Consider the following 53,821-nt stretch of genomic DNA (forward strand, 5'->3'; position numbering starts at 1 on the left):
CGCTCGGGGTCGCCGGTTTCGGCGGGGCCGCCTGGTATGCCACCCGCCCCGACCCGATTGCCGCGTCCGATCCCATCGACCCTGAAATGGCCAACGCGCTGATCCGACCCTATTCCCCGATCCTCGGGCCCGAGGATGCGCCCGTAACCATCGTTGAATTCTTCGACCCGGCCTGCGAGGCATGCCGCGCTTTCTATCCGGTCGTCGAGGATATCATGGCGGAGCACGGAGACGCGGTGCGCGTTGTAATCCGCTATACGCCTTTTCACGGCGAGGCGTCGGTAGAAGCGATCCGTGTGCTCGAGGCGGCGCGCATGCAGGACGTGTTTGAACCTGTGCTCGAGGCAGTCTTGCGAGAGCAGCCCAGATGGGCGTCTCACGGGACCCCGGCACCCGGATTGATCCTTGAGATTGCAGCAAGCGGAGGTCTGGATGTCGAAGCTGCCCGGACACAGATGCTGGCCCCCGGTGTTGTGGCGGTGCTCAACCAGGACCGCGCCGATGTCGAGACAGTCGGGGTCCGCCAAACGCCCACGTTCTTCGTGAACGGCAAGCCTCTCGATCCGTTCGGTGAGGCCGAATTGCGGAGGCTGGTGGCAGTGGAAGTTGCGGCAAGCCAAAGCTGATTTGCGGAGGCAGGAGAAACGAGTGGTGAAGAAGTTGAGATATACCAATGCATTGGCCGTGCTTTTGACGGTTGCAGGGCTGTCGGCCCCCGCACTGGCCGGTTCGGAGGATGTCGTGGTCGAGAATGCGTGGTCCCGCGCCTCGATCGGCGTCAACAGGCCAGGTGCCGCCTATATGACCGTGCGCAACACGGGTGAAGACGCCGTTACGCTGACCGGACTTGCGACACCGCTGGCAATGATGCCCGAGATCCATGAGTCGAAAACCAACTCCGTTGGCGTCAGTTCCATGGCACCTGCAGGCGAGATCACGATTGAGCCCGGCCAAAGCGTGGCATTGGAGCCGGGCGGGTTGCACGCCATGCTCATGAAGCTGCAAGAGCCGATGACCGAAGGCGAGAATTTCCCGCTGACACTGACCTTCTCGGATGGCGGCAAGGTGACGGTCGAGGTCCCAATCCTCGGAATCGCCGCGCGTGGACCGGAGGGCTGATGCAACGTCGGCAGCTCCTTCTATACGGCGCAGCCGGTGCCGGCGTTCTTGGCCTGACGCTCTTCGTGGGCTGGTGGCGGGTGGACGGGCCCGGTGCGCCTGAACCAAAAGGGCAGCGGCCCCTGCCCCTATCGGCGATGGAGTTCCGGCTGACCGACCACGAGGAAAATGAGGTAGGGCCTGGCAACCTGATCGGTCGTCCGACAATGGTGTTTTTCGGGTTCACCTACTGCCCGGACGTCTGCCCGACGACCCTATCGGATATTTCCGGCTGGCTTGAGGAACTGGGCGACGAAGCATCAGAGATGAACGTGGTCTTCATCACGGTCGACCCGGAGCGGGACACGGTCGAGGCCATGGCCGAATATGTCGGCTATTTTCATCCGGTCATTCGTGGTTGGACGGGGCCGGAAGACCAGATTGCCCGCGCTGCAGAAGGGTTTCGTGCCTCATTTGAGCGCGTCCCGACTGAGGGCGGCGGCTATACGATGAACCATACGGCAAGCGTATTCCTGTTCGATGCCGAGGGTGAGCTCGTCACCATGATCGACTATCACGAGCCAAGAGAATTCGCGGTGCCGAAGATCCGGCGCGCACTGACAGAAGACGTAGAGGGGGCAACATGAAGATAAGAACAGTCTTGGCGGCCGTTGCGGTCGCAGGCGCATTTTCGGTGACCGCCATCGCCATCTCTGGCGTTCTGTCCAAAGAACCGGTGCCCCCTGCGATTGCTGAAGCGACCCTCTGGACTCCCGATCCGCTTGCGCCGCCTCGGATTACCGAAACCAATTCGGTCCGCCCTACACTCGCCCAGGCGGATATCGCATTCGAGTTCAGACCCCGGCCGCTCCTGACCGTTTCCCCCGCTGATACCTCCTTGCCATCTATCGAGCCCCCGCTGGTCACCTGGTCGCGGGAGATTGCGTCGGGCGAGACGCTTGATGCGGTCCTTTCCGATGCGGGGCTGGATGCTTCGGATCGCGCCGAAATCGCCTTGGCGATTGGCACGGAATACGATCTGCGCCGTCTGCGTCCGGGTCACATCATTACGGTGGTTTCCACAACGGACGACAACCCGCGTCGTGTAGAGCTCGCCGTCGAAGACGGTGTCCGGATAGAGGCGGTCTTCGGCGAACAGCTTGCCGCCCGCGTGTTGGACCCGGATCCCGAATTGGTGACTTTCGCCGGCGAGGCGGTGATCGAGAGCTCGATTTTCGCCGCCCTGAACACGGCAGACATCCCCGCCCGTTTTGCGGTGGACCTGGCGCAGATGCTGGGCGGCACCGTGGATTTCCGTCGTGATCTTGCGGGTGGCGAGACGATGCGCCTCCTTTGGCGCGAGGCCCGAGACGGGAACAAGAGGATTGGTCAGCCCGAGCTTGCCTTTGCCGCACTGGATATCGATGGCTCGGTCTATGAAATCGTCTGGCCGAACGACGGCAGCGGCCAAGCGACGATCTATGTCGACGGAGAAGTCCTGCGCGTGTTTGCGCAACCGGTCGAAGGTGCACGGCTGAGTTCTGTGTTCGGGCGCCGCACCCATCCGGTCTACGGCAATGTACGGATGCACACAGGAGTCGACTTCGCGGCGGCGCGCGGCACGCCGGTACAGGCGACGGCGCCGGGCCGCGTTAGCTTCATCGGCCGACGCGGTGGGTATGGCCGGGTCGTCGAGATCGCTCATGGCTCCGACACCCTGACGCGCTATGCGCATCTGAGCGCCGTACCGGACGGGCTCACACAAGGGCAACGCGTGATGGCCGGAGATATGATCGGGCGGGTCGGTGCGACGGGTACCGCGACAGGCCCCAACCTACATTACGAAGTGCTGGTGGACGGTCGCCCAACCGACCCTCTCTCTGACGACCGATTGGCAGAGGCGGCCGAGCGTGAAGCGGACGACACGGCCGCGCTTGAGCGACTGCGTGAGGCGCGTTCACTTCTTGCTGAGAGGCTCGCCAGCGAATTTGCACAGACGACAACCGAAAGGCTTTGATCCATGAAACGATTTACTCCCGCCCTTGCCATCGCATTTGCCTTGCTTCCTGCGGCGCAGGCCGTCGCAGAGGCGATTCAGATCGACGTCCGGAAGACCAGCGGCTGCGGCTGTTGCCTGTCCTGGATGAAGCACCTCGAGGAGAATGGCTTCGCGCCGATGGGCGAGGACATGTTCGGAGGATCTCTTGTGCGCTTCAAACTCGACAATGGCGTGCCGCAGCGCATGGTCTCCTGCCATACGGCTTTGGTCGACGGCTATGTGATCGAGGGCCACGTGCCGGCGGCTGACATCCAACGCCTGCTGGAGGACCGGCCAGACGCGGTAGGCCTGGCGGTGCCGGGAATGCCCTACGGGTCGCCCGGCATGGGACCGGAGGACGACCGGGAGGCTTACGATGTCTTCCTGATCCACGAAGACGGATCGACCGAGGTCTACACCAGCTACTCGGCTCCTGACTGAACTCGCGGCAGAACCTTAACAATTGGAACCCCTCTCCCCCATAGCGCTTGGCTTTCTTGGAAGCCTGGCCGCCGGATCGCTGACCGCGGTCGGGGCGGTCCCCGTTCTTTTTGGGCGCATCCCGTCCCGGGCCACGCGCGATCTGCTGCTTGGCTTCGCGGCGGGTGTCATGCTCGCGGCTTCGTTCTTCTCGCTGATCATCCCGGCTCTCGACGCAGCTGAAGGACAGTTCGACAACGGTGCTCTCCCGGCGGCCATCGTATGTGTTGCGATCCTGCTTGGCATGGGCGCGGTCGCTCTGATGAACGAACGGCTACCGCATGAACATTTCAAGACGGGGCGGGAAGGTCCCGACGCCGCATCGCTGCGGCGCGTCTGGCTTTTCATCATCGCGATCACTATCCACAATTTTCCCGAAGGGCTTGCCGTCGGCGTCGGGTTCGGGGCTGACGGTTTGTCGGGCGGGTTGCCACTTGCGATCGGTATTGGATTACAGAATGCCCCCGAAGGTCTGGCGGTGGCGGTTTCGTTGCTCGGCGAGGGCTATTCCAGGCTTCGCGCCTGGGGCATCGCCGCTCTGACCGGTCTCGTCGAGCCCGTCGGTGGACTTCTCGGCGCAGGGATTATCAGTCTTTCGCAACCGCTGCTGCCCTGGGGTCTCGCCTTCGCAGCAGGTGCGATGCTCTACGTCATCAGCCACGAGATCATTCCGGAAACCCACCGATCCGGCCATCAGAACAGGGCGACGCTCGGCCTCGCCGTTGGTCTTGTGATCATGTTGTTCCTCGACGTCTGGCTGGGATAAGCTGATGAGAACTTGCCTCTTCGTCGGTCTGCTTGCTGCGCTGATCGCTTTTCTTGTCGATCAGGTGACAAAAGCAATTGTCGTCGCCAACGCGGCAGATTTGAGCGCTGGAATTCCGGTCTTTCCCGGTTTCAATCTTATCTATCTGCGCAACGATGGCGTGACGTTCGGACTGCTTGGTGGAGCGCCATGGTGGAGCCTTACGGCGTTGGCCCTAGCTGTCTGCGGCTGGTTAACAGTCATGTTGGTACGCACTGCCAACCCGGTTGAGGCTATCGCCTATGGCGCGATTATCGGTGGCGCGCTCGGCAACGTCCTCGACCGCATCCGGTTTCGGAGTGTGACGGACTTCCTCGATTTCTATGTCGGATCCACGCATTGGCCCGCCTTCAACATGGCGGATGTTTTCGTGGTCAGTGGCGTGGGCCTACTGCTCATAGCCCCTTGGTTGAGCGCCAAGTTGAAAACAGGCACATGATGGCGGGCTTGCGACCACTGACGGGTCGTGGCCGTTACATTCCCCTGCGATCAGGGATTAGCTTTGCAGCGGGCGGTTTAACGGTTTTAACCCTTCCACCATTCTCATGGCTCATCGTTGTTCCAGTCGCCTTCTCAGCACTCTTTCTCGTCCTCCGGCAGGTTTCGACAGCGCCTGCCTTCTTCATCGGCTGGGTCTTCGGAATGGGCCAGTTCGGGTTTGGAGTTTCCTGGATCGCCGAGAGCTTTTACGTCGATTCCGAACGTTTCGGTGCCCTTGCGATCCCGGCAGTCGCGGGACTGTCCGCCGGACTGGCCATTTTCCCGGCGATTGCGGCGATGTTATTTGCCACCATCATGCAGCGCCGTGCTGTCGGCGACACTACGGCAGGTCTTCTGCTTGCAACCTGCTGGGTTGCCGCAGAATGGCTGCGTGGTCATGTCCTGACAGGGTTTCCCTGGAACCTTGCCGCTTATGCCCTTGTCGAACACGCCGCTCTGCGCCAACCCGCCGCCTGGGTAGGAAGCTATGGGCTGAGCTTTCTCACGGTCTTTATAGGGCTGTTGCCCGGTGTGTTGATTGTGGCGGCACCAAACAGACGCGTGCCTGTTCTCGTGCTCTTCGCCGTTGTGGTGATGGGCCTCTGGGGTGGCGGCGCGCTGCGTTTAGGGACGAATGTGCCTCCGACGGACAGCGCTTTGCGCATCGTCCAAGGCAATGTGCCGCAAGTCGAGAAGTGGGCACCGGGCAGCCGCGAGCGAACGCTGGAGAAATATTTGGGCTTGTCGGCGCAACCTGGACGCTTCGACCTGTTGCTGTGGCCGGAAACGGCCTTTCCCGGTTTTCTGGACGAGGACGCCTTGGCGCGTAGGCGGCTATCCACGGTTCTGCCAGACGGCAGGATCCTTTTGACAGGCGTACCTGACCGCGTAGAGGGCGATGGGGGAACCCGATATTTCAACACGGTTCAAGCCTATGACGGCAGCGGCGAAATTCTGACGGGATATGCAAAACATCATCTTGTTCCGTTCGGGGAATATGTGCCCCTGAGAGGCTGGCTGCCGATCGAGCGGCTGACCGAAGGTTTGGGTGATTTCACGCCAGGACCAGGGCCACGCACGCTGGCGATCCCGGGTGCGCCTCTGGTCGCGGTGGCGATCTGTTACGAAATCATTTTTCCGGGCCAGGTAGTCGATGACCTTTTTCGCCCCGACTGGATTTTCAACGCCACAAATGATGCCTGGTTCGGGACCAGCATCGGACCCGAGCAGCACCTCGCCTCCGCGCGCATGCGCGCGGTCGAAGAAGGGCTTCCTGTAGTCCGGGCGGCCAACACCGGGATTTCCGCGATCATCGACGCCAAGGGAGAGATCATCGCGCGCCTCGAGACCGGACAAACTGGAGTCATAGATGCCAGCCTGCCGACAGCGCTTGCGCCCACACCTTACGCACGTTTCGGTGATTGGACATCGCTGGCGCTCATCTGTGCGGTCTGGGCTCTAGCCTTTACCGTCGGATTGGTCAGACGACGTTTCAATTCAGAAAAATCAAAATCGGAGGAATCGTGATGCTGGTGCTCGCAGGCTTTGTCGGAGGGGCGCTCTGGGGTGGCTATCTGGCGCAACGGCGGAAAGGGAACCGCCTGGATATACTTCAATACGCGACAAGCTTCGGTATTGCTTTCGGCCTGCTCGCTTTTTTCGCCTCGGTGATCCTCTTGCGCATCACGTCTTGAGATTACTTTGGCACCGGCAACGAATTGAAACGACTATTCAACATATTACTAGACTTGCTCCTGGCGGTTTTTGCATTAGGACTGACCGTATCCGGTGTCGTCTACTTTCTTTTGCGCGCCTCCGTCCCCGACTATGACGAGGATTTCAGTGTTGCGGGTATCGAAGGTCCAGTCGATATTCTGCGAGATGCTGCGGCCATACCGCACATTTCTGCAGACTCCGCTCCGGACGCCTATTTCGCGCTTGGTTTCGTTCACGCTCAGGACAGGCTTGGCCAGTTATTGAGGGCAAGGCGGGCAGCGCAAGCCTTGATGCCACTTGACCGGACGATCGAAGTTGAGCCTTCGACAGCCCAAGCGCTCGACGCATATGCCGCAGGTGTCAACGCGTGGCTTGGCCTGGTGTCCGAAGGCGGGCGCGGCAGAGGCTCACCCGATCTGTTGATCGCGGATGAGAGAATGATCGCAGCCTGGAGACCCGTCGATAGTCTCAGACTTGCCCAAGCGTTTCTGAACGATCTTCAACCCGAGAGACGGCAGAATGACCTGTCCGGCTTGTCAGATCTACCGATCCCGTCGGATCGACCTCTTTTGCCCGAGCTGTTTGTGACCTCGCCCAAGGTCAGCCTCGATGCTTGGGCGTTGCCTGGAGACAGAACAGCTACCGGAGCACCAATTCTCGCCGCCGATATACGTGGCCCCTTATCGCTGCCTTCTGAATGGTACCTGGCGGATATTCAACTCCCGACCGGAGCCGCGATTGGGGCTACATTGCCGGGTGTGCCCTTCATTGTCGTCGGTCGCAGCGAACGCGTCGCTTGGGCGTTCCGATCTGTGTCCCAGAAAGCCGTTAAAGAGCCAGAGAATCCCACGGCCGCGCAGGCCAGCAATTTTCTGATGATGCTTGACCGTCTGGCGCGGTCCGCCGATGTGAACGATGCTATGGACGCATGCATGAACCTGTCACCAGCCGGATTGGAGATTCTTGCGATCGACCGAGAAACCCTTGCTCGCTGGCCTGACAGGGAGGTCGAAACTCCTTTATCGTTTCGAGACGCCCGTCTGGCTGCTCTTGATGAGCGGCAGCCGATATTCTCGGTCGAGGGCGCGATTACGGTGCAGCGCGACACGGTCAGCGCTGCCGCGCGGGCGCTTCTTCCTATAATGGCAAAAGAGCTTTGGTTCGTGGGTTCCACAGGTGCTCTCGAAGAGAACCGCGCAGATGAGCTTCGCGGCGATATTCTGGATCAACTTGCCCAATGGAATGGCGACATGGATCGCTTTTCACCGGAGCCGCTCGTGTTCTGGGCCTGGGCGCGCGCGTTGCAAAAGCGAATACTTCAGGATGAATTTCCATCCGCGACGAAGGTCTGGGCCAGGCCAAATGCCGATGTCCTATTTGCGGTGCTTTCAGATCGCGGAGGGAGCGCAATCTGGTGCGACATCCGCCCGTCCACCCGCATCGAGACCTGCCAGGATCAGGTTCGTGCGGCCTTGGATGATGCCATCGGCTGGCTTGTCGACCGCTACGGACCCGATCCGTCCGCTTGGGTCTGGGGCGAAGCACACGCTTTGAATATGGGGTGGGCACCAATCCGATCGAGTGGGATCATCAGCGATCTGCTGTCTCTCAAAGCCCCATCTTCGGGCGATTCATACACAATGATTGCAACACTGTTTACTTCTGACGATGACCGCCCCTTCGCGCCCAGCGGGGGCACCAATTTTCAGGCGGTCATGTCGTTTTCGGAAGAAGCCGGATCCTATTTCATCGCGCCCGCCGGTCAGTCCGGCCACCCGCTCTCACGATTCTATGAGAACCTTTTTCTCATGTGGATGCAGGGCAAATACCTCGCGATGTCCACTGATCTGTCCTTGGCCCGGGGTGGCGCTGTGGGAACATCCCGACTTTTACCGGCATCTGTCCAAAGGCCAACAATACAAGATGACAGGAGCCAATGATCGCCTACTTCCTCCTTTTCGACCCGTTTGGATACGCGATTTCGCCAGTGTCCCTTGTTTCCGTCAGCTTGGCCGCATGGATCTACATGCGCGGCGTCGCGCGATCCACACGGCTGCGCGGGACGGTTTCCATTTGGCGGCAAGCCCTGTTCTTCGCTGGCTTGACCTGCATTCTCGCGGCCACGAATGCGCCTCTGGCTTCGTTGGGGCACAGCCTCTTTTCGGCGCATCAAGTGGAGCACCTTCTCCTCCGCCTTGCAGGACCACTACTCATCGCGGTCACTCAGCCGTGGCGATTATTGCAAGCCGGTTTGAACAGACGGTGGCGTCGATACCTCGGCGCTCTTGGAAAATCTATTACTTTGCGGTTCTTGGCACATCCGGTAACCGCCACTGCTGCGCTCATCACGTCGCTCTTTATCTGGCAGATTCCAGTGCTTTACGGACTTGCGCAGCGCATCGCGGCGATCGAGGTGTTCGCCCATTTTGCGATGGTGCTGGCAGGGATCTGGTATTTCGGCATGCTCTTCGACCCGAGAGATCCCCCTGAGGGCGCGAGGCGCGGCGCAAGGCTGATCTCTGGTTTTGCGGTGATCGTTTCAAACATTTTTCTGGGTTCCTTGACGACACTCAAAGAGGTGAGCCTCTATGCCTCCTACCAAACGGCGGGAACCGGGTTGCTCGATCCCCTGTCCGACGAAACCATGGGTGGCTATACGATCTGGGTCCCGTCCTCGATGCTGATGATCGCCGCGATCATTCTGGTCATGAACGGGTGGAACGCGGCCGAGGTGCGTCGCTGGAATTCACGATATGAGTTGGTGCGAGGCTCGAACTCCGCGGCGCTCGAGTTTCCGGAAACGGCCGAAGAATTGCGTCTGAAAGTGGCAAAGCCAAACCGCGACATGGGCCGGACGCTCGCCATAGGCGCCTTGGTCATGTTCTTCATCGTCATGACGACGGTGGTGACTATTGTCTATGCGCTTTGAACAGAGGAGCAAATCAAAGGTTGTACCCACGTCTTTTCCCGCGATCGACATTTTCGCTGCACCGTCGTCGCAGTCAGAGATTTTGGGCACACTATCTCGGGCTGGCCAAGCTCAGAGGACACGAACGATTTTCTGCACTAAAGTTGACCATCAGAACAGACCCACCAGCCTTTGACTGCTGACGCCGCCGCCTCCTGAGTCTTGCTTTGCTGAATTTCGCGAGAACTTGATGCTGCGCTATTTGCCGCTCTCAGATTGCAGGAGGGCGTGTTCGAAGGCCTCCAGCGTGGTCGTGCTGACGTGATGCTCGATCCCCTCCGCATCGCGTTCCGCAGTCTCTTCGTCGATTCCCAGGCTGAGGAGAAACGCGACGACGATCCTGTGCCGCCGGCGGCAGGCCTCGGCCAACTCCCGACCGGCATCCGTGAGGAATATCGCGCGGTAAGGTTCCCGCCGCACCAGGCCAGCAGCTTTGAGTCGCGAGATGTTCTTGGTCACGGTCGGCGGCTTCACTCCAAACCGCTCGGCGATTTCCACCGGCCTTGCCTCTCCGCGCGACTCGATCAGTTCGGCGATCAGTTCAACGTAATCTTCCGCCATTTCGCTCTCATGTGCCTGACGCACAGTCGCGAAGCCCTCAGCCTGTGCTTCGGGAGCCCTGTCGACAGTTTCGAACAGTTCACGTTCCTGTGATTGCAGCTTTGTCATACTTGGGACTTTGCAAGGAAACTGCGGGATTGACAACTTGTTTGCTTAGGGTAGATAAGTTAGCCGTGTCTAACTTTGGGATTGGGAGACTGCGGTGATTCAGAAATTCCTTGGAGCGTTCATTGCCGCACTCGCAAGTGCGCTCGTCCTGTCCGGACCTGTCGCTGCGACGCCCGCCAAGGAGGCCCCATGGCTTCCCGAGGCGGCGGCCTACCGGTTGACTCTCTTCCTCGCAAATCTCGAACCGCTGCCCTGGGATGACGTCGGGACCGCCTGGGCCGAACCCTACCGGGGTTCGGAATTCGCTGTCGGTGCATTGGCATGGCTGAACGGCAGCAGCGACATCGGACCCGCGCCCCTTCTGGACGCCATAACTCGCGAGGACCGCCAGGCGGTCTTCGCCGAGGCGACGCGGCTGATAGCGCGCAGGATCGACGAGGAACTGGACCGGGCAGTCATGGCCGACGATTCTGCACGTGCACAGCAGGCCGTGCGGACAGCTCGAGAACTCTATCGCGCATTCGCTGACGGTATCGCGGCTGCTGACCCCGACGCTTCGAGACGCATCGGCCTCGCCTGGCTGGAACTCAACAGCAGCACAGGTTCCGCCGGTGTTCTTGGTACTGGTGACACACCCGCGAATCGCGAAACCATGGAAGCCGCGCGCGGAGTCATCTCCGGCTATCTCGCCGAGAATTACCTCGTTGACGATTTCGCGCCGCGCCGGACGCTGAGCGCGCTGCCGGAAACTTTTGTCCTGAGTGGCCGCACCATCGAGGTGCCGCCTAGCCTGCCGCCGGGGTCTGACATCTTCGATCAGGATCCGCTGCCGCTGCTCGTGCTCAACTTCGAGGAACAGGGCATCGACGAGACCGATCTGCCGCTTGTTGCCTACGGCGACATGCTGTTCGACAGCGCGCAACTCTTTGGAAGCCCGGCGCAGGATCTCGGGATCGCCTGCTCGACCTGTCACAACCGCTCGGACGTCAACCAGCGGCTCTTCATCCCCGGCGCCAGCCACCAACCGGGCGCGATCGACGTGGACGGCGCCTTTTTCAACCCGATCTTCAATGACAGGCGCGACGACCCGCTCGACATTCCCAGCCTGCGCGGCTTGCGTTTTACCGGTCCCTACGGCCGCGATGGCCGCTTCGCCTCCTTGCGCGATTTTACCCGCAACGTGGTCGTCAACGAGTTCGGCGGGAAGGAACCGACGCCCTTCATGCTGGACGCTCTCGTCGCCTACATGCTCGAATTCGACTTCCTGCCGAATTCCATGCTGACGACTGATGGCCGTCTGACCGATACGACCCAAGAGGCCGCCCGGCGCGGCGAGGAGATCTTCAATACGCCCTTCGCCCGGCTCGGCGGTCGGTCCTGCGCCAGTTGCCACGTGCCAGACGCGAACTTCCTCGACCGGCAGGCCCACGACATCGGCTCAGTAGCGCCGGGCTACGAGGGGGCCCGCGCCGGTGCGCTGGACACGCCCACGCTGCTCGGCACGGCCTATACCGCCCCCTATTTCCACGACGGGTCATTGCCGACGTTGGCCGCCGTCGTGGACTGGTTCGACGAGACGAAATCGCTTGGGCTTACCGAGGAAGACCGCGCCGACCTAACCGCCTATCTCGAGACCGTTGGCGCGGCAGACGAGCCCTATGAGGCCTTCGACACCGAGAACACCGCTTTCCGGCTGGCATTCGCCGAACTGACGACCTTCGCCTCGACAATCGATACGCTACTGCCGCGGCGGGACGCAGAGCATATCCTGCTGCTGACCGACACCGTGGCTGCGGACCTTTCGGCCGACGCCAGCACCATGTCGAACCTCCCCGCCCGGCCCGAGGTCTATGCGCTGGCCGAGCGGCTGGCCGCGGTCGGCGCCGCCGTCCGCGTGGAAGACTGGGAGGCCGCTGAAGCAAGCTGGACCGCGTTCAAGTCCGAAGCCGACGCAATCGAAGAGAGGGCATTCTGATGCCGGTCCATCTGACCCGTAGAACGATACTGACCTTGGTCGGCGCGGGCGCGGTGTCGCTGGCGACACCTCTCGCCGCGCAAGACGTAACCCTGCGGCTTGCCTTCATCCCGCAAGAGAACCCCGACAAGCTTCTGGGGGACATCGAGGCCATCACCGGATGGCTGGCAGAGGAGATCGGCGTCCCCGTCGAGGGGTTCGTCACCATCGACCATGCAGCGGCGGTCGAGGCGCTGCGCAACGGCGACGCGGATATCTCCTTCATGGGCGCCCTGCCCTTCGTTCTGGCCGAGGCCGAGATCGGTGCCGTGCCGCTCCTGTCCGAGGTCTACCGCGACGCGCCGAGTTATACGGGCCGCATCTTCGTGCGGCGCGACAGCGGCATCGGCGCGCTCGCAGACCTGCGCGGGCGCGACATCGCTTTTGCCGATCCGATTTCGGAATCGGGCTATCTCTACCCGCTCGCCGAATTCGTAGAAGCCGGGCTGATCGAAGACCCCGGACAGGCGGAAGCATTCTTCGGCCGCGTCTTCTTCGCTGGCGGCTACCAGCAGGCGATGCAGGCGATGGCCGAAGGCCTGGTCGATGCCGCAGGCGCCAGCCAGTATGCCGACCTGCTTCTGACGCCGCAGCAACAGGCAGAGGTAACCTGGATCGCGGAAAGCGCGCCGATCCCGAGCCATTTGGTGATCGCTCGCCCGGGGCTCGATGCCGCTCTGCGGGACCGTTTTGTCGACGCAATGCTGCGGCTCAACGAGCCGGAGCACCGCAACAAGCTGCGCTATTTTTATGGACCGGATGGGTACGTCAGGGCCGACGGCGCCGCCTATGACGGCGTACGCGATATGGCACGGCAATACGGGCTGTTGCGATGAGCACAGCTGTCGAAGTAGACGACCTGAGTTTTGCCCATACGGGCGCGGACCTCCCGGCGCTGGAGCGGGTCTCGTTTCGGGTTTCGGCGGGCGAGAGCGTCGCTTTGCTCGGCCCGTCCGGGGCGGGCAAGACGACCCTGCTGGCACTGCTCGACGGCAGGCTCCAAGGCTGGAGCGGGCGGGTATCGGTTCTGGGTGCGCCGCTCGATCCCGACCGTCCGCCGCCGAGCGCGCGCCGTCCGGATACCGGTTTCGTGTTTCAGGAGTTTGCATTGGTCGAGCGTTCCTCGGTTCTGCGCAACGTCCTGAATGGCAGCCTGGGGCGCATGTCGCCGCTGCGGGCCCTGTTGGGATCACCGACCAAACATGATCTGGAGATTGCGCGCACGGCACTTGCCGATTGCGGAATTGCCGATCTTGCCGAACGCAGGGTCGACAGCCTCAGCGGCGGGCAGCGGCAGCGTGTGGCCATCGCACGGTGTCTGGCGCAGGAACCGCGCCTAATCCTCGCCGACGAACCGGTGAGCAACCTCGACCCCGCGCGTGCATGTGAGATCCTGGCGCTGCTGACCGGGGCGGCGCGAACGCGCGGCGCGACGGCGCTGTTTTCGTCGCACCAGCCCGACCTGGCGCGGCGTTTCGCGCAGCGCATCATCGGCATGCGGGACGGGCGGATCGTGTTCGATGTACCGACCTCCGAGTTGAACGATGATGCGACGGCGGAGCTCTATCGGGAGGTAGGGCCAATCCCCGGTATCGGCCTCAGGGCGGTGTCCTGATGGCGTTCCGCGGGTTTGGCGGCATTGCGACGAGCGGTCTGATCGCAGCCGCGATCCTGTGGTCCTTCGCCACGACCGATGTCGAGTTCTCGCGACTTCTGTCGGCCGGCCCGCGGATCGCCGATTTCTTCGGCCGGATGTTTCCGCCTGACCCGACGGTGATGGCCGAGATCAAGAAGGGCAGCGCGGAAACGCTGAGGATCGCGATCCTCGGCACCCTCGGTGCTGTGATCCTGTCCGTTCCCCTCGGCATTCTCGCGTCTGAGACGATGGTATCGCCTGCGGTGTTTCGGCCGATCCGAACGCTGCTTGCCTTCATCCGGGCGATTCCGCTGATCCTCGTGGCCATGCTCATGGTGGGCGCTGTCGGGCTCGGGCCGCTGCCCGGCATCATCGCGGTCGCCTTTCATGCAACGGGGATGCTCGCCAAGTTCTATGCCGAGGCGATCGACGGCGTGTCCCGCGCGCCGATCGCAGCACTTGAAAGCGCGGGCGCCGGGCCGCTCGTGCGGCTCAGATACGCGATCTGGCCGCAGATGGCGCCGGTCGTCGCCCGCGACACGATTTTCCGGTTCGAGTTGAACCTGCGCGAGTCGCTGATCCTCGGCATTGTCGGCGCGGGCGGGATAGGCTTTTACATCCAGACCTACGTGCGCTCTTTCCAGTATGACAAGGCGGCCAGCGTCACGATGGCGGTCGTCGCCATGGTCATCGCCATTGAGGCGATCAACGTCGCGCTGCGGCGCCGCTTCACCTGATCCTTAAGCGTATATGTCGATCGGTGTCCCGTCCCTGACCATGGCATAGATTTCCTCGATCTGGCGGTCAGTGACGGCGATGCAGCCTGCCGTCCAGTCGCGGACATTCATTGGGTCGATCCCCTTGCGCGGTCCGCCGTGGATGAAAATGTCGCCACCGGGCGACTTTCCTTGAGCCTGCGCATAAGCGATGTCTGCCGCGTTGGGATATGAGATGCCAATTGACAGGTGAAAGAGGCTGTCCGGGTTGCGCCGATCAATCACGTAGGAACCCTCCGGCGTACGGCCGTCCCCCTCGAACTGCTTGTGACCTTCGGGCGCGAAGCCTAATCCGATGGGGTAGGTCCGCAAGACGTCATCCGCCCCGTCCAGAACCAGAAACCGCTGCGCCTTGTACATACGCAGCCGGGTCACTTCGGGTCCGTTGTACGACCGGAACTTGCTGGCACAGCCTGACAGGAAGGCGGCCAATCCGCCTATCAAAAAGGCACGCCTTGGAAACTTGGTGTTTGTCACTGCTCGACGCCCCTTTTTGCGAGGTCTGTTGATGCCAGAGTTTACTCTACCGAAGACGTCAGATCAATGACCGTGCGCCAGTGCTCCCTTCGCCATCTGCTTGCCCACCGGTTTGCCGCCCGAAGGCCCGTCCTTGATCCGATGGCCGTTCAAAAGCCGCAGCGCATTGGCGACCACCAACAGGGATACGCCCACATCCGCAGCAATGGCGCCCCACATTGAGGCCATGCCGAATGCGGTCAGCCCGACGAACAGCGCCTTTGTTGCCAGCGATATACCGATATTCTGGTGGATAATCGTCATTGTCCGGCGAGAGTGAGCAATCAGCCACGGCACTCGAGCCAGATCGTCGGTCATCAGTGCAATATCTGCCGTTTCAATCGCCGCGTCCGATCCGACAGCCCCCATGGCAATGGCATAATGCGCGCGCGCCATTGCGGGCGCGTCGTTCACGCCGTCACCGATCATCGCCACCATGTCGTGGCTTTCCACCAGTTCCTCGATGGCCGTCACCTTGTCTTCTGGCAAAAGTTCGGCGCGCACCTCGTCAATGCCGACCTCGGCCGCCACCGCACGCGCTGTGCGATCGTTGTCGCCGGTCAGCATCACGATGGTCTTCACGCCCTGCGCGTGTAGGCGCGCCACGATGCCCTTTGCGTCTGGGCGGATGCGGTCGCGAAGCTCCAGTACGCCGGTCACGCCAGTCTCGTCACCCACGGCAACAAGGGTGCTGCCTGCCCCTTCGATCCGGTCCCGCAGCTCCGCCGGAATGCCATTGGCGAAACCTTTCTCTTGGGCAAACCGATCTGAGCCGAGCCAGATCGCGCGCCGGTCGGCGCGTCCTTCGAGCCCGCGCCCAGGCACGGTCCGCGTGTCCTCTGCGGCAGACACGGAAACACCATCGCTTTCTGCGCGCGCGAGGATGGCGCGTGCCAGCGGGTGCGAAGACCGCGCCTCCAGACTGGCCACCAGCGAGATGATTTCGCGAACCGAGGCTTCACCCAGTGGGTGAACGGCCGCCACCTCAGGCTCGCCCATGGTGATCGTTCCCGTCTTGTCCATCGCTAGCGCGGTGGTGCGCCCCGGCGCCTCGACATAAGCGCCGCCCTTGATGAGCACCCCTGCACGCGCCGAAGCGGCCAGCGCTGCTACAATGGACACCGGCGTAGAAATGACCAGTGCGCAAGGACATGCGATGACAAGAAGGACCAGCGCATTGTAGAACCAATAGTCCCAGGCGCCGCCGAGCAGGAGTGGCGGCACCAGTGCGATGGCGATCGCCAGAGCCATTACGATGGGTGTGTAGATGCGCGCGAACTTGGCCACCCACTGTTCGACCGGAGCGCGGCGGGCATGGGCATCGCCCACCATGCGAATGATCTTGGCCAGTACCGTGTCCGAGGCGGCCTTGGTCGCCCGCACCGTCAGTGTGCCCTCGCCGTTGATCGTGCCGGCATAGACCTCGTCGCCGGGTTCCTTGGGCACTAGCGCGCTTTCGCCGGTGATCGGGGCCTGATCGACCGCCCCTGCCCCGTCCACGACCTCACCGTCGAGGGGGATCCGGTCGCCGCCGCGCACGATAAACCTTGCATTGACTGCCACAGCTGCGGCCGGAACGTCGGATTCAGATCCGTCGTCGTAAAGAACCCGCGCCGTTGGCGGCGCCAGATCGAGGAGCGCGGAAACCGCATTACGCGCCCGCCCCACGCTCCAGCTCTCCAGATAAAGCGAAAGCGAGAAGAAGAAGGCGACCGTCGCGGCCTCAAAAAACTCGCCGAGGCCGATGGCGCCCGCGACGGCGACCACCATGAGCAGGTTCATGTCGGGGCTAAGCCTCCGCGCCGAAGACCAGGCCTTGGGCGCGACAAGCCAGACGCCAAAAAGAATCGCGACGGCGAAGATCCCTGCTTCCGCCAAAGGCATAGGCACCTCGCCATGCCCCGCAAAGAGCCCGAGCGCGCCGCCCATGCCGGTCTCGACAATGTGAAAAAGGAATCCCGCCGCCCAGAAGCCGCCGCTCAACGAGGTAAAGCGCTTCTGACGTGCCAGATGCGCGGCCTGATCCTCTGCTGCCTTGTCGGCGTCCCACGGTTTTGCGCTCATGCCGGTACTCGCGACAAGTTGCGAAACCTCGTTTTCCGAAATTCCGACTGCGGTATCCATAATCGTCATCCGACCATTGATGACATCGAACGCCAGATGCTCAGTCCCGCCGACTTTTGGACCGACCACCCTATTCAGGATTGCCACCTCTTCGGCACAATCCAGACCGGAAACTTGAAAACTTCGCCCATTCGAGGGGATGGATTGTGCCGGTCCCGTGTTGGCTCCAGCACCGCAGCACGCAGCACCTTTTCCATGAGAGTGGGGAACTACGCTCGCATGTTTGTGATCATCACCATGGTCGTGACTGCAGTCAGAGCTGTGCTTGTGGTCGTGGCGGTGGCCATTGGAAGACATGGGATTGACCTCGGGATTCGTTCATTCCACATTGAGATAGCCCCTACAGTAACTAGAGCTTCAAGAGCAAAAACAGAAACTTGGTCAAATAAGGACACAGACCTGCGGAACCTTGAAACGCGCCGCTAAGTCTGAGGACGCGGCTGACCTGCCAAAGAGTGAGATAGATATGCTTCAAAAATATGCGGTGATCATGGTTGCAACATTGGCCCTGGCTGGCTGCGCGGTGCCTTCTAAGGAAGACAACGATCCATTCAGGATCGGCAATGTTCCAGAATCTGTCGCAGCCCTCGCTGCACCCGACCAGGATCTCATCACGGCACGGCTACGTCCCGAAGATAATTGCTATTGGTATGCCCATAGTGGGCCGGTGGAAACGACCTTGGTCCCGTTGCGATCGGCAGGCGGCAATCCCATCTGCGTCGCGCGCCAATCCTGATTGACGCGTCCAAGCGTCGGATTGACGGCGCGGCTTGGGTCAACTCTGCGGAGTCACGCTGTCCTCGGCCGAATATAGGAACGCCGTCGAGCCAATCTCCACATTCGGATACAGATCGTTTATGTGCGCCATGACCATCCGGACGCAACCGGAACTGGCTCGGCCGCCGATGCTTCGCGGCTGTGGTGTACCGTGGATGCGCAGATAGGTGTCTCGGTCCCCGACATAGAGATAAAGCGCCCGTGACCCGAGCGCGTTCTCAGGTCCGGGTTCCATACCGTCAGCGATGTCGGCGTAGAGCTCCGGGTCGCGGTCAATCATGTTCTGTGTTGGCTGCCAATGCGGCCACCTGACCTTGCGCTTGATCGTGTAGACGCCTGGCTCATAAAGTTTGCCACGAGCAATCGCTACGCCATAGCGCATCGCCGTGCCGCCTTCCTCGATATGGTAAAGATAGCGCGCGACAGCATCGACATGGATGTCACCGGCCACAAGACCATCTTTAGTTATAACCCGCTGCGGCAGAAAGCGCGGGTGCAGGCCCCACGGGTTTGATGTGGCTGGGTTATAGCCCGGCGGTGTAATCTGTGCATCCCAAGCCGCCTTTTCCGCTTCAGTGGGCCAGGTGTCAGCGAGGAGCGGACTCGAGATAGACGCCGAGAACAATGCGGCAGTCGTCTGGATGAAGTGTCGTCTTGTCAGCATATAGATTGCTCCGTTCACGCATTGGACGGCAAACCGAACCTTACCCCGAACGCAGTGTTGTTCGCCCGGGAAAGAGTGAGGCGTTATTGGCAACTTGCTCCATGGTGCCGTTCTATGTCGGTGGCTTAACTCCTAAAGCTACTAGAGGTTCAAGAGAAATTTTGATGCCAGACGATCTCGGTAATACTTCGGGCCCGTTCGTTTCTTTATCAGTCTAAGCGCTGTCACGATCTGTGGGGTGAAACCAGGCTACTGCCACGATGCCGGGCCTCGTCTTGATCTTCGCTTCAATTGTGATCCTTAACTCGCTATGCCGAGCAGTTAAATTGAGCGCTTTCAATAATGGGTCTTTTCAACACGTTTGGCAGCAAGCCCCATATAAAATTTTGCCTCACGCGGAAGTGGTCGTGATGACGTGCATTGGGATATTATCGTTCACGCTTCGCGATAATTGTCACAAGCCCCAACACCTTCTGCGACCACATCAAGCAGGGCGTCTACATCATTTAAAAGAGCTGCTATGCGCGGACTGCTGATCCGGTAGCGAATGAAGCGCCCATCGCGGTCGCTGGCGACAAGTCCGCAATCCAGAAGGCATCGCAAATGATTTGACACGTTGGGCTGCGATAGCCCTGTGCGTTTGACGATCTCGTGAACAACCAACGGTCCTTCACACAGCACGCCCAGTATCGCCAGCCGGCTCGGGTCGGCAAGACCGCGAAAGAGCTTTGCCCTACGCTCGATGCCAGCGGCCGCAGCATTGCGGTCGGCGAAGACTTGCATCATATCACTCCTTGCTGATATGTTTGAACTTGATCCACTTTAGCAGGAGTATTGCACCGATGGCCAACACCGAAAGCACCGGATCGACAGCAGATACGTCGACCGTCCGTTACCGGGTTTCCGGAATGGATTGCGCCAAGGATGCCGCCCAGATCGAGCGGGCGGCGCAGTCTGCGGGTGTCGCGCCCGACGCAGTGAAAGTATCAGCGGCGACCCATATCATGACTCTGAAAGTCCCTGAAGCAAGCCTGCCGGAGATTGAAAAAGCCGTTGAGACAACGGGATATGGGTTCGACCGCAGCGAGAGCGACGAGGACCTTCAGCAAAGTGCGGCCCATCAGGACCCGGGCTACCGCCGCGCGCTCTGGATCGTCGTGATTCTAAATGTCGGTTACGGCGTTCTGGAAATGATTGGTGGGTTTATTGCCGGGTCACAGGCGGTGAAGGCCGACGCGCTGGATTTCATCGGCGATGGCGCGATCACCTTCCTCGGCCTGCTGGCCATCGGTTGGAGTCTTCTCTGGCGGGCGCGGTCGGCCCTGATCCAAGGCATCTTCCTTGCCCTGCTCGGTCTTGGCGTCTTTGGGACAACCATCATGCGGGCATTCGAGCCGACAACCCCAGACGCCACGCTGATGGGGCTTCTGGGCCTGATTGCTCTTGTGATCAATGTCATCTCCGTGCTGCCGTTGCTGCATTACCGGAAGGGGGACGCGAACATGCGTGCCGTCTGGCTGTTCTCGCGCAACGACGCCATTGGCAATGCGGCAGTCGTTGTCGCGGCCGGTCTGGTGGTTTGGCTGGGTAGCGCGTGGCCCGACCTCATTGTCGCCTTCGGCATCGCCGGGTTATTCCTGCATTCTTCCTGGTCGATCATCCGCGACGCGCGGTCCGATCTGAAGGCGGCGGCATGAACAACCGCGTTCTGGGTGGGCTCTGTGCGATTGCAGCTTTCGGTTTCGATCAGGGCACCAAGGCGCTTGCCCTGAACACCCCGGCGCTTGAACATGGGGTCGAGGTTCTGCCCTTTCTCAATCTCGTGCGGGTTTTGAACGATGGGGTCAGCTTCGGTATGCTCGGCGGGGTCGTACCCTGGTGGGGCCTGGTCGCACTTGCTGCCGTGGTCGTGGCATGGCTGCTGATCTGGCTATGGAAGGCTCCGGACGGGCTGACAGGTGCGGCGCTCGGTCTGATCATCGGAGGCGCGCTTGGCAATATCCTTGATCGTCTGCGCTATCAGGCCGTCCCTGACTTTCTCGACTTCCATTACGGGTCATACCACTGGCCGTCCTTCAACTTGGCTGACGTGGCGATCTTTTGTGGGGCAGCATTGCTGTTCTGGGACAGCTTTCGCACCTCGAAAGTCAGGCCGGAAAATCGGGAACAAGACAATCGCAAGGGAGATGTCACGGGGGGATAACAGCTAACAGGCAAAGAACTTTGGGAGGGAATTCGGCTTGAGATTTTTGGATTGGATTGACCGTGGCATTCGCGGCATCGGCGTCGTGACTGCGTGGCTGACAGTTGTTTCGATTGCTGCTTATGGCGCGCTTCAGATGCTGGATCGCAAGCTACAACTTGGCGTGTCGAGCTATTTGCCGGACCTGTCCACGTCACTGCTGTTCATCCTAATTTTCTTGACCTTTGGGTATACCTATCTGCGCGACGGTCACGTGCGCGTTGATGTTCTTCGCAGACATTGGTCCGCCCGCCGCATTGCTTGGATCGAACTGATTGGCGGCCTTTTTATCCTTCTGCCGCTCGCCGCCATCCTGACCTACTACGGATGGGACGGTTTGATGCGCACCACGAAATACGCGGAAACCCAGTTGTGGGCACAACGCATTGCCGGGGTCATCGGCCCCATCCTGCTGGCTCTTGCCGGGATGATCGTAGCCCTTCGCAACATCGCCTTTCTGACAGGGAGACGTGCGCAAGGTGCACCGGAACAAGCAAGCGGCCTGCACAATGGTGAATGAGGTCCTCACGGTTGCCATGCTTGTCGTGATGGCGATTGGGGTTTTCAGTGGCTTTCCGGTGGCGCTGGTGCTCGCGGGGACAGGCTTCTTGGGGTTTGTCGCTGCGGTTTGGGTGGGGATCACTGATTTTCAGCATCTGGGGCTGATCTACCTGCGGGCCCGTGGTGTACTGACCAATGAATCAGTCCAATTCACCAGCGTTCCAATGTTGATTTTTCTTGGCCTGATCCTGAATGCCAGCGGGATTGCCGAAACCATGTTTCGCTTGCTGGGGCGTCTTCTGACAGGCGTTCCCGGTCGCTACGCCATTGCGACTTTGCTGATCGGCCTCGTTCTTGCGCCCGCCGCCGGGGTGATCGGTGCTTCCGTCATAACTGTGGCGTTGGTGGCCTATGCCCCGATGATGGCGTCGGGCTACGCACCGCGAACCGCAGGAGGCGCTGTCGCAGCTTCTGGAGCATTGGGTGTCGTGTTCCCGCCAGCCGTGATGCTGTTCTTCATCTCGAACGTGTTCTATCTGCGCATCGGATTGATGTATGTGGCCCTCATCGTACCTGTGCTTCTGATGGTCATGGCCTTCGCGGTCTACTTTGCGGTCACGTTGAGAAAAACGGTCGAAATCCCGCTGGACACACCCAAGACCAATCTTGTGTCAGACCTCTTGTTTGTACTCGCGTCTGTCGCGGTCATCGCATCCATTTCGCTCAGCATCATTCTGGGCTTTGCGACACTAACAGAGGCGGCTGGAGTAGGGGTTTTTGGCGCGCTATTGGTCGCGCTGGCGCGAAAGCGCTTGTCTTTCTCATCGTTGAACTCTGTCACAGTGCAGACAAGCACGATGACGTCGATGGTCTTCTTCATCGTATTGGGCGCATCGGTATTCTCGCTCAGTTTCCACCTGGTCGGTGGACCGGACGTCATCTTCGAGTGGATATCCGCATTCGATCTCACCCGGTGGGAACTGTTGGCGATCCTCCTTGGCGTGATCATCATACTTGGGTTTGTTTTTGACTGGATCGAGGTGCTGCTGGTCTTTGTACCCGTACTGATGCCGATTATTTCAGATCTCGACTTCGCAGATCACGTCGGCTCTGCCTACTTTGCGCAGATCTGGATCGCTGGCCTGATTGCGTTGGCCTTGCAAACGTCCTTCCTGACGCCTCCCTTCGGCTATGCCCTGTTTTTTGCTAAGATGGCGGCACCGAAGGTATCAACCTATCCGATATCTATCGCGGAGCGGTACCTCTTGTTGCCATTGAGATCGTATTGATCGTGGCGCTGATCTCGTTTCCTCAGCTTATCACTTGGCTCCCCGAAATGGCCCTTGGGGATGCGGATGCGCCGCAGCTGATCCAGCGGTGACAGATGTTATGGGCGCGGACGCCGTGCTTTCCTTCGGAGCGGCACTGCTGTTTCGGCACCGTGCCCGCCCCGCGAACGGCGAGGCAAAAAAGGCCAGAAAAAGAGAATAGAAACAGGAGGATAGCCGATGTCTAGCATGCCATCTGCAACAGGCTTTGACAGCACACTCGCCCTGCTGCGCAACCCGTATGGGTTCATTCGGCAAACTTGCCGCCATCTCGACGCAGACCTCTTCGAAACGCGCATTCTTCTTCACAAGACAATCTGCATGACTGGCGCTGCCGCGGCAGAAGCCTTCTATCGGGAAGAGCAGCTGATCCGCGAAGGCTCGATGCCAAGCCGCATACAAAAGACCCTATTGGGTGAAGGCGGCGTTCAGGGATTGGACGACGCTACCCACCAGCACCGCAAGAAGATGTTCATGTCGATGATGGGGACCGAGCATATAGCCGCGCTTCAGGGCATGTCACTTCACATGCTGGACAACTTTGCGCCGGACTGGGAGGCGAGGAACGAAGTCGTTTTTTACGACGAAGTGCGCGAAATGCTCACGAGAGCCGTTTGCGCCTGGTGTGGGGTTCCGATTCCCGAGGCGGAGGTGGCGACCCGAACGGCGCAGCTTACATCGCTTTTTCAGGACGCCGGTGCCATCGGCCCGAAACATTGGGCCGCGCGACTGGCGCGCCACCGCCTGGAAAAATGGGCAGCACGGATGATCCAACAGGTCCGCGATGGCGAGCTTCAGCCGACGCAGGAAAGCGCCCTTCATTTCATCGCGACATGGCGCGATCTCGACGGGGAGTTGTTGAACCCCAGGGTGGCCGCCGTAGAGTTGCTGAACGTCTTGCGTCCGACCGTGGCGGTGTCTGTATTCATCGTGCAGACGGCGCACGCCCTGTACAGGTACCCAGAATGGCAGGAGAAACTGCGGAACGACGAAGGACTGCTCGAACCCTTCGTTCAGGAGGTCCGCCGCCTCTATCCATTCTTTCCTGCGGTCGCGGCACGAGTCAAAAGTACTTTCGAGTGGCAAGGGTATCGCTTTCCCAAAGGACACCGGGTTCTGCTGGACCTCTATGGTACGAACACCGATCGGCGTTCATGGGATGCGCCACTTGAGTTTCGGCCCGAACGGTTTCGGGGCCGCGCCGAAAACCCCTACGACTTCATTCCACAGGGCGGCGGCAACCACTACACGAACCACCGCTGCCCGGGTGAATGGATCGCGATCAGTCAGATGAAGGCGTTTTGCAGGTATCTTGTGAACGACATCGACTACGATGTGCCGGATCAGGATTTGGAGCTTGACCCAGGAGAGCTGCCATCACTGCCCCAGAACCGGTTCATCATGCGCAACGTCAGGCGTCGGCAGTAGCTTCGGCCTCACCCGGCCCGACCGACCGCGCATCCTTCGTGGCCTCGAACGCCTCCCACGCAACGTAGGGCACGATCAGAAGCGCCGCGACCGGATCGGCCCACCACCAGCCCATCCATTGCGTCAGACCGATTCCGGCCAACACCACAATGGTCTGGTATTCGCAGATCATGGTATCCTTGGCATCGTATTTCAGGGCGGGTGAATCGAGCCGCTTGCCGTAGCGATACTTGCCCCAGGCCAATAGCGGATTGACCACTAAAGAGACAAACAGGATCGCGATCCCCCACCAATTGAAGCCCGGTGCCTCCTGCGAGATGAAGGCGGACACCGCCTCGTAGAGGATCGCGGCGACGACGATCCAGAAAGCACAGGCGACCACATAGAGCGCGACCTTCTTGCGATGCAGGACCGTGCGCTTGTCGCCACCGTCCTTCTCGGCCTTCAAGCGCCAGATCAGCGTCCCGGCTGAGGTGGCTTCGACCGTGCTGTCGAGGCCCCAACTCACTAGTGCGGCGCTGCCGGTCAGAAGTCCAACGGTGACGGATACGACGACCTCGATGAGGTTGTAGACAAGGCTGGCGATCTCGACGCGGATGCCGCGTGTCAGATTGGTTTGTCTATCATTTTTCTGCTTGCTCATGATGCGGTAACCCCTGATATATTCTATAAGTTCCCGCCGAGAGTTGGTTACCTTGTCATCAGTATCTCGCCATTTGGAAGCCGACATTGTTCTCCTTCTAAGCTGCCTCAATAAAGGCGAGCTTGCCCCTCATACATGAAAACAAAGGGTTTCGGACCTTTCGCGTAGCCGGTGTCGAGCCGCTCCATGCGGAAGCCGTTCTGCTCGACCAGAGTGTCTGTCTGGCGGTCAAGGTGACAGTTTCCGGCACAATGCTTCCAGGCAGGCGTGAGCCAGCGCTGCCAACGCTGGACACCGGGTTCGGGCGCTGTTCCATGCTCGACGAAGCGGAAGGCGCCATCCGGCTTGAGAACGCGCCGGATCTCGGCCAGCACCTTCTCCGGTTCCGACACGCTGCAGAGCGTCCAGGTGGCAACCACGCAGTCAACGCTGCGATTTTCCAGCGGCAATGCTTCGGCCACGCCCTCGATCATCTCCGTTGTCGGCGTCAAGCCCTGAGAAGCCTGCGCGGCCCGATGAAGGAGTTCCGGCGACGGGTCCACACCGACGATCTGATCCACGGCGTCGGGGTAGAGCGCGAGGTTCAGGCCCGAGCCGATCCCGATCTCCAGCACGCGGCCCTTCGCACCTGAGACCTCGCGCCTTCGGTAGGGAAGAAGCTGTTCCTGACCCATGGTGAGATGCGTGAGGCCAGGAAGTATATGTTTTTCGTAGAACCGCACGAGCTGTTACCCTATTCGTCCAAGAACCGGAAATGCATCGAGCATCCAGTATGACAGCGCGCTCAACTGTCCAGTCATCATCGCCAGTCCCATAAGGATCATCACGACGCCTGCAATCTGGTGGAGGCGGCGGCCAACCCGGCCGATGGCCCGCAACCGTCCCGCAATCTGATCGGTGAATCCGGCCACGATCAGAAACGGTATCCCGAGGCCTGCGGAATAGACGGCAAGCAGCATGACGCCTTCGCCCATCGTGGCGCTCGCCGCACTGGCTGTCAGGATTGCGCCGAGGATCGGGCCGATACACGGCGTCCAACCGAAACCGAAAGCAAGACCGAGGACATAGGACGCAGCGGGTTGGCCCCCGGGGATGTTGAGATTGAACCGGAAATCGCGTTCCATCACTGAAACACGCGCGGCCCCGATCATGAAAAGCCCGAAGACAATGATGATGCCGCCCCCAACGAGGTTGAGTTCATACCGCCACCGAAGAAGGGCCTGACCCAATGCTGTCGCGGATGCGCCAAGCCCCATGAAAATGGTGGAGAAGCCGAGGACAAAACACAGGCTCAGCCAGACCGCGCGCGACGGCGAGGCCGCAGCCGCCCCGCCTTCAGCGGCTGTGCGCCCGGCCACGTAAGAGACATATCCTGGCACAAGAGGCAGCACGCAGGGAGACAGAAACGATATCGTACCGGCCAAGAGCGCGGCGGTGAGCCCCAGAAGCGAGATATCTACCATGAACCACGTTCACCCCTGAATAGCTTGCGCAAGGGCACTCTTGTGGCAGCCCAATATGCCAGGGTCGGGACGATGATCCATTGCAGCAGGGGCGTGAGACCGGCGTCGATGACGGGGACCACCGGCATGATGTCGCGATAGGCCCAGGCCGCACGGATTACGATGTTCAGCCACTCGCTGAAGATCGTGTAAGAGACGCCCATGGCCACGGCCAAAAGCAGGACACGCCCTGCGCGTTCCGACGGCCATGCGTGCCCTCCAACAAGAAACAAGGCAAGCAAGAGCGTGCTCATGGCGATCAACAGGTCTCCGCCGGTGCAGTGCACGACCGCGAACACAATCTCTCCCCAGGTGCCTTCGACCCAGATCGTGTAGAGCGGGATATGTGCCATTTCCCAGATCAGGTGTCCGACGGCGGTATAGACGATGTATCGGCGGATGACGGACAGCCATCCGGTATCGCTTGTCTCAATGGTTTCTGTGTTTGCTGTCATGCTGGGGGTCCGTTCTTCGATCAATGCGCGTTGGTCAGGCCGTTGACGTACAGGATCATGTTGATGTGCCGGAAAGCGGAACCCGCAAAGACCCCGGAATGGCGGTTGCCGCGCGCGATAACATGCACAAGCGGAGCTTCGGGACGGTCTGGCGCAATCGCGCGATACTGATCGATCAGATTCTCTATTGGCACTTGTGCGCGAGCAATGACCACGTTCTCGGCAATCGGTCCGGGAACCGGATCACTGGCGTCGGTCACCACAAGGAAGGTCACCATGTCCAGCATGGGAGATGCATTCACTCCGCCCCTCACCTTTTCAAGAAGTGCCTGCTGGTCAGCACAGGGCGACCCGCAGTTGGACGGGACGGAACTAAGAACGACGACCTGATCGGAGAGGCTTTCCAAGTCCAACGGTTCTCGGTCAGGGCCGAGCAGATCCAACGCAGGAAGTTCGTTGATGTCAACGGCAGTGAAAGCAGGTTCTTTTTGTGCCATCACCTCGTCAAGACGGTCGCCAGGATGATCTGCGTAGGCCGGGAGGCCCGCGACGAGGGCTATCAGCAGGAGTATGTTTTTCATGGCTGTTACTCCTTCGGTCCCATTGCGCCCGGTCCGAGAACCGGGACGCTGATTTCCATTCGGGCACCCGATGCGAATGTCAGGATCAACGGCAAATCGGTGCCTTCTTCGAGTTTTTCCGACAGACCCATCAGCATCAGATGCATGCTGCCGGGCGCGAGGGTCACTGGTTCTCCGGAGGGCAGATCCAAGGCGTCGATCTTGACCATTCGGCTAACATCATCGCCGCCGGTCTCGACGGCGTGAATGGTGACGTTTCCAGCGATGAGTGTGGTGATCGCAACCAGCTGATCACTCTGATTGCTCGTGAGCGTGAGATAGGCCGCAGCCGGACGCGAGGCGAGGATGCTCGCGCGGGCCCAACCGTCCGATATCGTTACATCGGCCGATGCGAAAAATGGCCAGAGAGTTAACGCGGTTGCAAGTGTCGTAATTTTCATTTGGCAAGTTCCATTGTTTATAGCTTTTTGCGGATTTCCTGCGCCAGCGCCTCGGGCGGTTGGCCGCCTTCCTGATAGACCGCCTCAAATTCGCCACCGGGCCGCATGAGGTATATGTGCCCGGCATGCGCCATGAAATAACCGTCCGGCGCGCTGTCATCCTCGGTCCGCTTGTACCATGCGCGGAAATTTCTGGTGGCCTCGGCAACCTGCGCTTCAGTTCCGGTCAAGCCAATCAGTCTTGGATGAAAGACTGACACATATTCGGCCATAACTGGCACGGTGTCTCGCGCAGGATCGACAGTGATAAAGATCGGCGCCACCTGATCCGCATCATCACCAAGCAAGTCCAGAACGCTCGACATGTAGGCGAGTGTGGTGGGGCAAATGTCGGGGCAGTTGGTGAAACCAAAAAAAACAAGTTGCCAGCGATCAGAATAATCAGCTTGGGTCACCTCCTGTCCGGTATGATCCGTGAGTGAAAGTTCGGATCGAATATCCGCCTCGCCCGAATAGCGGACAGTCTTCGATCCATTGCCGAGATACATTTCCAAGGCAGAGAATATTGCGACCCCGGCAATGGCCACAAATACCGCGCCCCACAATATGGATCTCAGGAGCCGCGCTTCCGGAGGGGTTTCACCGGGTTCAATCGACATCTCCGGCCTCCGCAATCAAAGCCTGAAGATCGGCCTTTTCCAACAATCCGGGAACGAGCGTTTCCCCGATCAGAAATGTCGGCGTGCCGGATATTCCAAGCTGCCGTGCGAGATCGTGAGACTTTGCGATATGGGCATCGACTTCAGGCGCGTCCATATCTGCCTGCAACTGGTCGTAGTCCAGCCCTGCCTGCTCAGCGGCCCTTCTTATAAAGACGGCATTGGCGCGCGGCTGCGCCATCAGGGCATCGTGGAAGGCCTCGAATCCGTTCTGTTTTATCGCCGCCAGCGACGCCCGAGCCGCCAGTTCGGAGTCGGGTCCGAGAATCGGCCACTCCCTCACGATGATGCGCAAGTCCGGGTTCTCCTCTATCAATTCGAAAAGGACCGGAGCCGCGCGTCGGCAATAGGGGCAGTTGTAGTCGAAGAATTCGACAACCACGATGTCGCCCTCAGGATTGCCCATCACGCCGGTGTTTGCGTCCGCAAGCAGGAGTTCACCCACGCGCTGAATCGCAGCCCGTTGTTCGGCCTGGGCTTGTGCCTGAGCCTCTTCCTGGAAGGCCAGGAGCGTATCCACCAGAACTTCCGGGTTCTCGCGGATGGTTTGCAGGATCAAGGCTTTGATGGCCTCTTGCTCAACCTGATCGAGCGGCGTCGATTGCTGGGCCAACGAAATCGTGGGCGTGGAAATCAGCGCCCAGAGGAAGACCGCAAACACGCGAAGGGCAGTTTTGAGTATCATCTATTTTTCCCTGTCAAATCGCCGGGGGCCTTGGCCCCCGGCGATGATTGATCAGCCCTTGTCGGTCGAAGGGGTGGTTTCATCCTCGGAGTTGTTCATGGCCTCCATCATCTCGGTGCAGGCCTCCATCATCGGGCCCATTTTCTGCATCATCTTCATCATGGGCATCATGCCGTCCATGCCGGACATATCGCCGTCCATCATATTGCCGGCCATTCCGTTCTCACCGTCCATCATCTGGCCGGACGAACCGGTGTTGTCCTGGGCGAATACACTGGTGGCCAAAAGCGCGGATACGGCAGTCGCCATGCTCAGTTTCTTGATAAGTGTCATTAGTTTCTCCTTAAGGTTTCTTGAGGTTTTCGGGTTCAGTCCCTCGGCAGGCCCGGCTCTGCGGCCGTGCTCTTGTTGTCACATGATTTCGATTTGCACATCACGCAGGCACCCAGCCCGCACATCACGGCGCAGGGTGCCAGCGCCAGGATCAGCGGAGCGGCCCCGATCGCCGTCACCCAACCCCAGTTCAGGTAAAGCCCGGCACCGATGATCGTCATTGACGCGAGAATCAGGCTGCGCTGTCCAAATTGTGGCCGCCATGGGCGTGCCACCGGATTCTCAGTGTGAGATGAAGTTTCAGACATTGGTTATTCACTCCTTTCGTTGATGAGATTCTGAATCTGGGCCATGACCTCGGGACTGTCCCATTCGGCCGGCCCGACAAGCCTGCCGCGCTCGAAACCGTCGCGGTCGATCAGGATCGTGGTGGGAAGGCCCACTACGGCAAACGCTGCCATCACCCGAATGTCTTCGGCGAGGTATGTATCGAGATGACGAAGACCGATTTCGTCGTAGAAGCGGCGGACGATCTTCATTCCGGCGCGGTCGATCGACAGCGGCAGGACATGGAAGTCGCCGCCGCCCATTTTCTCCTGCAAGGCGTCGAGCGTCGGCATCTCTTCACGGCAGGGAACGCACCAGGTCGCCCAGATGTTCAGTAGGACCACCCTGCCCCGGAAATCCGCCAGCGTGAGATCGCGGCCTTTTCCATCGACGAAAGGTGGCGACAGCATCTCCCGCGGCTTTTCGTGAAGCGGCATTAATGGTCTGGCTTGAACCGGCCCCGCGACGCCGAGCGCCGCCATACCAGCCAATAACTCGCGTCGTTTCATGATCCGGCTCCTTCCTGAAGGCGCCGCACCACGGGAAGGATGTCTTCCTCCAGGGAACGACGGTCAAAGGGGCCGATATGCTTGTAGGCAATTCGGCCCTCGGCATCGATCACGAAGGTCTCGGGCAGGCCGTAAACGCCCCAATCGATGGAGACGCGCCCGTTCCGGTCGGCGCCGATGCGGGTGTAAGGGTCACCAAGCTCATCGAGAAAGCCCAATGCCTTTTCGGGACGGTCCTTGAAGTTAATGCCGAAGATCGGGACTTCACCCTGCGCCGCCAGTTCGTTCAGCAACGGCATTTCGACCCGGCACGGTACACACCAGGACGCCCAGACGTTGACCAGGGACACCTGCCCCTTCAGATCGGCCGTCGACAGGCCGTTCGGCAGGCCTTCTATCGGCGGCAGGTCGAACTCGGGCACCGCCTTGCCAATAAGCGGTGACGCTAAAGTATCGTCACCATTGAACAGCCCCCAGTAAAAGCCCGCGCCGATGAGGGCGAAGATCGCGACTGGCATCATAGTTAGTAGCCGACCCTTCCGGCGGCGGGGTTCCTCGGTCACGCTCATAAATCACCTTTGTCGTTGGCAGATACTTCCGCCTGGAATTCGCGCTGTCGATCCGGCCAGGTGCTTTTGATGTAAGAGAGAACATCGGCAATCTCGTCGTCGGTCAGAATGCCATCGTACGCCGGCATGTCGCTTTCGTAGCCGGGCACGACGGCGCCGACGCCGCCTTTGGTCACAATAAAGAGGTTCCGGTCCGAATGGTGCCAGGTATGGCCGGTTTCGTCATGTGGCGGCGCGGGCATGCGCCCATTGTCCAGACGCCGCCGCCAATCGGGCTGTCCTTCCAGATCGGCACCGTGACAGGATGCGCAATTCTCGGCATAGAGTGTCTCGCCTGCTGCGATGTCGGCTACAGTCACGGGGTCGCCAAGGAAGGTCAATCCGTCCACCGAAGCTTCGTCGCTTTCCGACTGCGCGAGGACGGCAACACCGATCGCGGTCAATGTGGCAACAGCGGCACCGATTGTTGCGGCCCGCCTCATGTCGCACTCCTGAGGTATTTCACGAGTGCGACGATGCTGAGCAGCAGAACCGCGGCGACGAGCAGGAGCAAAAGCCCTCCACCGAACATCATCACCCCCATCATCGGGCCGGTCATCATATCCATGCAGTTACTCATCGGAGTAAACGGTGATCCCGCCCTCGCCGAACGCATAGGTCTTGAGCGTACCGGTCTTTACGCGTGCCATTCCTGGCGCGTTCGAAGGCATGCCCGGCAAAGTAATGCCGGTGATGTCGGGCTTCTCCGTGACCAGCCTTTCCAGGATCTCCGAGGGTACCAATCCACTGACATAATAGCCTTCGATCTCGGCCAGATGACAGCCGAGCCCCTGCTCGGGAACGCCGACTTCGATTGAGCGCTTATCAAAATCCCGATCGTCGATGCGTGTCACCTGATAGCCGTTCTCTTCCAGATAATCGGCGTAGCTGTCGCAGCAACCGCAGCCCGGATCGCGCCAGATCGTGATCTGCTTCGTTCCGTCTGACACGTCGGTACTTGCGGGACCGGTCGCGTCTTCGGTGCTTTGTGCTGAAGTCAGCGTCGTGAAAGTGAAGGTTCCGCCGACGCCAAGTGCAGCAAGCGAAGCCAGGACATATCTTCTGTTCATGGGGTTCTCCATCATGCGACCGCGAGCGCGGCCCAGGTAGCGCCGCCATCGCGGCTGAGGTTCAGGGTGCCGTTGAGGAGGGCGGCTATGTGATTTTCGTCCCTAGGGTGAACCGCGACGGCCCTCCCCTGCCCTTTTGCCTTGTGCGTCCAGATCACGCCGCCGTCCTGCGACGCCCACACCCCCGACGGCAGTGCCGCGTAAAGTGTAGACGGTGCCGCAGGGGCACTGGCCAGTGACAGGACCGGCTCGTCCGCCGGCAGGGGTGCCTCGGCAGGTGGCGTGTCGCCCGTCACCAGCGCGTCCATCGCATTGCCGGGCTGAACGTCTTGCCAGCGGCAGAAACAGTCCGGAACACGGGTCAGGCCTTTCTCGGTTCCCGCATAGATCCAGATGCCGCCCATTCCGGTTTCGAGATCGACCGATGCCAGCGTCAGCGGGTCACGCTCGGCTGCGTCGAGCCAGGGCCTGTCCATCGCCAGGGCCCAGGTTGCGCCTGCGTCCTCGCTCTTCCAAAGGCCGTCGCCGCGGATTGCGGCATAGATCATGTCGGGGTTTCCGGCGGCCACGGCCAGCGCGGTGACCTCGCCGGAGGCAAGCCCCTCGCTTCGGGCAGCCCATGTCGTTCCGCCATCGTCGGACACGGTCACCCCTCCCCGCGCCAAACCGGCAAGGAGACGTCCGGGACGCGCAGGATGCGTGGCGATCGAGGAGACCGGGGAAGGTGTTGGCCTGTCATGCCAACTGCGACCGTCATCGGGGCTCGCCCTCAGTGTTGCGCCTGCGATCAGCAGCGTGTCGCCATCGAAGGCGAGCGTTCGAATATCGGCCGCCCCGTCGGCCGCGCGCACCGCGCCGGGCAACACGAGCACTGCAGCTGCACCCATACCCAGTGCCAGGAAGTGGCGTCTGTCCGGCTCAAAATTCAAGGTGCTGTTTGTCATTTCTTGTCCTCCTCCGGGTCTCATGCGACGCGGATCACGCCCATCATTCCCGCGGCTTGGTGTTCGAGAATGTGGCAGTGGAACATCCAGTCGCCGGGATTGTCGGCGACGAAGGCGATCTCGACCCGTTCGCGGGGCGCCATCAGCACCGTGTCCTGCCATTCACGATGCTGCGTCGGCGTACCATTTCGGCTGATCACCCGGAACGAATGGCCATGCAGATGGATCGGGTGGTCGAAGGCGGTCGCGTTGGTCATCTCGAGGATGTGACTGGCACTGCGTTCCAACGTCAGGAACGGATCGAGCACATGGCCCTCGGCGGCCTTTCCGTTGACAAACCAGATGCCGCGCCCGTCATGCATCATGCCCATCATACCGCCGCCCATCATGCCGCCACGCGGCTCGAGGCCCATTTCGCGTTCCACCATCATGCCCATCATGCCGCCGGTGAACGTCACCTCATGACGCTGCGCGGATCTCAGGTTAGGTTCCGGAATGGGGTTGGTGGGCAATGCGATCGGCCAGTCGGGTGTGGCCTCGCGCAGGGCGGTTTCAGCGTAGGTGAAATCGAGGACTCGAAAATCGTTCCCGCGGTACGCACGGTCTACAAGCTGGGCTTGTGCGCCTGGCTTGCCGGTGCAATCCAGGATCACATCGACGCGCATTGCGGGTCCAAGAACGACAACACCGTCCCGCGGCTCATGCGGTGTGACGGGTTGCCCGTCGAGCGCGATGATGCGCGGTGTATGGTCCCCGAAATCGAGTGCGAAGATCCGGGCATTCGCCGCGTTGATCAGGCGGAGGCGGATCCGTTCCCCCGATGCCACCTCGAGTGTTTCCGGCACGTGACCGTTGATCGTCACAGTGTTCCCGAGGCGGCCAGCGTGGCTTAAGTCATGGGCATTGCCGAAATCATCCGAAATCGATGCGTCCTCGGCCAGACGCCAGTCGTCCAGGACCCAAGTAACATCGCGGTCGACCCGAGGTGGATTGGCCTCCTCGACGATAAGGGGACCGTAGAGACCGCGCCCGACCTGCTCGAAGCTGCGCTGATGTGGGTGATACCAGAAGGTGCCGGCATCGACTGCATCGAATTCGTAGACGAACTTGTCGCCCGGGGCGATCGGTCCCTGTGTCAAGTGCGGCACCCCGTCCATTGCGTTGGGAAGCCGGATGCCATGCCAATGCACAGTGGTTTCCTCCGCAAGGTCATTCATAACCTCGACCTGAAGGCGATCACCTTGTCGAATGCGGATCTCCGGGCCCGGGACCTTACCGTTGTAGCACCAGGCCGCAGTGTCCGGATGTGGCTCGGGAACAAGCCGTGTGCTTCCCGGTGCGGCCCGGAGTGAGAATTTCCGGGTGGCGGCTTCTGCCATCCTCGGAAAAGGCAGGGTGGCGGACATCACACCCGCGAGCGACGACGCGACAAAGGCGCGGCGCGTGACGGTAGTTTTGTAGTTGAAAGACATCGGACTGGGGCTCTCTGATAATTCGGTCCTCCGCCGGAGCCAAAGCGGCAACTGCGGTTGGGGAATACCCGCAGCGCGAAGCAGCATGGCTCCGGCGTCACGGCATGACACTGCGGCTGCGAAGCCGCGGCGCGTGTCAGTTCAGAGAAGGAATCTTGGAGGCTGTTTGGCAGGTGGGCTGATCAGACCGCGAAAATCCCGCGCGATCGGCAGTCCATGGGCGCTCGAAACTGCAATTAGACCAAATTCCGCCGAGGCTCCCACCAGCGCGACGGCGGTCGCCGAGTTGCACACGAAATCGCAAGCGATGCCTGAGGGTCCCGCCGAACCATCGCACGCCTCACAGTCGGCACCTGGCATTTCAGCTCCGGCTGCGATCATTTCAGATGCCATTCTGGCCGAACCGGCCGCATGCACAACCGAGCTTGCCGCGAAGGCGGCAAGCTCGGCTATCATGATGAGGCGGGCGACAAAGTGCATGCGGCTAATTTACCAGTGTTCAGAGGGTTGTTCCAGCGGGATGTTTTCGCGTCCCCGCGAGGTCGGAAGGCGTCAGATCATCCATTATCGGGCAGTCGGGACGATCATCGCCATGACACCGAACAACGAGATCACGAAGCGTCGCGCTAAGCGCCTGCAACTCCTCGATTTTTTGATCCACCCGCGCGAGGTGACTTTGGGCGATCGCCTTGACGTCGGCGCTGGACCGCTCGCGGTCCTCGTACAATGACAACAGCGTGCGACATTCCTCGATGCCGAAACCCAACGACCGCGCCCGGCCGAGAAACGCCAGCTTGTGCAGATCCTGAACAGCAAAATCGCGGTACCCGTTTTCACGCCGCGACGGTTGCACGAGTCCGATATCCTCGTAATACCGGATTGTTTTTGCGGGCAAACCGCTCTGTTCCGAAACATTTCCAATGTTCATAGCTGGCAACCCTCTCCTTGAAACACCAGATAGTCCTTCCACCTACTGGAAGGTCAAGGACGCTTGGCAATCTTTTTGTGACGCCCCTTCAAAAAATGAACCTGTCCCAACTCCCATAGTGTTCCTCGCTGCGCTTCCCACGCGACAGGCTGAGCGCGATGAGAGCGATCCCGGCGAGGATACCGACAAGGCTGCCTGCCACCGTGCCTCCGCCTAGGAACCAAGGCGCGACAATGAGCCAGAGGCCGAAGAGGATGTTAAGGAACCGCAACGGGCGCGCGACCTCGGCCCAGGCGATGACCGCAGTGGTCAGGACCAGTGCGCCCAGCAGGTGATCGCTGTTCGCCATGGCCGCTTCATTGCCAAAGATCGCGCGCGACAACATCAGGAAGACCCCGATCGCAGCACTCAGCCCGAGTGTCCATGGTACGGTGACGCCGCGTGCGCTTTGTCGAAAGATCTGCATCGGTCGCGCGTCGAAGCTCATTTCGCCCCCCGTTGTGCCACCGGGCAGAGCATCGCCCCTGAAGAACGCGCGCCAGAACGGTCTGCCCCGGCGCGTATTCCAGACCATGAACTGCACCATCGCGACGATTTCATCGAGCGAGAACGGGATCATGATCAGCATGGCCAGCGCCGCCATCAGGCAGATCGTGCAATAGGTGCCGATGGCAATCGGCTGAATGATGATGAAATAGATGCTGATCACGCCAAGCGGCCCGACAACGATGCCGAAAAGTGCGACCATCCAGGGCATCGTGCGCCAGCGCAGGCGGCTGCCCATCACGCCCATCATGATCTCAAACATATAACTCATTGCGCCAAGGCCGCCGTCGGCAATGGGCCAGGCTTTCGAGACATCGGAGGTGATGATGTATTCGGTGCCATTCAGCGCGACCGGCGATGAAAAGAACGGCTCCCACACGCCGTCTACATGGCCGAGCTGGTAGGCCGACAGGATGCGCGACAGGATGAAGCCCACGACACCGAGCGCGATGATCGGCAGGCGCTGGACATAGGTGGAGGGGCAGTAGGTCCAGCCGGGCGGGATATCGGTATCGTCCATCATCCCCTCGCGCGACATGCCCGGCATCATCGGGATCAGGATTGTCAGCGCGACCACCAGCGCGCCGATCAGCGTGTCGTTGGCATAGACGGCCGCGTCCGGCGTCCAGAACACCAGCGGCGCGGCCAGCAGCCAGACGCCGAGCGCGGCATTCACCCATTGCGCCCAGCCGTTACCATGGCGCAGCGACAGGGCGGCAAAGACCATGATGGCAAGTCCGGTGAAGACATTGTTCCACGCGGTCAGCCAACTGCGTGTAGCGGCGGACCACAGCCCGCGATCCTCCGTCACGCGCTGGACCGCCGCGCTGAATTCGGTCTGATCGAAGGTGCCGAAAACCGATGGCGCGGTGGCCAACCACAGGCCGAGCGCCATGACCAGCCAATGCACCCAGAGCATAGAAAAATGCATCTGCCGCATGTGTTGATCATGCTCGCGCCGATCCGCGTTCGCCTCGGCCTCCGTCGGTGCATGCTCTGCAGCCTCTTCCGCCACGGCGTTTTCGACCTTGGCCGCCGAGACCCGTGCGGCGTTCAGCCCGTTCGCTTCGTACCATTCGTAGGGATCGTCCTTCAGGCGCTGAAGGATGCCCGGCATGTCGTCGCGCAGACTGTGTTCAGGCGTCCAGTCCAAGTGCTTTTTCGCCGCCGAAAGGTCTAGCTCGTAGTGATCGCTGGAAATATCGACCATCCATGCCCTGATGAAGGCATCCTCCCCAAATACCTTGTTTTCCGTCCAGGCGCCGAGCTTGGCCAGTTGGGACGGCACGTTCCAGGTGATCCAGTCCTCGCCATGCAGCTCGCGCCCGATCAGGCGCTGCAACTCGCCGAAGGGTATCGGGTCGGCCTCGCCCAGTAGCACCGGAAAAACGTCCGGCAGCTTGACGCGCCGATCAACGATACGTTCCACCGCGTCTAGAAAATCGTCGAGATGCAGGAACGCCTGCCCGCGCGACAGATCGCCAGGATAAACCTTGCCGCTGAATCGTCGTTCGTGAATGCGGGCGATCTGGTGGGTCAGAAAAGTCGACTGCCCGTTGTCATCGTAGATACCGGCGGGGCGCATCAGCACGAGTTTCTCGTCGCCCCTTACCTCGCGCAGTACCTTCTCCGTGCGCACCTTCGATGCGCGGTAAGGAAACCTAGGATCGAGAGGATGATCCTCGTCTATCGGCTCCCCCGGCTCGGTCGGCGCATGGGCAAGCATGGTGGAAGCGAAGACGAACTGTTCAAGCTCAAACCCCTGAAGACCCTTCAGCAGCCGTTTCGAGCCTTCGACTGTAACGGCATCATACGCCGGATCATCCTCGCCGCTGAGATCGAAATAGCCCGCAAGGTGAATGCAGGCGGAAATCCTGTCGCCGTAAGCCAGCCGCACACGATCAAGCGCGGTATCGACACTTGCCTGATCGGTGATGTCGAAACAGACGCACTCGGCCTGATGCGGCGGATGGGGCGGCGAATACCGGTCAAGTCCGACGACGCGGTAGGACCCGTGCAGCCGTCGCACCACCGCGGCCCCGAGATACCCGCTCGACCCGGTAACTATAACGACCGGCTTGCTTTCATCTGCCATGGCGACGCTCCGGCCTTCCGCTACGTACGCAGGTATTTCACCAGCGCAATAACTGCGAGAATCAGCACCACGATGACAAGGAGCCAGACAAGTCCCATTCCAATCATCATACCGCCGCCCATCATTCCACCATCCATCATGATCTTCTTCCTTCTCTCAATTGCTAAGCGTTCAACTAAGTCATCCGCATTTGGTTTCAATTTCCAGCGCTGGAAGGTTGGAGGCCGCGGTTGCGATTGAAATGTTCAATGAAGAAAAAAGCTTCTATTGGCCTTCCTGCTACGAACGCGGACTTCGTCGCGTTATTCTCGCAGCGGGATGGCTTCACAAACGACATTGTATCCGTTTGTAAAGTTGACCAACCGGGAGATGCAGCCATAGAGGTGCTTCGGATTTCGATCTCGGGACAAGGGTGGAAGCGAGCCAAAAGATGATGCGAACCACGTTGCGCCTATTCTTCCTTCTCATGGCTTGCCTTTGGGCCTCCATGGGCTTTGCTGCATCGAGCGATACCTACGAGAATTCAACAATCACGGCCCGGCTCATCTCCGTTGAAAATGGGGTCGCGGAAACCTCCAGAACCCTTTCCCTTGGCCTGGATGTCGAGCTGGCCGAGGGCTGGAAAGCCTATTGGCGTTCGCCCGGCGAGGTGGGTCTGCCGCCTGAAATTTCATGGGATGGATCGGAAAATCTGGTGAGCGCACAGATGCTCTGGCCCGCGCCTGAGCGCTTCACGGCATTCGGCATCGAGAATTTTGGCTACAAGACCCGTGTCGTCCTGCCCATTCAGGCAGTTCTCGAAACTGCGGGCCAGTCCGCAACATTGCAGGCGCGTGTTTCATTGCTGGCGTGCTCGACTGTCTGTGTGCCGCATGATTTCGATCTCGCACTGACAATTCCGGCGGGCACCGGGATTGACGCGAAGGCGGCGGGCCTGATTTCGGAGTATGCCCAGCGGGTGCCGCTTGGTCCCGAAGAGAGCGACATCATTGTCGAAACGGCGGTGATCGCGGATGATGCGCTTTATGTGACGGCGCGCAGTGCGAATGCCTTTGTGAAGCCGGATATCTTTCCGGAACTGGGGCCGGAATTCACCTTTGGCAAACCGGACATCCGAACCGATGATGCGGGAACAGCCCTTTGGGCCAAGCTGCCTCTTCTCGCGCAAGGGGAGGATCCGCCGCCCCTGCAACTGACTTTGACCGATGGATCACGCGCGGTGACAGCGCAGCCCGCTTGGTCAGACCGCATCCCGGGTGCACCATTCGAGGTTATGGCGAACCTGCCGGATCTGACGCAAATCCTGGCGATTGCGGCCTTTGCCTTTCTTGGCGGTCTGATCCTGAATGTCATGCCCTGTGTTCTGCCTGTCCTGTCCATCAAGCTGACATCGGTTCTCAATCATGGAAACAAGCCAGCGCACGAGGTCCGGAATGGGTTCCTGATGTCGGCGCTTGGCGTTCTGGTGTTCATGTGGGCCCTCGCCGCAATCATTCTGGTTCTGCAATCCGTCGGCGTCACCGTTGGGTGGGGCCTGCAATTCCAAAGCCCTGTTTTCCTGACCGTCATGTTTCTGGTGCTTGCCGTGTTCTCTGCCAATCTGTTCGGGGTGTTCGAAGTTTCATTGCCCTCCGGGTTGCAGTCACGGCTGGCCAGATCAAGCGGTCGCGACGGGTATGGCGGAGATTTTGCAACAGGCGCCTTCGCGGCGGTGCTGGCCACGCCCTGCTCGGCCCCGTTTTTGGGGACAGCGGTTGCCTTTGCCCTGTCCGGGCGCCCGATTGATGTCATTCTCGTTTTCACGGCTCTGGGGCTTGGGCTCTCCCTGCCCTATCTGGTTCTGGCGGGGAAGCCTGGTCTGGTCCGGTTGTTGCCCAGGCCGGGACGTTGGATGGTTGTCGTCAAATGGGTGCTTGCCGGTCTTCTGGCCGGGACCGCGATCTGGCTGCTCTGGGTACTGATAGGGGTGGCGGGTGGCCGGGTGGCCATGACCGTGCTGCTTATGACGAGCCTTTTCATTCTTCTCGCAACAATACGTTTGCCGGGCAGATTGACGCGCCCGACAGCGCTGGTGGTGGTTGCTGTTCTCAGCCTTCTGGTGCCGACGGCGCTGACAATCCCGCCGCAGACGAGAGCGGTGGGCCAGGACTGGGTCGCGTTCGATCGCTCCGAGATACCGAAACTGGTGTCGCAGGGAAAAACCGTCTTTGTCGACGTGACCGCAGACTGGTGCCTGACGTGCAAGGCCAACAAGACGCTGGTGCTGGACCGTGCGCCCGTGGTCGACCAACTGCGGGGTGATAATGTCGTTGCGATGCGGGCAGACTGGACTAGGCCCAGCACTGACATTTCCCGGTATCTGGAAAGCCACAACAGGTTTGGCATCCCGTTCAACATCGTCTACGGGCCAAACGCGCCAGACGGGATCATCCTGTCCGAGGTTCTGACGTCCGAAGCCGTTCTCGACGCGCTGAGCAGGGCCGCACTTGGCGACCCTGTGACCGCTTTGAAAACGGATGGTTAGGCCTAAAAGAGGCCCATCGCACGCGCCGACATCCAGACGCCCATGAATATCATCATCAGGTTTTCGGTCAGGGACACGAAACCCAGCGGCACGTTTGAACCGCCGCCCACGCAGGCGCACTTGATCTCGCGCTTATCGATGTAGACGGCCTTGAAAACTGAAGCCGCTCCGACCGTACCGATGAACAGTGCAACAGGCGCGCTGATCCAGACCAAGGCACCGGCGACCATGAGAATACCGGCAAGTGCTTCGCCGAAGGGATAGACATAGCCATAGCGCACCCATTTCTGGGCAAGCAGATCGTAGTTCAGAAACATCGTGGAAAACGTCTCGACGTCCTGCAGTTTTTGAACAGCAAGAAAGCTCATCGAGATCGCGATGAACCACTCGAATGCCCGCAGCGTCAGGATCGAACCGTAAAACGCCCAACTGAGACCAAGCGCCATAAGGAATGCGACCGCGAATATCGCAATGACGGGTTGATAAGTCGTCTCGTCGTCATCCTTTACGTCCTGGCCGAAAAATTCCCTCAGCGCGTCATAGCCACCAATTCTTTCATTGCCGATAAAGGTCTGCGGAGTCGTTTCGACACCGTGTTCTTCCATGAAAGCATCCGTTTCCTCGCGGGTGTTCAGAGGCCGGTCCTCAATCGAATACCCCTCCCGCTCAAGCAGGTCCTTCGATTTTCAGCCCATAGGGACAAACATGCTCCTCCATCACCATTCGGTACAAAACCGCCGTCTTCGGGGTGGATTTTGCCTCTCTCGTCATGACGCGTTCCTTTAAATCCTTTAACCGTTGCAGGTCCAATACCCGGTAAATCCGACAGTCAGAGGCGTCTCTCCCGTCAATTCAAACAGCAGGGTGGCGTCTTCACCGTCCGCGTCACCCGGCGCCAGCGTGAATTGGCCACCATCGGCAGACAGGACGCCACCGGACGTCACTGTGTCTTGCGACGTGAAGTTGACCAGCGATCCGGATATCTTGGCGACGCCGTTCCCCGCCCCGTCCGTGACCAGAATGGGATCGGCGTTCACGGCGCGAATGAAACGGCATTGTCCGTCGGACCCCAGTGCGCGTGTTATTTCTTCGGCTTTGAGCGGTGCAGGACGGATTCCGGCAATCACCGGGGTTGCAATCGCTTCTTGAAGCCCCTCCATTTCAGCCGGACCGTCCGCTTCACCAAGTGGCCATTCAGGACCGGCTTCGCCATTTGCCTCAATGTCATCTATGAGGAAACGCATTTCGGAAATTTCGCGATTTTGCGCCGTCACGATTTCCGAAGCCAGAGCCTTGACCCGTGGATCTGTCAGCTCGGCCCGTTCGCTTGTCATGATCGCGATGGAGTGGTGCGGGATCATCGCGCTCATCCAGCTTTCGTCCTGAATGGTCTCCTGGCTTCTCACGAGCCAGAGCGCGCCGGCAAACATCACGACAGACCCGAGAAAGATCGCGGCGTTGACGCCCTTGTTCTTGTACATGTTCAACATGAAAAGGGTAAACGGTGTCGCCACCCCACATTGCCGACGGGATCAGCCATTGCGAGTTGATACGCATCCAAAGAAAAGGAGTGCGTTTCGCAATGTTCGCAAAGAGTTCGTTCCTCACGGCGCTTGGTGTTGAAGTCTTCGCCTCGGGGCAGAGGCGCTGGCCGGATCATGTGAAGGCGCAGGCGGTGGCCGAGACCCTGGAGCCTGGGGCGACGGTGTCAGGTGTCGCCGCGCGCTACGAGATCATGCCGAGCCAGCTGACGGCGTGGCGGCGGCTGGCCAAGGATGGCAAGCTCGTGCTGCCTGCGGTCGAGATCGATGAGCCGGTTTTCGCACCTCTGGTCGTCCGGGATGAGACCACGACGGCCCCCGAGCCCGAGCGGCACCGCGCCGAGGCGCCAGTTAGGGTTGTCCGGGGTTCGGTCATCATCGAGCTCGCACAGGATGCGCCCGCGGCCCGGATTGCCGAGATAGTCCACGCGCTGGAGGCGCATCCATGTTGATGCCCTCGCAGGGCGTGCGGATCCTGGTGGCGACACAGCCGGTGGACTTCCGGAAAGGCCATGACGGTCTCGCAGCGCTGGTCCAGTCGACGCTGGCCGAGGACCCATTTACCGGCACCGTCTTCGTCTTCCGCTCGAAGCGGGCCGACCGGTTGAAGATCCTGTTCTGGGACGGCAGTGGGCTCGTGATGGCCTACAAGCGGCTGGAAGAAAGCACCTTCACCTGGCCGGCGATCCGCGACGGGGCCATGACCCTGAACCGCGCGCAATTCGAGGCCCTGTTTGCCGGCCTGGACTGGCGCCGGGTGCGGTCACTGGAGGTGCGTCGGCCGGCTGTGGCAGAGTGACTCGCCCCGACGAATGACGGGGCATCGGCGCATTTGGCGCGGTATGATCTGCGCATGTCCAGCGCCCCACCCATCGATCTGTCCGCGATCCCCGAAAGCCAGCGCGCCGCCGTGCTGGCGGTGCTGCAGGAGCGTGACGCGCTGAAGGACGCGAACCGGCGGCTCGAGCATCTCGTGGCCGAGCTGAACCATGTCGTGCATGGCAAGCGGTCCGAGAAGCTGAGCGATGATGACCGACAGCTGGCCTTCGAGGACCTGGAAACCGCCGTCGCCGAGGTCGAGACCCGCAAGGAGCAGGTTGCGCCGTCGACGGCCACGCCGCGCCCGGCACGGCGTCGCAACCTGGGCCATCTGCCTGCCGAGTTGCCGCGCATCGAGCGTGTCCTGGAACCCGCAAGCCTCGATTGTCCATGTGGCTGCGGCCGGATGCACCGGATCGGCGAGGACCGCACCGAGCGCCTCGACATCATCCCGGCGCAACTCCGGGTCCTGGTCGACACCCGGCCGAAGTATGCCTGCCTTGTCTGTTCGGACGGGGTCACCCAGGCGCCAGCAGCACCTTGGCTGATCGAAGGTGGGCTACCGACCGAGGGCGCCATCGCGCATGTCCTGATGTCCAAGTTCGCGGACCACCTGCCGTTCTACCGCCAAAGCCAGATCCTGGCGCGCTCCGGCATCCAGATCGACCGCAGCACCCTGGCGGACTGGGCCGGCACAGCAGCCTTCCATCTCGGCCCCGTGGTCGACAGGCTGACCGAGCATCTCAAGTCGTCCGGCAAGCTGTTCATGGACGAGACCACCGCCCCGGTCCTCGACCCAGGCCGTGGCCGAACCAAGACCGGCTACCTCTGGGCGCTTGCCCGGGATGACCGCGGATGGGGCGGAGAGGACCCGCCCGGCGTGGTCTTCACCTACCATCCCAGCCGCGCAGGGGCGCATGCAGAGCAGATCCTGCAGGGCTTCGACGGAATCCTGCAGCTTGATGGCTATACCGGTTACGATCGGTTGACGCGCCCCTCCCGCAAGGGCGGCGCGCCGATCACGGTTGCCCACTGCTGGGCACACGCTCGCCGCAAGCTGAAGGAAGTCTTCGACCGCGACGGCTCCGAGATTGCGGCCGAGGGACTGCGCCGGATTGCCGAGTTCTATCGCATCGAAGCCGAGATCCGCGGTATGGGCCCCGGCCAGCGTCTGTCTGCCCGACAGGCCCGCAGCGCGCCCCTCGTGGCCGCGTTCGGCGATTGGCTGCAGGCGCAACGTCTTCGCGTCTCCGCAAAATCCCGGCTCGGCGAGAAGCTGACCTACATCCATCGCCACTGGCCCGGCCTGCAGACCTTCCTCCACGATGGCCGCGTCGAGATCGACTCCAACGCCGTCGAGAACCTGATCCGACCGATCGCGTTGACGAGAAAGAATGCCCTCTTCGCCGGCCACGATGAGGGCGGCCGCACATGGGCTCGCGCCGCCTCCCTGATCGCCACCGCAAAGATCAACGGCGTCGAGCCTTTCGCCTACCTGAAGGCGACCCTCGAGGCCATCGCCGCCGGTCACCCGGCCAGCAGGATCGACGAGCTCCTGCCCTGGAACTTCAACCCGGCAAGCTGATCCCGCGTGGGGCGCAGACAGCGCTTACTGAAAAGGAGCATCACGGTCGCAATCGTCGCGCCCATGATGAACGTCATGTAAAATCGGGTTTCGCTCCAGTAGACATGTTCGAAGGAGTACGAGTTGATGTACATCAGGCCGAACATGATCGCTGTCGACGTGCCAACCATCGCCAGAAACCGGCCATAGGATGAACCTGAATGGCCCCCCGAATGTGCTGCATCTTCACTTGAACGGGCGTGGGACCCGCCGCTAGATTTCCCGGTCGTATCTTCAGACATTTGATCCCTCCACCTTGGCTTGAATTGCTGAAGAAACAACATTCCAGCGGGGGAGGGCTCCAACAAACTCCAACGCTACGGTGCGAAAATCCGAAGAATGTCGGCCCCAAGCATCATGCGCTACGGCTCTTTGGCCAGATCTTTCAGAATCGGACAATCCGGGCGGTGATCGCCATGGCAGGCGTCAACGAGGTGTGACAGCGTATCGTGCATCGACCTGAGCTGGGCAATCTTTTCGTCAATGGCCGCCAGGTGTTCTTGTGCGACCGCTTTTACTTGTGCGCTTTCCCGTGTCTCATCCTCATAGAGATCAAGCAGCGTGCGGCAGTCTTCTATCGAGAACCCCAAGGTCCGGGCGCGGCCCAGGAATGCGAGCTTGTGGATGTCGCTGTCGCGAAAGGCGCGATATCCGTTATCGCTGCGCAAAGGCCGGACAAGGCCGATGTCTTCGTAGTAGCGGATTGTCTTCGCTGGCAAACCCGCGCGTTCTGATACTTCTCCGATGTTCACACCTGTCTCCTATTCTGCGGGCTGCGTTGCGAATTTCGTCGCCGCGTCGTGGGGCGGATCCTGTTCCGACATCGTCGCCTTGATCCGTCGCAGCCGCAGCGCGTTGGTCAGAACCGACACGGAGGACAGCGCCATGGCCCCGGCGGCAAACACCGGCGACAGGAGCAATCCAAAGGCTGGATAAAGCGCGCCCGCCGCCACAGGGATCAGCGCGACGTTATAGCCAAAGGCCCAGATGAGGTTCTGCCGGATGTTGCGCATGGTCTTGCGCGACACGTCTATTGCATTCACCACGCCGCGCAGATCCCCCGACATCAGCACCACGTCGGCGCTTTCGATTGCGACATCCGTGCCGGTTCCGATGGCGATGCCGACATCGGCATGGGCCAGTGCTGGCGCGTCGTTGATGCCGTCCCCGACAAAGGCGATCTTGCTGTTCCCTTGCCGCAATTCGTCCAGGGCGGCGACTTTTCCATCCGGTAATACCCCTGCAATGACGTGGTCGATCCCGACCTCGCGGGCTATGGCATCTGCCGTGGCCTTCTTGTCTCCGGTGATCATCGCGACCTTGATCCCTCGATCATGCAGAGCTGCGATCACTTCGGCGCTGGAGGATTTGACCGGGTCTGCCACGGCAATCACAGCCGCCAGGGTTCCATCCACCGCAGCATAAAGCGCGGTGCGTCCCTTTTCGGCCAACGCCCTTTCGCGGTCTTCCAGCGGGCTGGTGTCAATGCCCTGCTGCACCATGAAGCGATCCGCACCGACATGAACCTTGCGGCCCTGGACAAGCGCCTCGACACCGTAGCCGGTCACGGACCGGAATTCCGTCGCATCGGGCCAGGACAGGCCTTCGCTCTTTGCGGACTGCACGATGGCCTCTGCCACCGGGTGCTCAGACTGCGCCTCGACAGATGCGATGAGGGCGAGTATCTCTGCCCGGTCAAAGCCGTCGGCCGTGATGAGGTCTGTCAAACTGGGTTGCCCTTGGGTGACCGTCCCGGTCTTGTCGAGCGCAACGAGGCCGACGTCGTCCAGATGTTGCAGCGCATCTCCCTTGCGGAAGAACACCCCCATCTCGGCAGCGCGTCCTGTCCCCACCATGATCGAGGTGGGCGTGGCCAACCCCATGGCGCAGGGGCACGCAATGATCAGAACGGAGACACCCGCCACAAGCGCAAAGGTCAGAGCCGGATCGGGACCGACCAGCAGCCAGACAACCACAGTCGCAAGCGCCAGAACCAGAACGGCAGGCACGAACCACATGGTCACGCGATCCACTAGGCCTTGGATCGGCAGCTTGGCCCCCTGAGCATCTTCGACCATGCGGATAATCTGCGCCAGCGTGGTATCCGCCCCGACCCGCGTCGCCGTTATGGTCAGGCTCCCGGTGCCGTTCACCGTGCCGCCGGTCACCGGTTCGCCAGCAGCCTTTGGCACGGCGAGGGGTTCACCGGTGATCATGCTTTCATCGACGTTGCTTGATCCTTCTGTGACCTCGCCATCGACAGGCAGCCTTTCACCGGGACGCACGAGGATCTGATCGCCGATCCGAAGTTCCTTGATGTCAACCTCGGTCGCCTGCCCCTCGCGCAGGACCCTGGCTGTCTTTGCCTGCAGACCAAGAAGGGCCTGAATGGCTGCACCGGTCTTGCCCTTGGCCCGCGCTTCAAGCCAGCGACCCAACAAGATCAGAACGACAATAACCGCCGCTGCTTCGAAATAGACGGCGCGCACACCGTCAGGCAGCACCTGTGGCAGGAAGGTCGCGACTACGGAATAAGTCCACGCCGCCCCGGTTCCCAGCGCGACAAGGCTGTTCATATCCGGAGCACGCTTGATCAACGCCGGAATGCCCTTCGCAAAGAACCTCCAACCCGGTCCGAACAGAACCACCGTGGCAAGCGCGAATTGGATCAGCCACGACGTTTGAATGCCGATTGTGCTCTCAATCAGGCCCTCAAAGCCGGGTATGGTGTGTTTTCCCATTTCCAGAACGAACACCGGAACGGTCAGGATCGCGGCAAGGATGACACGGCGCGCCAGCGCGTCGGCTTCTTCTGCCTTGCGGTCCGATCGGTCCTCGTGCGCATCGCTCTGCGCAATCTCGGCCGGGTATCCCGCCTCCGTACTGATCCGGGCAATCTCTTCCGGGGTGATGGCATCTGAAAGATACTCTACCACAGCCGTTTCGGTTGCTAGATTGACCGCCGCATTCAATAGGCCGGGTGTCCGTACAAGCGCCTGTTCAACCCGACCGACACAGGACGCGCAGGACATGGCGTCTACGTTCAGCGTGACGCGCGCCGTGCTTGCCGGGTAGCCGGCCTGCGACAGTGCCGCAACCGCTGCGCCCGTCGTGGCTGCATCATCCGTCTGAAACTGTGCCGTTTCACTCACCAGATTGACACTGACGTTCGAAAGGCCTGGAACCTCGCCGAGAGCCTTTTCAACCCTGCCCACACAGGACGCGCAGCTCATGCCGGAAACGGACAGACGTATCGTATTGGGGTCGGTCATGAGAGACTCCTCGGTTGAACTTACCCTGATATAGGGCTTCCAGTTGCTGGAAGCTCAAGAGAGTATCTCATTTATTTTTCTGATATTTGCTTGACCTTCCTCCCGATGGAACGACCAAGTCTGAGGTTGTACCAAAAATGGAGGCCTTCATGATTTTTTCCGTCCCGAAAATGAGCTGTGGACACTGTACATCCGCTATCGAAAGCGGCATCAAGGCAAAGGATCCATCAGCCGTTGTCACGTCCGATCTGGACCTTCGCCTTGTCACTGTCCAAAGCACATTGGAACAGGCCGCTGTGCGGCAAGCCATCGTTGACGCTGGCTACGACGCTTCAGCCGCGTAAGCTTGTCCTTATTCGGCGGCCCGTGCCTGATCGACAAGCTCGATCATCTGGTCCGCCTGGATCAGGCCCGGCGCAAGACTGTCGCCGATCACAAATGAAGGTGTGCCACTGAACCCCAGAGATTGCGCAAGCCGCATGGAAGTCTGTATGTGTTCTTCTATTTCCGGTCCGTTCATGTCGCGACGCAACTGTGCAACATCGAGGCCGATGTCTTCCGCAGTGCGGAGAATCGATGCTTCCTCTGCGCGTTCCTTCAGTTGCATCATGGCCCAATGAAACTCTTCATATTTGCCCTGGTTTCGGGACGCCAGCGCCGCGCGGGCGGCAAAAACCGACCCGTCCCCCAGAATGGGCCATTCCCGGTAAACGACCCTGACGTTGGGATCAGCGGCAAGCAATGCCTCCATTTCAGGTTTAACCCGGCGGCAATAGGGGCAGTTGTAGTCGAAGAATTCGACAACCGTGACATCGCCATCCGGATTGCCCAGAACGGGCGCATTGGGATCATTTTCAAGCGTGGCTTTTTCCGTATCGAGAACCTGCGCTGCGGCTTGCGCCTGCAACGCCTGCTGTTGCTGTTCGAACAACTGCGCGGCCTCGAACACGATGCCCGGATTCTCGCGGATGGCTTCCAGCATCAGTTCCTTGATCCGGTCTTCGTCCATGCCGTCTGCCGTCGCAGCGATGGGAAGCATTAACAGTGCGGTGGTAGCCAAGAATCTTTTCATTATCCGTCTCCTTGTGAGGCAATATCCTGGGCCGTGCGCTCGGCTTGCGTGGCGCGTTCACGCTCCGGCCATGTTGACTTGATGTATGCGAGGATGTCCCAGATTTCCCCGTCGCTCAGTTGGTCGCCGAAACCGGGCATGCCGCTGTTGAAGTCAACGCCTTGCGCCGCGAGAACCTCGGCGCCCCCCAGCTTGGTGTAGGCGAACAGCATGCTGTCCGCGTGGTGCCAAGTGTGGCCGCTTGCATCATGCGGCGGTGCGGGCAGGCTTCCGTCATCACGCGGACTGCGCCAGTTTTCTTCACCTTCCAGATTTGCGCCATGGCACGCGGCGCAATTTTCGGCATAGAGGACTTCGCCCGCGGCCACATCGGCTGAGGAGTTGATGAGGTTTTCCGCCGTATGGTCGGTTCCGCCGGACCGGGTCCACAGGAATATGGTAGCCACCGCAACGGTAACTACGCCCAACGCAAGATAGACGGATCGCGGGGTCATCCAACGACGATCTTGGTCATCATGCCCGAAGCCGCATGCGACAGCATGTGGCAATGTAGCAGCCATTGGCCCGGGTTGTCCGCCACAAAGGCAATCTCGCGCGTCTGACCCCGTTCAAGAAGGGTCGTGTCACGCAGCGGTCCGAGGGTGCCGTTTTCGGCGACCTCGTGGAAGTGAATGCCATGCAGGTGCATCGCGTGCGGAAACGCCGTGTCGTTCACGATCTTCAATCGTACATTCTGGCCGCGGTCCAGCCGCGCAAGGGGATCACCGTTGATCCCGTCCACTTTGCCGTTGAACGACCAGAAATACCCGGCCTCGACGATCTCGCCGATCGGCTTGAGTTCGCCCCCAAGGGAAGCGGACCTCATCCGCCCCATGGCACCGCCTTCCATACTCAGGCTGAGCATCGTGGCTTCACTCAAGTCGACCATCCTGTGGTCGTTCGGCGGCAAGGCCAAAGGCGCGTCTCGACGATTTTTCGAGCCCCACTCAACGACCTCGAATGTAACCTGGCTGAAGGCCTCTTCCCGGCCGAACTGAAGAATATGAGCCGTTTCACCAACATCCGCGACCACATCGACGATCAGGTCGATCCGTTGAGCCGGAGCGAGGATCATCGGCTCCGTCACCTTAATGGGTGCAGCCAGGGGCATGCCGTCCAAAGCAACCGCCCAACCGTCAAGGCCTTCCAGCCCCAGTTGGAAATTGCGCGCATTGGCAGCATTGATCAGCCGCAAGCGCAGTCTTTCGTTCTTGCGTGCACTCAGGCCCAGATTGAAGGTTCCATTGGTCGTCAGCAGGTTGCCGATGCGCCCTGCGTGGCTGAGATCATGAGGCGCTCCGAAGTCGTCTTTGATCTGCGCGGTTTCGGGGTCAATAAGCCAATCATCCAGGATCAGGACTTCCTCGCGATCAATGTCGAGAGGCTCGGCCTCTTCCACGATCAGTGCACCGTAAAGCCCTCTGCCCACCTGCTCAAACGACCTATTATGGGCATGGTACCAATAGGTCCCGGCATCCGGGACAGTAAAGTCATAGTCGAATGTTTCCTCCGGCTGGACCACATCCTGTGTCAGGCCGGAAACGCCATCCATCGCATTGTCGATGCGGATGCCGTGCCAATGCGTCGACGTTCCCTGAGAAAACCGGTTGACCAATCTGCGCTGGACACGCCCCCCCTGCGCCACGCGAATCTCCGGACCGGGTGAGCCGCCGTCAAAGCACCAAAGCGATGTCTTGCCATAGTTGCCGGGCAGCAGCTGCACGTCGCTTTGCTGGGCTGTCAGGGTCGCGAATGGCGTGCCCGCAAATCCAGTGCTGGCCGACAGACCACTGAACGCAGCAGATGTTGCCAGAAATTGGCGGCGATTGAGCGTGATCATTCGTGGGTTCCCAAGATTATGATTTGTTGTCCAGCAGGTAGGTGGCCATCGCATTCAGGTCTGCGTCGCTCAGAAAGCCCGTGCCATAGCGCACGACTTCGGCCATTGATCCACCAAATACGTCGCCAGACGGCGTTATGCCAGATCGCAATGCATAAGCCATATCGTCTGTTGTCCAGCCTTCGGACACAAGATCGCGCGTCCGGATCGAAGGTGCTTTGCCACCTCCCGGCAAGGCGTCGTTGCCGGAAAACCTCTTCGATACTATGCGTGCGCCTGCAAAGTTCCGCGTTGTGTGGCAGGCAGCACAATGTGCCGCCCCGTTGACCAGCAGCTTGCCCCTGTTCCAAGCATCGCTTCGGTCCGCCTCTGGTGCGGTGTCAGGCTTTGTCAGAAAAGCCGCCCGCCAAAGTTTCATCCCCCATCGCTGATCGAACGGAAAAGGCACCTCATGGGACGGGGTCGGCACATTCACGGCTGGCACGGTCTGGAACGCGGCCCACAGATCGGCAATGTCCTGATCCGTGTAGTTTGCATAAAACGGGTAGGTGAAGGTGGGATAATAGGGGTCTCCGTCCGGGGAAATTCCCTGCCTTACCGCTTTTGCAAACTCTTCTACTGTCCAGCCGCCAATCCCGAATTCGACATCGGTGGTCAGATTTGGCGGATAGAATGTCCCGAAATCGGTCCGGAGCGGCGCTCCTCCTGCCAATGGCGCCCCGCCAGCTTCAAAGTTGGTGTGGCACGCAATGCATCCACCGGCGCGCGCCAGATACGACCCCCGCTGGGCATCGCCTTGCAGGGTCAGGTCCGAGACTGGCGCACCGATCGGCCAGGCTATCGTTGCCGCGACAACGCCGATGCCGCCGACGACCCCCGCACCGATGATCCAACGCCACCACCGCATCTGATCACTTGTCCTCTTTGCGGAACTTCTGGTGGCAGGCCGAACAGGTCTGGGCGACCATCGCGAACGCACGGTCGGTCGGCATGTCCGCAAACATCTCGGTCGTCATGGGAAGGTCCGATCCCATCATGCCCCCTCCCATTGCAGGCGCGGACCCGCCACCCATCATCCCGTCAGTGGCGCCGCCCATCATTGATTCGCTACCGTTGCCCTGTGCTGCGGCCAACCCATTGCCTGCGCTCAACTTCAATCCTTCGGCGGCTGTTCTCAACTCTTGCGCAAGGGCCGCGAACTCTTCGCTGTTTTCCCAGACCGACGGCAACGCCTTGGACACTCCGCCACCCGAGCCTTCAGGAAACAGTCGCGTCATTTGCTCACCGGCATGGCCGATCATCGCGCCAGCTTCCCTGCGGACGACATCGGCGTCATAAGGTACCTGACCCCGCATCATGGGTGATAGCGTCTTGAGTGTTTTGGCCATCGCGGACATGCCCTGCATCCGCTCCAGCACCACGCCGGTTGCTCCGGAATGCGCCAAGGCAGCAACGCCGGTCGTCCCGATCGCAATGGCAGTAATCCATATCTTCATGTTCATGTTGGTCATTCCTGTCAATTGATCCCGTTGGCGCGCTGAAGTTCCCGCACATATGCAACAACCATCTTCACATCGCCGGGTGTGACGCCTTCAACTGGCGGCATATTGCCAAACTTCCAATGGTGCGCTCTGACACCTTGTTTCGCGGCAAGCAAAAAAGCGGCGTCACCGTGATGGCTCGGTTCATAGATCTTGTGGACAAGCGGCGGTGCCACGCCATTCTGTCCGGCAGCATTCGCACCGTGACAAGCGGCGCAAGCGCCATCGAAAACACGCTTTCCCAATTGGGCATTTGCTGAGAATTCAGCAGGCACAACCACGTCTGCAATCGGCGCGCCCTCTTCCGTCTGCGAAAGATCAGGCGTTGTCATTGTGTGGCCGGGCATCGAAGACGATGGCTGCAATTGCTGCCAGATCACAACCGCGCCACCGACGACAAAAAACGCCGCAATCAGGATGCCGGACTTCGACATCAGATTAATCGTACCTGCGTGCCGACCGGTGTCCTTTCGAACACCTCGATGATTTGCTCGTTGTAGAGACCGATACACCCGCTTGAAGAGCGTCTTCCGATCTTGCGCGTATCATGGGTGCCGTGAATCCTGTAGTACGTCCAACTCAGGTGCAGGGCACGGACGCCCAACGGGTTATCCGGCCCGGGCGGCATATAGGCTGGCAAAGACGGGTCACGTTCGCGCATGGAGGGTGTAGGGGTCCAGTCAGGTTCGGGGTCCTTGAACGTGACTGTCGTGTAGCCGCGCTTTGTCAGCTCGTCAGACAAGGGAACCGATGTCGGATAAATGCGCATTTCGCCATCGGCCGTCCAGTGTTGCATCACGCGGGTAACGGTGTCTGCGATGATGATACCCTTGTCCAAAGCGTCAAAGTGGTCTTGCCAAGCGTGTGTACGAAACGATGAGATATTCCTTCGGACACTGGTTTGATCCACCTGCGCACGCAGGATGGACGGGGCCGCGAAAGCTGCCGATGCGGCACCTGCCGTGAATGCTCGACGCGTTACACGTGTTTGCTTGCGGGTCATCATATGGCCTCATGTTGTTGTCTGCCTATCCACTAGACTACCCGCCTGGTCGCATTTCATGAACAGTTCGGGGCCTGATATTATGTAACGATATGTATCCCGGCCAACGGACACGTCTTCGCGCTGCTGCCTCAAACCTCGATGGGTTTCAGGACAACACGCGTGTCGAGCGGGACCTTCTCATAGAGTTCGATGATCTGATTATTGGTAAGCCTTGCACAGCCGTTTGAGACACGTCGACCAATCGTCTTCGGATCCGTTGTGCCGTGAATTCTCAGGTAGGTGTCCCCACGCCCTGGCTGGTAAAGATACAAGGCGCGGGCACCGAGTGGATTGTTCAGCCCACCGGGCACACCGCCCGCAAAACGAAGATATCGGTCAGGATCTCTGGCTATCATGGCGGGTGTGGGCGTCCACCGCGGCCACTTT

62 protein-coding genes and 1 pseudogene (2 of these 63 only partly in view) are annotated in these 53,821 nt (G+C 60.4%); 26 read left to right on the top strand and 37 right to left on the bottom strand.

Going from position 1 to position 53,821, the window contains the following annotated elements; genetic code table 11:
* The 11 genes in view from Ga0080574_RS02990 to Ga0080574_RS03035 are tightly spaced (at most 24 nt apart) and all read left to right on the top strand, a layout consistent with a single transcriptional unit that may run on beyond the window.
* Positions 1–626, top strand: the 3' portion of a protein-coding gene (locus Ga0080574_RS02990; protein WP_050532586.1) for a DsbA family protein. The gene continues 34 nt to the left of window position 1, outside the view; only the last 626 of its 660 coding nucleotides appear in the window; its start codon lies off the left edge, out of view; the stop codon is at positions 624–626.
* Positions 627–648: 22 nt separating this feature from the next.
* Positions 649–1,119, top strand: a complete 471-nt coding sequence (locus tag Ga0080574_RS02995; RefSeq protein ID WP_005647556.1) for a copper chaperone PCu(A)C — start codon at positions 649–651, stop codon at positions 1,117–1,119.
* The gene (locus Ga0080574_RS03000) at positions 1,119–1,745 is read left to right on the top strand and encodes an SCO family protein (protein ID WP_050532587.1); all 627 of its coding nucleotides are present in this window, start codon (positions 1,119–1,121) and stop codon (positions 1,743–1,745) included. The genes Ga0080574_RS02995 and Ga0080574_RS03000 overlap by 1 nt, the downstream gene beginning before the upstream one ends.
* Positions 1,742–3,115, top strand: coding sequence for a M23 family metallopeptidase (locus Ga0080574_RS03005; RefSeq protein ID WP_076695154.1), 1,374 nt, complete (start codon positions 1,742–1,744; stop codon positions 3,113–3,115). Before Ga0080574_RS03000 ends, Ga0080574_RS03005 begins: the two co-directional genes overlap by 4 nt.
* Positions 3,116–3,118: 3 nt before the next feature.
* A complete protein-coding gene (locus Ga0080574_RS03010; protein ID WP_076695156.1) occupies positions 3,119–3,577 on the top strand; it encodes a DUF411 domain-containing protein in 459 nt (152 codons plus the stop codon).
* A gap of 22 nt (positions 3,578–3,599) precedes the next feature.
* Positions 3,600–4,382, top strand: coding sequence for a ZIP family metal transporter (locus Ga0080574_RS03015; RefSeq protein ID WP_054540603.1), 783 nt, complete (start codon positions 3,600–3,602; stop codon positions 4,380–4,382).
* Positions 4,383–4,386: 4 nt separating this feature from the next.
* Positions 4,387–4,860, top strand: coding sequence for a signal peptidase II (gene lspA, locus Ga0080574_RS03020; protein WP_076695159.1), 474 nt, complete (start codon positions 4,387–4,389; stop codon positions 4,858–4,860).
* Positions 4,857–6,428, top strand: coding sequence for an apolipoprotein N-acyltransferase (gene lnt / locus Ga0080574_RS03025; RefSeq protein WP_050775788.1), 1,572 nt, complete (start codon positions 4,857–4,859; stop codon positions 6,426–6,428). The genes lspA (Ga0080574_RS03020) and lnt overlap by 4 nt, the downstream gene beginning before the upstream one ends.
* Positions 6,428–6,595, top strand: a complete 168-nt coding sequence (locus Ga0080574_RS25745; protein ID WP_008282832.1) for a hypothetical protein — start codon at positions 6,428–6,430, stop codon at positions 6,593–6,595. The genes lnt and Ga0080574_RS25745 overlap by 1 nt, the downstream gene beginning before the upstream one ends.
* Before the next feature lie 24 nt (positions 6,596–6,619).
* A complete protein-coding gene (locus Ga0080574_RS03030) occupies positions 6,620–8,557 on the top strand; it encodes a penicillin acylase family protein (protein WP_076695161.1) in 1,938 nt (645 codons plus the stop codon).
* The gene (locus Ga0080574_RS03035; protein ID WP_076695163.1) at positions 8,554–9,546 is read left to right on the top strand and encodes a cytochrome c oxidase assembly protein; all 993 of its coding nucleotides are present in this window, start codon (positions 8,554–8,556) and stop codon (positions 9,544–9,546) included. Before Ga0080574_RS03030 ends, Ga0080574_RS03035 begins: the two co-directional genes overlap by 4 nt.
* 237 nt (positions 9,547–9,783) lie before the next feature.
* On the opposite strand, the gene mntR is transcribed toward Ga0080574_RS03035, so the two are convergent.
* On the bottom strand, positions 9,784–10,254 hold the full coding sequence (gene mntR, locus Ga0080574_RS03040) for a manganese-binding transcriptional regulator MntR (RefSeq protein WP_076695165.1): 471 nt from the start codon (positions 10,252–10,254) through the stop codon (positions 9,784–9,786).
* 94 nt (positions 10,255–10,348) lie between these two features.
* On the opposite strand from mntR, the gene Ga0080574_RS03045 reads away from it, so the two are divergent.
* From Ga0080574_RS03045 to phnE, 4 genes are read left to right on the top strand one after another with little or no spacing between them, the layout of a single operon-like run.
* A complete protein-coding gene (locus Ga0080574_RS03045) occupies positions 10,349–12,229 on the top strand; it encodes a cytochrome c peroxidase (RefSeq protein ID WP_076695167.1) in 1,881 nt (626 codons plus the stop codon).
* Complete coding sequence (locus Ga0080574_RS03050; protein ID WP_009824424.1) at positions 12,229–13,104, top strand: phosphate/phosphite/phosphonate ABC transporter substrate-binding protein; 876 nt, start codon at positions 12,229–12,231, stop codon at positions 13,102–13,104. The genes Ga0080574_RS03045 and Ga0080574_RS03050 overlap by 1 nt, the downstream gene beginning before the upstream one ends.
* On the top strand, positions 13,101–13,883 hold the full coding sequence (locus Ga0080574_RS03055) for a phosphonate ABC transporter ATP-binding protein (RefSeq protein WP_076695169.1): 783 nt from the start codon (positions 13,101–13,103) through the stop codon (positions 13,881–13,883). Before Ga0080574_RS03050 ends, Ga0080574_RS03055 begins: the two co-directional genes overlap by 4 nt.
* On the top strand, positions 13,883–14,641 hold the full coding sequence (gene phnE / locus Ga0080574_RS03060) for a phosphonate ABC transporter, permease protein PhnE (RefSeq protein WP_076695171.1): 759 nt from the start codon (positions 13,883–13,885) through the stop codon (positions 14,639–14,641). Before Ga0080574_RS03055 ends, phnE begins: the two co-directional genes overlap by 1 nt.
* A 3-nt stretch (positions 14,642–14,644) precedes the next feature.
* Here phnE and Ga0080574_RS03065 read toward each other — a convergent pair whose 3' ends face one another.
* Positions 14,645–15,121, bottom strand: a complete 477-nt coding sequence (locus tag Ga0080574_RS03065; protein WP_076695237.1) for a L,D-transpeptidase family protein — start codon at positions 15,119–15,121, stop codon at positions 14,645–14,647.
* Between the two features lie 99 nt (positions 15,122–15,220).
* Positions 15,221–17,617 carry a heavy metal translocating P-type ATPase gene (locus tag Ga0080574_RS03070; protein WP_272490871.1) on the bottom strand — a complete coding sequence of 799 codons (2,397 nt, stop codon included), beginning with the start codon at positions 17,615–17,617 and terminating at the stop codon, positions 15,221–15,223.
* Positions 17,618–17,786: 169 nt separating this feature from the next.
* Between Ga0080574_RS03070 and Ga0080574_RS03080 the strand changes: the two genes are divergently transcribed.
* The gene (locus Ga0080574_RS03080; protein ID WP_005613342.1) at positions 17,787–18,056 is read left to right on the top strand and encodes a hypothetical protein; all 270 of its coding nucleotides are present in this window, start codon (positions 17,787–17,789) and stop codon (positions 18,054–18,056) included.
* Between the two features lie 39 nt (positions 18,057–18,095).
* Here Ga0080574_RS03080 and Ga0080574_RS03085 read toward each other — a convergent pair whose 3' ends face one another.
* Positions 18,096–18,761: a L,D-transpeptidase gene (locus tag Ga0080574_RS03085; protein WP_005613343.1), complete on the bottom strand. Its 666-nt coding sequence runs from the start codon at positions 18,759–18,761 to the stop codon at positions 18,096–18,098.
* 435 nt (positions 18,762–19,196) lie between these two features.
* Positions 19,197–19,547, bottom strand: a complete 351-nt coding sequence (locus tag Ga0080574_RS03090; RefSeq protein WP_005613345.1) for an ArsR/SmtB family transcription factor — start codon at positions 19,545–19,547, stop codon at positions 19,197–19,199.
* 56 nt (positions 19,548–19,603) lie between these two features.
* On the opposite strand from Ga0080574_RS03090, the gene Ga0080574_RS03095 reads away from it, so the two are divergent.
* The 5 genes from Ga0080574_RS03095 (at position 19,604) to Ga0080574_RS03115 (ending at position 24,260) form a co-directional block, all read left to right on the top strand.
* A complete protein-coding gene (locus Ga0080574_RS03095; RefSeq protein WP_076695178.1) occupies positions 19,604–20,458 on the top strand; it encodes a cation efflux transmembrane domain-containing protein in 855 nt (284 codons plus the stop codon).
* Entirely contained in the window at positions 20,455–20,964 is a 510-nt protein-coding gene (lspA, locus tag Ga0080574_RS03100) for a signal peptidase II (protein ID WP_076695180.1), read from the top strand. The genes Ga0080574_RS03095 and lspA (Ga0080574_RS03100) overlap by 4 nt, the downstream gene beginning before the upstream one ends.
* Positions 20,965–21,001: 37 nt before the next feature.
* The gene (locus Ga0080574_RS03105; protein ID WP_237219245.1) at positions 21,002–21,523 is read left to right on the top strand and encodes a TRAP transporter small permease subunit; all 522 of its coding nucleotides are present in this window, start codon (positions 21,002–21,004) and stop codon (positions 21,521–21,523) included.
* Positions 21,513–22,793, top strand: coding sequence for a TRAP transporter large permease subunit (locus tag Ga0080574_RS03110; RefSeq protein WP_237219246.1), 1,281 nt, complete (start codon positions 21,513–21,515; stop codon positions 22,791–22,793). Before Ga0080574_RS03105 ends, Ga0080574_RS03110 begins: the two co-directional genes overlap by 11 nt.
* Before the next feature lie 219 nt (positions 22,794–23,012).
* On the top strand, positions 23,013–24,260 hold the full coding sequence (locus Ga0080574_RS03115) for a cytochrome P450 (protein WP_005613350.1): 1,248 nt from the start codon (positions 23,013–23,015) through the stop codon (positions 24,258–24,260).
* Here the strand turns inward: Ga0080574_RS03115 and Ga0080574_RS03120 are convergent.
* The 19 genes from Ga0080574_RS03120 to Ga0080574_RS03210 all read right to left on the bottom strand — a co-directional run bounded on the left by Ga0080574_RS03120 (position 24,244) and on the right by Ga0080574_RS03210 (position 38,117).
* Complete coding sequence (locus Ga0080574_RS03120) at positions 24,244–24,903, bottom strand: cation diffusion facilitator family transporter (RefSeq protein ID WP_198039720.1); 660 nt, start codon at positions 24,901–24,903, stop codon at positions 24,244–24,246. The two genes, Ga0080574_RS03115 and Ga0080574_RS03120, sit on opposite strands and share 17 nt — an antisense overlap.
* Positions 24,904–25,010: 107 nt before the next feature.
* The gene (locus Ga0080574_RS03125; RefSeq protein WP_083716750.1) at positions 25,011–25,625 is read right to left on the bottom strand and encodes a class I SAM-dependent methyltransferase; all 615 of its coding nucleotides are present in this window, start codon (positions 25,623–25,625) and stop codon (positions 25,011–25,013) included.
* Between the two features lie 6 nt (positions 25,626–25,631).
* Positions 25,632–26,366: a cytochrome c biogenesis CcdA family protein gene (locus Ga0080574_RS03130; RefSeq protein WP_009824512.1), complete on the bottom strand. Its 735-nt coding sequence runs from the start codon at positions 26,364–26,366 to the stop codon at positions 25,632–25,634.
* Positions 26,360–26,860, bottom strand: a complete 501-nt coding sequence (locus Ga0080574_RS03135) for a hypothetical protein (protein WP_067264422.1) — start codon at positions 26,858–26,860, stop codon at positions 26,360–26,362. The genes Ga0080574_RS03130 and Ga0080574_RS03135 overlap by 7 nt, the downstream gene beginning before the upstream one ends.
* A gap of 20 nt (positions 26,861–26,880) precedes the next feature.
* Complete coding sequence (locus Ga0080574_RS03140) at positions 26,881–27,441, bottom strand: cytochrome-c oxidase (RefSeq protein WP_076695183.1); 561 nt, start codon at positions 27,439–27,441, stop codon at positions 26,881–26,883.
* A gap of 5 nt (positions 27,442–27,446) precedes the next feature.
* Positions 27,447–27,881 (bottom strand): copper chaperone PCu(A)C, encoded by a 435-nt coding sequence (locus Ga0080574_RS03145; RefSeq protein ID WP_076695185.1) that lies wholly within the window; start codon positions 27,879–27,881, stop codon positions 27,447–27,449.
* Between the two features lie 17 nt (positions 27,882–27,898).
* On the bottom strand, positions 27,899–28,540 hold the full coding sequence (locus Ga0080574_RS03150) for an SCO family protein (protein ID WP_076695187.1): 642 nt from the start codon (positions 28,538–28,540) through the stop codon (positions 27,899–27,901).
* Positions 28,530–29,285 carry a DsbA family protein gene (locus Ga0080574_RS03155; protein ID WP_076695189.1) on the bottom strand — a complete coding sequence of 252 codons (756 nt, stop codon included), beginning with the start codon at positions 29,283–29,285 and terminating at the stop codon, positions 28,530–28,532. Before Ga0080574_RS03155 ends, Ga0080574_RS03150 begins: the two co-directional genes overlap by 11 nt.
* A gap of 51 nt (positions 29,286–29,336) precedes the next feature.
* Entirely contained in the window at positions 29,337–29,618 is a 282-nt protein-coding gene (locus Ga0080574_RS03160) for a hypothetical protein (protein WP_076695191.1), read from the bottom strand.
* A 35-nt stretch (positions 29,619–29,653) separates the two neighbouring features.
* Complete coding sequence (locus Ga0080574_RS03165) at positions 29,654–29,839, bottom strand: hypothetical protein (protein WP_083716751.1); 186 nt, start codon at positions 29,837–29,839, stop codon at positions 29,654–29,656.
* 90 nt (positions 29,840–29,929) lie between these two features.
* Positions 29,930–30,454, bottom strand: coding sequence for a TlpA family protein disulfide reductase (locus Ga0080574_RS03170; RefSeq protein ID WP_076695195.1), 525 nt, complete (start codon positions 30,452–30,454; stop codon positions 29,930–29,932).
* Positions 30,451–31,023 (bottom strand): DsbE family thiol:disulfide interchange protein, encoded by a 573-nt coding sequence (locus tag Ga0080574_RS03175; protein WP_198039721.1) that lies wholly within the window; start codon positions 31,021–31,023, stop codon positions 30,451–30,453. Before Ga0080574_RS03175 ends, Ga0080574_RS03170 begins: the two co-directional genes overlap by 4 nt.
* On the bottom strand, positions 31,020–31,505 hold the full coding sequence (locus tag Ga0080574_RS03180; protein WP_076695200.1) for a c-type cytochrome: 486 nt from the start codon (positions 31,503–31,505) through the stop codon (positions 31,020–31,022). The genes Ga0080574_RS03175 and Ga0080574_RS03180 overlap by 4 nt, the downstream gene beginning before the upstream one ends.
* A complete protein-coding gene (locus Ga0080574_RS26710; protein WP_254903793.1) occupies positions 31,502–31,630 on the bottom strand; it encodes a hypothetical protein in 129 nt (42 codons plus the stop codon). Before Ga0080574_RS26710 ends, Ga0080574_RS03180 begins: the two co-directional genes overlap by 4 nt.
* Before the next feature lie 4 nt (positions 31,631–31,634).
* Positions 31,635–32,132 (bottom strand): DUF411 domain-containing protein, encoded by a 498-nt coding sequence (locus Ga0080574_RS03185; protein ID WP_093743767.1) that lies wholly within the window; start codon positions 32,130–32,132, stop codon positions 31,635–31,637.
* Positions 32,133–32,143: 11 nt separating this feature from the next.
* Positions 32,144–33,076, bottom strand: a complete 933-nt coding sequence (locus Ga0080574_RS03190) for a sialidase family protein (RefSeq protein ID WP_237219247.1) — start codon at positions 33,074–33,076, stop codon at positions 32,144–32,146.
* A gap of 20 nt (positions 33,077–33,096) precedes the next feature.
* The gene (locus Ga0080574_RS03195; RefSeq protein WP_076695202.1) at positions 33,097–34,548 is read right to left on the bottom strand and encodes a multicopper oxidase family protein; all 1,452 of its coding nucleotides are present in this window, start codon (positions 34,546–34,548) and stop codon (positions 33,097–33,099) included.
* Between the two features lie 499 nt (positions 34,549–35,047).
* Positions 35,048–35,476, bottom strand: a complete 429-nt coding sequence (gene cueR, locus Ga0080574_RS03205) for a Cu(I)-responsive transcriptional regulator (RefSeq protein WP_074837422.1) — start codon at positions 35,474–35,476, stop codon at positions 35,048–35,050.
* 88 nt (positions 35,477–35,564) lie between these two features.
* Entirely contained in the window at positions 35,565–38,117 is a 2,553-nt protein-coding gene (locus Ga0080574_RS03210; protein ID WP_074837423.1) for an NAD-dependent epimerase/dehydratase family protein, read from the bottom strand.
* A gap of 433 nt (positions 38,118–38,550) precedes the next feature.
* Here Ga0080574_RS03210 and Ga0080574_RS03225 point away from each other — a divergent pair, with 433 nt between their 5' ends.
* Positions 38,551–40,641 (top strand): protein-disulfide reductase DsbD family protein, encoded by a 2,091-nt coding sequence (locus Ga0080574_RS03225; protein ID WP_081285562.1) that lies wholly within the window; start codon positions 38,551–38,553, stop codon positions 40,639–40,641.
* 2 nt (positions 40,642–40,643) lie between these two features.
* Here the strand turns inward: Ga0080574_RS03225 and Ga0080574_RS03230 are convergent.
* Both Ga0080574_RS03230 and Ga0080574_RS03235 read right to left on the bottom strand, forming a co-directional pair.
* Positions 40,644–41,364, bottom strand: a pseudogene (locus Ga0080574_RS03230) (MauE/DoxX family redox-associated membrane protein).
* Between the two features lie 68 nt (positions 41,365–41,432).
* The gene (locus Ga0080574_RS03235) at positions 41,433–42,122 is read right to left on the bottom strand and encodes a DUF305 domain-containing protein (RefSeq protein WP_237219248.1); all 690 of its coding nucleotides are present in this window, start codon (positions 42,120–42,122) and stop codon (positions 41,433–41,435) included.
* Positions 42,123–42,223: 101 nt separating this feature from the next.
* On the opposite strand from Ga0080574_RS03235, the gene tnpA reads away from it, so the two are divergent.
* From tnpA to tnpC, 3 genes are read left to right on the top strand one after another with little or no spacing between them, the layout of a single operon-like run.
* Positions 42,224–42,634 (top strand): IS66-like element accessory protein TnpA, encoded by a 411-nt coding sequence (gene tnpA, locus Ga0080574_RS26890; protein ID WP_076695206.1) that lies wholly within the window; start codon positions 42,224–42,226, stop codon positions 42,632–42,634.
* Positions 42,628–42,981 (top strand): IS66 family insertion sequence element accessory protein TnpB, encoded by a 354-nt coding sequence (gene tnpB, locus Ga0080574_RS03245; RefSeq protein WP_076695208.1) that lies wholly within the window; start codon positions 42,628–42,630, stop codon positions 42,979–42,981. Before tnpA ends, tnpB begins: the two co-directional genes overlap by 7 nt.
* Positions 42,982–43,035: 54 nt before the next feature.
* A complete protein-coding gene (tnpC, locus tag Ga0080574_RS03250; RefSeq protein WP_076695246.1) occupies positions 43,036–44,586 on the top strand; it encodes an IS66 family transposase in 1,551 nt (516 codons plus the stop codon).
* Here the strand turns inward: tnpC and Ga0080574_RS25755 are convergent.
* The 3 genes from Ga0080574_RS25755 to Ga0080574_RS03265 form a co-directional block, all read right to left on the bottom strand.
* Complete coding sequence (locus Ga0080574_RS25755; RefSeq protein WP_237219249.1) at positions 44,529–44,867, bottom strand: hypothetical protein; 339 nt, start codon at positions 44,865–44,867, stop codon at positions 44,529–44,531. The two genes, tnpC and Ga0080574_RS25755, sit on opposite strands and share 58 nt — an antisense overlap.
* Before the next feature lie 120 nt (positions 44,868–44,987).
* Positions 44,988–45,377: a Cu(I)-responsive transcriptional regulator gene (cueR, locus tag Ga0080574_RS03260; protein ID WP_009824489.1), complete on the bottom strand. Its 390-nt coding sequence runs from the start codon at positions 45,375–45,377 to the stop codon at positions 44,988–44,990.
* Positions 45,378–45,386: 9 nt separating this feature from the next.
* Positions 45,387–47,897 carry a heavy metal translocating P-type ATPase gene (locus tag Ga0080574_RS03265; protein WP_067264436.1) on the bottom strand — a complete coding sequence of 837 codons (2,511 nt, stop codon included), beginning with the start codon at positions 47,895–47,897 and terminating at the stop codon, positions 45,387–45,389.
* Positions 47,898–48,067: 170 nt separating this feature from the next.
* Between Ga0080574_RS03265 and Ga0080574_RS03270 the strand changes: the two genes are divergently transcribed.
* Positions 48,068–48,241, top strand: coding sequence for a heavy-metal-associated domain-containing protein (locus Ga0080574_RS03270; protein ID WP_418314523.1), 174 nt, complete (start codon positions 48,068–48,070; stop codon positions 48,239–48,241).
* 8 nt (positions 48,242–48,249) lie between these two features.
* Here the strand turns inward: Ga0080574_RS03270 and Ga0080574_RS03275 are convergent, their stop codons facing one another.
* The 8 genes from Ga0080574_RS03275 to Ga0080574_RS03310 form a co-directional block, all read right to left on the bottom strand.
* Positions 48,250–48,969, bottom strand: coding sequence for a DsbA family protein (locus Ga0080574_RS03275; RefSeq protein ID WP_076695210.1), 720 nt, complete (start codon positions 48,967–48,969; stop codon positions 48,250–48,252).
* Positions 48,969–49,463: a c-type cytochrome gene (locus Ga0080574_RS03280; RefSeq protein ID WP_005619169.1), complete on the bottom strand. Its 495-nt coding sequence runs from the start codon at positions 49,461–49,463 to the stop codon at positions 48,969–48,971. Before Ga0080574_RS03280 ends, Ga0080574_RS03275 begins: the two co-directional genes overlap by 1 nt.
* Positions 49,460–50,848, bottom strand: coding sequence for a multicopper oxidase family protein (locus Ga0080574_RS03285; protein ID WP_050686572.1), 1,389 nt, complete (start codon positions 50,846–50,848; stop codon positions 49,460–49,462). The genes Ga0080574_RS03280 and Ga0080574_RS03285 overlap by 4 nt, the downstream gene beginning before the upstream one ends.
* A gap of 16 nt (positions 50,849–50,864) precedes the next feature.
* Positions 50,865–51,755 (bottom strand): c-type cytochrome, encoded by an 891-nt coding sequence (locus Ga0080574_RS03290; RefSeq protein ID WP_076695212.1) that lies wholly within the window; start codon positions 51,753–51,755, stop codon positions 50,865–50,867.
* A 4-nt stretch (positions 51,756–51,759) separates the two neighbouring features.
* A complete protein-coding gene (locus tag Ga0080574_RS03295; protein WP_005619176.1) occupies positions 51,760–52,350 on the bottom strand; it encodes a c-type cytochrome in 591 nt (196 codons plus the stop codon).
* Positions 52,351–52,364: 14 nt separating this feature from the next.
* The gene (locus tag Ga0080574_RS03300; RefSeq protein WP_005619178.1) at positions 52,365–52,823 is read right to left on the bottom strand and encodes a c-type cytochrome; all 459 of its coding nucleotides are present in this window, start codon (positions 52,821–52,823) and stop codon (positions 52,365–52,367) included.
* The gene (locus tag Ga0080574_RS03305) at positions 52,823–53,395 is read right to left on the bottom strand and encodes a L,D-transpeptidase (protein ID WP_043847205.1); all 573 of its coding nucleotides are present in this window, start codon (positions 53,393–53,395) and stop codon (positions 52,823–52,825) included. The genes Ga0080574_RS03300 and Ga0080574_RS03305 overlap by 1 nt, the downstream gene beginning before the upstream one ends.
* A 128-nt stretch (positions 53,396–53,523) precedes the next feature.
* Positions 53,524–53,821, bottom strand: partial view of a L,D-transpeptidase gene (locus tag Ga0080574_RS03310; RefSeq protein ID WP_005619183.1) — the 3' portion only. Its footprint extends 296 nt past the window's final position; the window shows 298 of its 594 coding nt (coding positions 297–594); the start codon falls outside the window, past its right edge; it ends in the stop codon at positions 53,524–53,526.

It is taken from the genome of Salipiger abyssi, from assembly GCF_001975705.1.
GTDB classification, from domain to species: Bacteria; Pseudomonadota; Alphaproteobacteria; order Rhodobacterales; family Rhodobacteraceae; genus Salipiger; species Salipiger abyssi.

What these genes read in the sequence shown, in the direction of transcription:
- Ga0080574_RS03110 (WP_237219246.1), top strand. Translation starts at nt 21,513, where the DNA reads ATGGTGAATGAGGTCCTCACGGTTGCCATGCTTGTCGTGATGGCGATT.
- Ga0080574_RS03005 (WP_076695154.1), top strand. Translation starts at nt 1,742, where the DNA reads ATGAAGATAAGAACAGTCTTGGCGGCCGTTGCGGTCGCAGGCGCATTT.
- Ga0080574_RS03235 (WP_237219248.1), bottom strand. Translation starts at nt 42,122, where the DNA reads ATGTACAAGAACAAGGGCGTCAACGCCGCGATCTTTCTCGGGTCTGTC.
- Ga0080574_RS03195 (WP_076695202.1), bottom strand. Translation starts at nt 34,548, where the DNA reads ATGTCTTTCAACTACAAAACTACCGTCACGCGCCGCGCCTTTGTCGCG.
- cueR (WP_074837422.1), bottom strand. Translation starts at nt 35,476, where the DNA reads ATGAACATTGGAAATGTTTCGGAACAGAGCGGTTTGCCCGCAAAAACA.
- Ga0080574_RS03275 (WP_076695210.1), bottom strand. Translation starts at nt 48,969, where the DNA reads ATGAAAAGATTCTTGGCTACCACCGCACTGTTAATGCTTCCCATCGCT.
- Ga0080574_RS03170 (WP_076695195.1), bottom strand. Translation starts at nt 30,454, where the DNA reads ATGAAACGACGCGAGTTATTGGCTGGTATGGCGGCGCTCGGCGTCGCG.
- Ga0080574_RS03295 (WP_005619176.1), bottom strand. Translation starts at nt 52,350, where the DNA reads ATGAACATGAAGATATGGATTACTGCCATTGCGATCGGGACGACCGGC.
- Ga0080574_RS03210 (WP_074837423.1), bottom strand. Translation starts at nt 38,117, where the DNA reads ATGGCAGATGAAAGCAAGCCGGTCGTTATAGTTACCGGGTCGAGCGGG.
- lnt (WP_050775788.1), top strand. Translation starts at nt 4,857, where the DNA reads ATGATGGCGGGCTTGCGACCACTGACGGGTCGTGGCCGTTACATTCCC.
- Ga0080574_RS03035 (WP_076695163.1), top strand. Translation starts at nt 8,554, where the DNA reads ATGATCGCCTACTTCCTCCTTTTCGACCCGTTTGGATACGCGATTTCG.
- Ga0080574_RS25755 (WP_237219249.1), bottom strand. Translation starts at nt 44,867, where the DNA reads ATGTCTGAAGATACGACCGGGAAATCTAGCGGCGGGTCCCACGCCCGT.
- Ga0080574_RS03180 (WP_076695200.1), bottom strand. Translation starts at nt 31,505, where the DNA reads ATGAGGCGGGCCGCAACAATCGGTGCCGCTGTTGCCACATTGACCGCG.
- Ga0080574_RS03000 (WP_050532587.1), top strand. Translation starts at nt 1,119, where the DNA reads ATGCAACGTCGGCAGCTCCTTCTATACGGCGCAGCCGGTGCCGGCGTT.
- Ga0080574_RS03300 (WP_005619178.1), bottom strand. Translation starts at nt 52,823, where the DNA reads ATGTCGAAGTCCGGCATCCTGATTGCGGCGTTTTTTGTCGTCGGTGGC.
- tnpC (WP_076695246.1), top strand. Translation starts at nt 43,036, where the DNA reads ATGTCCAGCGCCCCACCCATCGATCTGTCCGCGATCCCCGAAAGCCAG.
- Ga0080574_RS03155 (WP_076695189.1), bottom strand. Translation starts at nt 29,285, where the DNA reads ATGATACTCAAAACTGCCCTTCGCGTGTTTGCGGTCTTCCTCTGGGCG.
- Ga0080574_RS03225 (WP_081285562.1), top strand. Translation starts at nt 38,551, where the DNA reads ATGCGAACCACGTTGCGCCTATTCTTCCTTCTCATGGCTTGCCTTTGG.
- Ga0080574_RS25745 (WP_008282832.1), top strand. Translation starts at nt 6,428, where the DNA reads ATGCTGGTGCTCGCAGGCTTTGTCGGAGGGGCGCTCTGGGGTGGCTAT.
- Ga0080574_RS03010 (WP_076695156.1), top strand. Translation starts at nt 3,119, where the DNA reads ATGAAACGATTTACTCCCGCCCTTGCCATCGCATTTGCCTTGCTTCCT.
- Ga0080574_RS03090 (WP_005613345.1), bottom strand. Translation starts at nt 19,547, where the DNA reads ATGATGCAAGTCTTCGCCGACCGCAATGCTGCGGCCGCTGGCATCGAG.
- Ga0080574_RS03145 (WP_076695185.1), bottom strand. Translation starts at nt 27,881, where the DNA reads ATGAAAATTACGACACTTGCAACCGCGTTAACTCTCTGGCCATTTTTC.
- Ga0080574_RS03165 (WP_083716751.1), bottom strand. Translation starts at nt 29,839, where the DNA reads ATGACGATCATCGGTGCCGGGCTTTACCTGAACTGGGGTTGGGTGACG.
- Ga0080574_RS03280 (WP_005619169.1), bottom strand. Translation starts at nt 49,463, where the DNA reads ATGACCCCGCGATCCGTCTATCTTGCGTTGGGCGTAGTTACCGTTGCG.
- Ga0080574_RS03140 (WP_076695183.1), bottom strand. Translation starts at nt 27,441, where the DNA reads ATGAAAAACATACTCCTGCTGATAGCCCTCGTCGCGGGCCTCCCGGCC.
- Ga0080574_RS03290 (WP_076695212.1), bottom strand. Translation starts at nt 51,755, where the DNA reads ATGCGGTGGTGGCGTTGGATCATCGGTGCGGGGGTCGTCGGCGGCATC.
- Ga0080574_RS03135 (WP_067264422.1), bottom strand. Translation starts at nt 26,860, where the DNA reads ATGACAGCAAACACAGAAACCATTGAGACAAGCGATACCGGATGGCTG.
- Ga0080574_RS03055 (WP_076695169.1), top strand. Translation starts at nt 13,101, where the DNA reads ATGAGCACAGCTGTCGAAGTAGACGACCTGAGTTTTGCCCATACGGGC.
- Ga0080574_RS03120 (WP_198039720.1), bottom strand. Translation starts at nt 24,903, where the DNA reads ATGAGCAAGCAGAAAAATGATAGACAAACCAATCTGACACGCGGCATC.
- Ga0080574_RS03190 (WP_237219247.1), bottom strand. Translation starts at nt 33,076, where the DNA reads ATGACAAACAGCACCTTGAATTTTGAGCCGGACAGACGCCACTTCCTG.
- Ga0080574_RS03160 (WP_076695191.1), bottom strand. Translation starts at nt 29,618, where the DNA reads ATGACACTTATCAAGAAACTGAGCATGGCGACTGCCGTATCCGCGCTT.
- Ga0080574_RS03150 (WP_076695187.1), bottom strand. Translation starts at nt 28,540, where the DNA reads ATGTCGATTGAACCCGGTGAAACCCCTCCGGAAGCGCGGCTCCTGAGA.
- Ga0080574_RS26710 (WP_254903793.1), bottom strand. Translation starts at nt 31,630, where the DNA reads ATGGATATGATGACCGGCCCGATGATGGGGGTGATGATGTTCGGTGGA.
- tnpA (WP_076695206.1), top strand. Translation starts at nt 42,224, where the DNA reads ATGTTCGCAAAGAGTTCGTTCCTCACGGCGCTTGGTGTTGAAGTCTTC.
- mntR (WP_076695165.1), bottom strand. Translation starts at nt 10,254, where the DNA reads ATGACAAAGCTGCAATCACAGGAACGTGAACTGTTCGAAACTGTCGAC.
- Ga0080574_RS03270 (WP_418314523.1), top strand. Translation starts at nt 48,068, where the DNA reads ATGAGCTGTGGACACTGTACATCCGCTATCGAAAGCGGCATCAAGGCA.
- Ga0080574_RS03050 (WP_009824424.1), top strand. Translation starts at nt 12,229, where the DNA reads ATGCCGGTCCATCTGACCCGTAGAACGATACTGACCTTGGTCGGCGCG.
- Ga0080574_RS03265 (WP_067264436.1), bottom strand. Translation starts at nt 47,897, where the DNA reads ATGACCGACCCCAATACGATACGTCTGTCCGTTTCCGGCATGAGCTGC.
- Ga0080574_RS03305 (WP_043847205.1), bottom strand. Translation starts at nt 53,395, where the DNA reads ATGATGACCCGCAAGCAAACACGTGTAACGCGTCGAGCATTCACGGCA.
- Ga0080574_RS03070 (WP_272490871.1), bottom strand. Translation starts at nt 17,617, where the DNA reads ATGTCTTCCAATGGCCACCGCCACGACCACAAGCACAGCTCTGACTGC.
- Ga0080574_RS03080 (WP_005613342.1), top strand. Translation starts at nt 17,787, where the DNA reads ATGCTTCAAAAATATGCGGTGATCATGGTTGCAACATTGGCCCTGGCT.
- Ga0080574_RS03285 (WP_050686572.1), bottom strand. Translation starts at nt 50,848, where the DNA reads ATGATCACGCTCAATCGCCGCCAATTTCTGGCAACATCTGCTGCGTTC.
- Ga0080574_RS03185 (WP_093743767.1), bottom strand. Translation starts at nt 32,132, where the DNA reads ATGAACAGAAGATATGTCCTGGCTTCGCTTGCTGCACTTGGCGTCGGC.
- tnpB (WP_076695208.1), top strand. Translation starts at nt 42,628, where the DNA reads ATGTTGATGCCCTCGCAGGGCGTGCGGATCCTGGTGGCGACACAGCCG.
- Ga0080574_RS03085 (WP_005613343.1), bottom strand. Translation starts at nt 18,761, where the DNA reads ATGCTGACAAGACGACACTTCATCCAGACGACTGCCGCATTGTTCTCG.
- Ga0080574_RS03130 (WP_009824512.1), bottom strand. Translation starts at nt 26,366, where the DNA reads ATGGTAGATATCTCGCTTCTGGGGCTCACCGCCGCGCTCTTGGCCGGT.
- lspA (WP_076695159.1), top strand. Translation starts at nt 4,387, where the DNA reads ATGAGAACTTGCCTCTTCGTCGGTCTGCTTGCTGCGCTGATCGCTTTT.
- phnE (WP_076695171.1), top strand. Translation starts at nt 13,883, where the DNA reads ATGGCGTTCCGCGGGTTTGGCGGCATTGCGACGAGCGGTCTGATCGCA.
- Ga0080574_RS03115 (WP_005613350.1), top strand. Translation starts at nt 23,013, where the DNA reads ATGTCTAGCATGCCATCTGCAACAGGCTTTGACAGCACACTCGCCCTG.
- lspA (WP_076695180.1), top strand. Translation starts at nt 20,455, where the DNA reads ATGAACAACCGCGTTCTGGGTGGGCTCTGTGCGATTGCAGCTTTCGGT.
- Ga0080574_RS03095 (WP_076695178.1), top strand. Translation starts at nt 19,604, where the DNA reads ATGGCCAACACCGAAAGCACCGGATCGACAGCAGATACGTCGACCGTC.
- Ga0080574_RS03175 (WP_198039721.1), bottom strand. Translation starts at nt 31,023, where the DNA reads ATGAGCGTGACCGAGGAACCCCGCCGCCGGAAGGGTCGGCTACTAACT.